Origin of the sequence: Aetokthonos hydrillicola CCALA 1050 (genome assembly GCF_017591665.1) — a bacterium.
GTDB classification, from domain to species: Bacteria; Cyanobacteriota; Cyanobacteriia; order Cyanobacteriales; family Nostocaceae; genus Aetokthonos; species Aetokthonos hydrillicola.
The window spans coordinates 1-57671 of the sequence record NZ_JAAKGC010000040.1 but is presented as its reverse complement, the minus strand read 5'-3'; the positions used below and the strand labels follow the sequence as shown (position 1 = coordinate 57671).

Below are 57671 nucleotides of genomic sequence, written 5' to 3'. Positions count from 1 at the left end.
ACTTGATTTCCCGACATTTGGACGCCCAACAATTGCAACTTTTAAACCTGTGCGGAGTAATTCACCTTTATCTGCTGTTGCTAATAACTTTTTTATCTCTGTTGAAATTTTCTCGATCTCTGATATTATGGCACTATGATCCAACGGGGGTAAATCTTCTTCAAAATCTATCCGAGCTTCAATTTCAGCTAAGATATCTAAACAGTTAGCGCGTAACTGTTTTATGGGATGAGCTAATTTACCCTGCAAACCAGCTAGTGCTGTTACTGCTGCTTGGGGCGATCGCGCACCTACCAAATCAGCAATACTTTCTGCCTGAGTCAGATCCAACCGTCCATTCAAAAATGCACGAAGCGTAAATTCTCCTGGTTGTGCTAATCTTGCACCATTTTCCAGACACAATTGTAATACTTGCTGGACTGCCATGATTCCGCCGTGGCAATGAAACTCCACCACATCTTCACGAGTATAGGAACGAGGCGCTTTCATTATCAGCAAAAGTGCTTCATCAACTAGTTCCTGGGTTTGATGATGGCGGATATAGCCATAGAGAATTCGGTGACTTTCCCAAACTTGTTTGCCTGGTGCGTGGAAAAGAGTTTGGGCGATGTGCATTGCTTCTGAACCCGATACGCGCACGATCCCAACACTACCTTGTTGAGGAACAACAGCAGTGGCGATCGCGGTAATCGTTCCAGTTGTGGCGAATATTTCCGACATCAGCGCCCTTTTACATGAACAGAATATACAACCTTGTTAAATTCAGAAGTCAGAATCATTTAAGTTCGCAATTCAAACCCCTTCATTCTGACTCCTGACTCCTGAATTCTTTAAACCAATAATTGATATTTCTCCTGCGCTAAGCGATAAAGGGGACGCCAAACGAGGCGATTTGTCAGTACTACTAACAAAGACATGACTGTTGTTGCTGCTAAAAGTAATGCAAAATTACCACTGGCTGTTGCTTGAGAAATCGTAGCACCAAGTCCAGTCGTTGTTTTTACGTGTCCTTGGAATGTGACGTACTCGCTTACAATGCTAGCATTCCAAGCACCGCCAACAGCAGTAATGATCCCTGTAATTAGGTAAGGAAAAATTCCTGGCAAAATTAAAGTGCGCCACCGTTGCACACGGGAAAGTTTATACACTCGTGCAGCTTCGAGCAGATCTGATGGAATAGATTGTGCTCCAGCAATAACGTTGAACAAAATATACCACATTGTTCCCAGCATCATCAAAGCTACTGAAGCAATATTCAAACCACCAGCAACACGGGTTAACCAGAGCAACAAAACTGGGAATAATGCTGTTGCTGGGACAGAAGCAGCAATCTGTACCACTGGCTGCAAAATTTGAGCTAGGCGAGGATTGCGACCAATAGCGACTCCTACAGGTACAGTCCACAGCAGAGATAACACCAAAGCAACAATAACCCGCAAAGCAGTAAACCCAGCTGCTATCATCACTTGTTGCCATTCAGCCCAATCCAATTTCTTGAGCAATAAAACAGCTTCCCATGTACCCCATAAAACGATCAAGGAAAAACCACTGAGAAACAACCAATTGACCAACTCAGGTACGTTAAATTTTCCTTTTGGGTTGATTTGTAGGGTTCGAACGGGAAATGCTCGAATCAATCCATAATCAAGGGCTGTTCGAAATGGTTGCAAGAAGCGATCGCTCAAAATCCTAAAAGTAGGGGATCTACGCAGAATATCCAATATCCAAGATTGTGGCGTACTTTCTGCCTCAACCATCTCTAACTTAAATTTTTCTGCCCAAGCGATCAATGGTCGCCATACAAAAAAATCAATCGCCACTATTACCCCAATTAAAACAACCAAGCCCCATAGCAGAGCTGTGTAATCTTCTTTATTAGCAGCTGTACCTAAAAAAGAACCTAGTCCTGGTAAGCGGAAATCTCTTTTCCCCAAGGTAAATGACTCAATCGCTATTAAGAAAAACCATCCCCCAGCAAACGACATCACACTGTTCCAGACTAACCCAATTGCACCTGCCGGTAATTCCAAAGTCCAAAACCTTTGCCATAAATTTAGCCGGTAAACACGGGCTGCTTCTAGTAATTCCTGCGGGATACTACGGAGTGACTGGTAAAAACTAAACGTCATATTCCAGGTCATTCCCGTAAAAATCAACAAGATAGATGCCAGTTCTACTCCGATTCTTTGGCCAGGAAACAAGGCAATGAGAGCAAGCACAACTCCTGGTAAAAAAGACAACACTGGAATTGATTGTAGAATATCCAACAGAGGAATCAGAATCAGTGCTGCTATGCGCGATCTATAAGCCGTGTATGCATATACAAGGGTAAACACTAATGAGAGAAAATAAGCAACCCCCATGCGAACTAGAGTTTGGGCAGTGTATGCTGGTAGAGCACTTATGTTTGTTGATATTGTTAAATTAGGGTTAAAAGTACCACTAAAATTAGAGGCAGTTCTAACAATTGCCAAAATCAAGCTAATGATAGCCAGAATCAGCAACCCATCTTGCCAAGTCCAATTTGAATCCGGGGTTTTATTAGCGGGGGTAAGAGGACGGGTCATAATATCTTATTGAATTTTTAATTTAACTAGCTGCTAACTGCTCAACGTTTTCAGGTTGTTGTTCCAGAAAAATCTGTCCTGCTGGCTCATCATAACCATAAATCTCAGCATAACGACCCCAATCTATGGCTGTTTTTAACTGACGTTGAGCTTCTTCTGGGCTAACGTGAGTTTCTAATATATCTAAAACTAATTCTTCGGGAATGCGTTGATTGCGTTTTGCCTGTATGAGACGATAAATTTGCTGAACTAAGCGTATGTTTTCCAGAAGTTGAGTACGCACAATTTCTTTACGTTGGTCGATTCCACCTGCAATAAATTCTTGCCCAACTGGGGTGAGGCTGATATCACCTTCTTCTAGGTCAACAAAATTAAGTAATTTGGCAGCTTCAACAATTGGTAGAATATCATCAACTTCTAATTGCAGTTCTTGTCCTAAACGGTAAAGGTCTGTTTTAGGCCGATCTTCTAAAAGTTCTACCAAACCTGCTATTGATCCAATTCGTACTGGTGGTAAAGATTGATGCTTTTGCTCCGGCGCTGGTTCTTCAGTAGATACCGCCGTTGGTGTCTCGTCGATTTCTTCAAGATCTGGATTGGTGATGATTTTGTAAACCTGATCAACTAAAGCTTGAAAACTGGGGTGTTTGCGATCGCGATAATGAGGTAAAGTGACTGGAAAATCAGCGCGTATTCTTCCAGGATTGCGCCCTAGGACTATGATCCGATCTGCGAGAATCACAGCTTCTTCAATACCGTGGGTAACGATGAGAATTGATTTAGTGGGGATGCGTCGCTCCAACCACAAATCTAATAATTCGAAGCGTAAGTTTTCCGCTGTTAACACATCTAACGCAGAAAACGGCTCATCCATACATAACAGTTCCGGTTCTACAGCTAGGGCTCTAGCAAATCCTACTCGCTGACGCATTCCTCCAGAAAGCTCTTTAGGATAAGCATTTTCAAACCCGTCTAAACCTATAATATCAATCATCCGTAGCGCTTTTTGCTGTCGCGAGTCTGGCGGTTCCCCTTTTGCCTTCAGACCAAGTTCTACATTTTCTAATACTGTTAACCAGGGGTAGAGAGCAAAGCTTTGGAAGACAATTGCCACTCCCGGATTTAGTCCTACCATTGGTCTATTGTGGTATAAAACTTCACCTAGACTCGGTGGAATTAACCCAGCAATCATTCGCATTAAGGTAGATTTCCCTGATCCTGAAGGACCTAACAAAGCAACAATTTCCCCTGGACGCAACTCCAGGTTTATATTCTCTAGAATGACAATTTGCTGACCATTCGGCTGCTGATAGGATTTGGTGACGCCTTGTAAGGCAATCAAGTGTTCAGTTGCTGTTTTGACCGCCACGGCTGTTTCTCTGTATTAGTTGCCCATGATAACGTTATCTTACAGTGAAACGAGCCATTTTCAATAGATCTAAAGGTACAAACTGTCACAATAATTTATCATTTTCCCAATCGAGTTAGCGTTGCTTCTAACTTGATGTATATACTTCGTAGTGTAACACTACATTGGCCATTAGAAAATTACTTGATATTGGCCTTTTGTGGGATATCACGAAGCTAGCCCAGATATCAAAAAGATATTCAAAATTAGACATCTAGAACACTGTCCAGGTAATCGACAAGATACTTGAAGTATCGCCGTAATTCATCAGCAGCTTGATTTGATATTTGGTTTGAAGATTCCCAATTGCTAATGTATTTGCTTAATATCAACTTAAATGCTTTCAAATATATCTCTGCTGGTGGTTGGTCGTGAGTAATGACTCCTTGATACAATAGGCTGGGTTCAATGCCATTTTCCAAACAGTGTCCTAGTAGTTTCAAGTATTGACGGATGTTAAAGCAAAATACCTCCATATTAGGATCTTGTGGAGATAACAACTCCAAAGCTACTGATTGAGCGAGATCTACGCGAGACGCTAATAGCCACTTCCCTGCTTCTAAATCAGTTATTTTTTGTACTTTTATCTTTGGGAATGATGCTGTCAGCTTTTCAATGTGTTCTAAGTCAGTTTGTAGTTCTTCTTGTTTTTCCTTAATTTCTCCTGATTTAGTATTCTTTTGTGCTAGTTCGTGCATTAACTCCTCGACAGTAGATTTTATGATTTGACGAATATACAACTTCTGGGTTAGTGTTTCCTCCACTTGGTTAGGTAAGTCGTGTTTTTTAAGGTTTTCTAGTTGAGTGATTGTATGCTCCTGCTGATTATCTATTTGCTCCTGTAAGTACTGAATCATGGAAGTGAGATGTTCTTCTGTTTCTAAAGAACTCTGACTTCGTATTTGTCTTTCTAGGCTATAGACTTTGTCCTGGAGACGTTTGACTTCTCCTCTATTCAACCAAGGACTGATTAAAAACTCTAACAACTCAGGCAAAATTCTCCCTATCCTCTGTAAAACTCCAGTTTTGTTTGTGTTCTGGGTCATTTAATTTCTCCTCGAATATAAGGTTCCAAGTTTTGACAATTGTCTGATTTGCGAGAAGATAGGAATGAGTTGCCAGCGGTAATACCATTTCTAGCTATGAGCTTTCCTCCAAATTAATAATTCAATTAGATCCAGCTAAGAGTTCTACACACAAGGAAGTGTAGGTACTTGACTAAAAGCAAGCGCACTAAGCATTTTCTGGTATAAAAAGAAACAATAATATTTCTTTAAAGACTATATCATTAGTACAGTATTTTTTACATTTGTTTAACGAAAACAGTACTCATTTTTTGCTTTAGTAAGCATATTACATTTCTTGAGATTTTACAAAATCCAGAATGCAGAGAAAGATCTACAGAACTTAAAACAGTTCATCAGGAAAACCGTACATAATTGGTGCAAAATTTCTACCTGATTAACCTGTGTTTAGGTCGTTACAATCAAAGTGCGACTTGAGTCGTGCTTTTAGTGGCAGAAAATTTGGTTCTTTGTAAAGTATTACAAGGAGAGCAAAAATGAGAAATCAATTCAAAACTGCTGCTTTACTAGCTCTATTGAGCAGTCTTTTGATTGCAATCAGCTACGGGTTAATTGGCGGAAGTAGTGGTCTGATTATAGGGATTGGTTTAGCAGCAGTAACTAACTTATTTGCATGGTATCAATCAGATAAAATCGCACTTGCTGCTTATCGCGCTCAGGAAGTGTCACCACAAGAAGCACCAGGACTTTATCAAATGGTACAGAGATTGTGTACTTGCGCAAATCTCCCTATGCCAAAAATTTATATAGTTCCTAGTCCATCCCCAAACGCCTTTGCGACAGGACGAGATCCAGAACATGCTGCTGTTGCTGTTACTGAAGGCATTTTAAATTTGTTACCAGAGGACGAACTTGAAGCAGTTATCGCTCACGAATTGACGCACATTATCAATCGTGATACTCTGACGCAAGCTGTTGCAGCCACTATTGCTGGTGCAATTTCCTTTGTTGCACAACTTGTTAGTTATGGTTTTTGGTATACTCCTTCACGGGATGACCGCGATGGACCAAATCCCATAGGAATCTTATTGACGGTGCTGCTTGCACCAATATCGGCAACCATTATTCAATTAGCAATATCACGAACAAGAGAATTTGCTGCTGATGCTGGTTCTGCTAGATTGACTGGTAATCCACGCGCTCTAGCTAGTGCGCTGCAAAGATTAGAAGCTACGGCGAAGCAAGTACCCATAGATGCTAACCCAGCCTTTGAGCCACTGTTAATCACAAATTCTTTCTCTGGGCAGATGTTAACTAACTTGTTTTCTAGTCATCCTTCTACAGAAGTCAGAGTAAGGGAATTATTAAAGCTGGAACAACAATTATCATCTAGTTCATCAAGGTTTTCATTTGGACGATAAATAAACTAGGAAATTGTCAGTTATTGGTCTTTGCTTTACAACCAAGAGTTTTTAGCTTGTATTTGGGAGAAATAATTATGACTTATAATAATCCAGACAATGAAGAAAACCTCGTTGTTGTTGAAGTTAGTCCTCAAACCCATGAAATGGTAGAAACTGAAATGGCTGGGGAAACAGATGAAGTAAAGTATGAAACAAAAGCACTGATCGAAGCACTGAAAAGGCGCGCTCAAGCTGAGGCTGAATCAGCAGGTACTCTTACACGAGAAACTTATTTGAATGCAGTGCGTCAAGCGCGCGAAGCAATTGAAGGTGAAAAACTGATCGAGCGCGATCGCTTGGAACGCTCTTGGACAACGATTCAAGAAGAAGCCGAGAAAAACTGGCACTTGCTTTGGAAGGAATTTGGAGAACTAGGCGATCGTTTTCAAGATGCTGCGAAAGCAGCTTGGGAGACATTTAACTCTCCACGTCCTCGTTCTTGAGATTTTGAGGCAATCCTCTTACTCAATCGGGTGTACGGTGTTCCTTTAAATTATAAGGATCTATACTTTCCCCACTACACCCTACACCCTAGTTTTAGTGACTATTTTTCGTTAGTACGCATGATATTGATCATCTTTTTAGCAGCTTGTTTCCATGTAAATGTTTCCAAACAATACTTCTGACCAGCTTCCCCCATTTCTTTCAATTTTTGTGGATTTGAGAAAGCTTGTAAAATTGCCTGTGCTATCATCTCTGGGGTGGGCTCATCCACCAAGAAACCATATTTTCCTTGCTGCGTCATCTGGGGTAGGGCATTTCGATTTAGACCTAGAATAGGAGTTTTGCATGCTAAAGCCTCTAAGTAAACTAAGCCCCATGGTTCATTTAATGATGGCATAGCAAATAGCGCTGAGGTATCGAACAGGTTTTGTAGTTCTTCACCCCAGGACACGTATCCCTTTACAGTTACGTTAGGAATAGATCCGTTTAAATGTAGGTACTCATCTTGACCAACAATCACTAATTTGAGGGAAGGATTTTTCTGTTGTGCTAGTTTAAACCCTTCCAGAAGTATTAAACCGCCTTTATCTTCAAATCGACCTCTAGCTACAAATAGAATATGACCATTTTTGTAGTCCTTGTCACCGGTGAAGGGTTTGAGCCTACCTCTGCCAGAACCGATGACTGTAATGCGATTTGGGTTAATCTTGTAGTAATTTATCAGGTCATCACGCACATAATTAGAAAAGGGAAAAAAGTGCTTGATCTGAGCAAAAGATTGCCATTCCAGTTTCTCAGCAATGTGCATCATTTTTGGCGTGCAGCGGCTAAGAAGACTGGTTTCAACTTTATTCCAGAGATTTCTAGTTGTGTCACAAACTAAGTAGTGGTCTACTGTTGGGTCAATGTTTGGTATGGGAAGACCTAACTGACCCATGTGAAGTACTTTTGTACAGCCATACTTTCGGATCTGACGTTGAGCTATACTACCACTCTTATGCCGAAAAATAGCTCCTCCCATGTAATCTGTACCTAAGCCAGACAGTCGGTGAATAAGTTTGTACAATGGTGCTTGGTACCTATTAATTTGTGAATTTATCCCAATGACTCTGACTCCTAGAGTTTCCATTGCATAGAAAATATTACTAGTAGTCCCTGACCAGGATCTTGGATTACGAGGCTCACCATCACAGTTATTGATAGCTATAGTAAATGGTTCTGCTGTATTCATGGCTAGAACTTTAGATTAATAAATCTGATTTTTAGTTTCAGTATTGAGACTATATCTGGTGGTAGACTGGTGCGAAAATAAACTACCATCCCCAATCTAATGTGGTTAGGACGGTTGTTTGTATCTAACAAAACCTTGAGTAACTTTGAAAGCTTCTGAGTAGAGCATTGTCACAACGAAGGTAGGTAAGAAGTTCCTAAACTACCTTGATGGTCGTAAATGGCCCTATACTGGGTAAATGTTTGTGCTTGATAGAGATGGTCTCTAAAGTAATTAAGCTTCAGGCTATACTTTGTTAAGATAATAACAGACTTTGTCTGTACGAGAAAACCCTCTATTTCCTTTATTTTAGGGACTGGTACCCTAAAATCCAGCAACAAATCTCCAAATTGAATTTCAAAAAACGGTAAGGCAAGGGAGAGGAGGGATCTGAGGAAGATCATTCCGGTTGGAAATTACTAAAATTATTTATGATGCTAAATGACGACGAGAAAGCTTTAATATTTACTTGTTGCTTTCTCTGCCAAGTATACGTAACTTAGAACTAACACTATGCGAACTCTTTATTGCGGCGAACTCCGAAAAGAACAAATTGGAGAAACTGTCACCTTGTACGGATGGGTAGATCGTCGCCGCGATCATGGGGGTGTAATATTTTTAGATTTACGCGATCGCTCTGGAATCGTTCAGATTGTCAGTGATCCCCAACGCACGCCGAATTCATACGAAAAAGCAAATGCTGTGCGAAATGAATATGTTGTTCAGATTACCGGTAGAGTAACGCAGCGTCCCGCCGAATCGTTAAACCCCCGTATCCCTACAGGCGAAATAGAAATCTACGCTGATAATATTGAGCTGCTTAACACTGTTAACAAACAACTTCCTTTTCAAGTTTCCCTCGCTGATAGCGAAACAGTACGGGAAGACTTGCGCTTGAAGTACCGTTATTTAGATTTGCGGCGCGATCGCATGTCGCGTAATTTGCAATTGCGTCATCAAGTTGTTAAAGCGATACGCCGTTACTTAGAAGATGTCGAAGGTTTTATCGAAATTGAAACTCCGATACTTACCCGTTCGACACCTGAAGGTGCTCGCGATTTTATTCTACCAAGCCGCGTTAACCCTGGTGAATGGTTTGCTTTGCCCCAATCACCTCAGCTGTTTAAACAATTGCTAATGGTATCTGGCTTTGACAGATATTATCAGATTGCTCGTTGTTTCCGTGACGAAGATTTACGTGCGGATAGACAACCAGAATTTACTCAGTTGGACATGGAAATGAGTTTTATGTCTCAGGAGGAAATTATTCAACTTAACGAGAAGTTAGTTTCTCATCTTTTTAAGACAGTAAAGGGTATTGAGTTACACTATCCTTTCCCTCGTCTTACGTACTCCGAGGCAATGGAACGATATGGTAGTGATAAACCAGATACACGCTACGGTTTGGAATTGGTCAATGTCTCGGATATAATGAAGGATTGTGGCTTTAAAGTTTTCCGCGAAGCTGTCGTCAACGGTGGCATTGTCAAAATTCTTCCGATTCCTCATGGAAATGATGTAATTTCTAATGTACGGATCAAGCCAGGTGGTGACTTATTTAAAGAAGCCAGCGAAGTTGGCGCTAAGGGTTTAGCTTATATCCGGGTTAGAGATGATGGTGAAATCGATACTATTGGTGCGATTAAGGACAACCTGAGTACTGAACAAAAGCAGGAAATTTTACGCCGTACAAATGCACAACCTGGTCATTTGTTGCTGTTTGGAGCCGGTGACACTGCTACAGTTAATAAGACATTGGATCGTTTAAGACAAGTTATTGCTAAGGAGTTCGGGTTAATTGATCCCGACAAAATCAACTTGCTTTGGATCACAGATTTTCCAATGTTTGAGTGGAATGCAGAGGAAAATCGTTTGGAAGCTTTACACCACCCGTTTACTGCCCCCTATCCTGAAGATATAACTGAGTTAAAAACTGCAAGAGCACAAGCATATGACCTAGTGTTTAACGGTTTTGAAATAGGCGGTGGTAGTTTGCGGATTTATCAGAGGGATATTCAGGAGCAAGTGTTTGAGGCGATTGGACTTTCTTTAGAAGAAGCACAGAATAAATTCGGTTTTCTTTTAGAGGCATTTGAGTATGGTACTCCGCCTCATGGTGGAATTGCTTTCGGTTTAGATCGTTTAGTCATGCTGCTAGCAGGTGAGGAGTCAATTCGTGATGTCATTGCTTTTCCGAAAACACAACAAGCACGTTGTTTGTTGACAGATGCACCTTCGCAAGTAAATCCAAAGCAGTTAAAAGAATTGCATGTTGCATCGACTTACAAGAGAAATACACAAACCTCTCGAGTAACTCCGTAAGATACCTGACATTGTTGGTAAAAACATAACGAGATAGTGTGTAGGGGGGAACATTGGGTTACCCCTACACCAATTTCGCCATTCCTCAAATCTCAAGTAACAATGTGGTGTGTATTGCCAATAAACACTATTGCTCATGAAGTAAATTTTAAAACATTCTTTTTGATGTTAATTGCTGCTAATTAAGCTGATATTTGGAAATTGATCTATATTTATTATCTCTATTTTTGTTTATATTTAGCTTACTAATATCAGTATAATTGCTTGTTATTATTTTAATAGTGTTTTTACATAGAAAAAAAACAGAATTCCCAGTAAATTGAGAAAAATGTATCCGGAATTACTGACACAAATATTACACGTTAATTCATAGCAGAAAGAGGCTATTTGATGTGTTTTGAATACTCACTTTATAGAATCTTTATAATAACTTCACAAAAATCAAAATAATTTAGTAGGGATGCACAATTATGTTATGTATTCTATATAAAGGTAAATTGTTTTCTAGTTAAAGAGGTATATTAGTGTACCAATGTCCCATATAATGAAAACTTAGTATTTGTGATTGTAAGGAGTTGGGCTTTGATGGTCTTTTTGATCTCAGTCCCTCCAACGTAGCCATCTACAGTTATGTATTCATTACTAACTTTAAGATGGTCGAATTGTGGGGAGCGTGTAACTTAAAATCAAAAACTTTTCAGTTCAAAACATGGAACTTAACGTAAAATTTTTGGTAACATTATTACTTTGACAATTCGCCTGGGGGTACTAGTTTTAATACAATGATTTAAGTAACAATTTTTACTGCTAATTTTTAAGTAAAGAGTTAATGATCTTTGCTTATTGCCCTTAATTCTGTGACCCCCAATGCACCCGAATTGTTTTCCTTAAAACACTTTTAAACGCTACTCAAGTAGATTTGTCTTATCTACTGAGACCTAATTTTTTCGCTCTATATACTTACTACTATCGATGAATAGCATTATTCATAAAATGAACTTTAGAAGTATGAGGGGCTTGAGGGATTTGTATTTGTCTTGGTTGTGCTAGTTACAACTATTAAGGTTTTGTAGTCATGCATCAAATAGAGGGTAAATTGCAGAGAAGGTGTGACCGAAATCGGAAACGTTCAAAGCGACGGGCTATTTACTGTCCACTCCACGGATGCTACTTAGAAAGTGTTAGCCAAAAATATTCCTTGTTTGCAGACCGTGCTGGTCAACTTCAGCAACGAGGAATGAGCAGACAGAAAGCTTTAATTTTAGTAGCAAATCAAACATCTGTTCCTTTGTCAGGAGAATGGTTAGAAGCCTTTTGGTGCCCCATATGTCAAGTAACGAAATGGTATCATGTCCAAAGGCGGGATGCTCAAACCTATGCTGTCACCGTAGCACCAAAGGAACTTTGGCAACAAGCAATCGGGGTCATTGACCCAGAGGGAAATCCTTCTGTCGGAGAGTTCACTCGTAAAAGTGCACGGATGATTCATTGTAAAATGAGGGATTTTCAGTTTTATACTTAAGTGTGTAAAAATTGTTTGGGTCCGATACAGATGCAACCTTGAGAGTCTCGGACTGCTTTACATCTACGCAATCACAATTCGTTGAACAAAGCTATATATAAATCCTTTTAATGATTTATAGTTGCATAAAAATGTCCTTCAGTACTTTTAAGGTCTGCTAACATGGAGCCTGTATCAAACTTTGAAGAAATAGATTTTCAAAAATACCTGCAAGTTCTACAAAGACGCTGGGTGCCTGCTGTGGGGACTTTTGGGTTGATTGTTATTCTTGCATTTCTGTATTCGATTTCACTAAAACCCATCTACAAAGCAGAAGCTATTCTCTTAATCAGTAAGAACCAAACTTCTGCCCTAACAGGTATAGGTGAAGCTATAGGACGCCTTGAGTCTTTAAAAAGTGACAGTAGTGGTGCAAATAGTCCCTTAGATACTCAAGTACAGATAATTACATCGATTCCGGTTCTTCAAGAAGCATCTGACGCACTCCAGCTCAAAGACAGCACTGGAAGACCTCTAAAAGGAGGTTTACCAGGTAAACTCAAGGTAGAAGGTGTTAAAGGCACCGATGTTATAAATATTTCCTATACAGATAGAGACCCACAGGTAGCAGCAAAAGTTGTTAATCAACTCACACAAGTTTATATTAGACATAACATAGAGGCAAATCGAGCTGAAGCAGTCTCAGCTCGCAAGTTCATACAACAGCAACTCCCAGGAAATGAGGCTGCTGTAAAACAAGCAGAGTCAGCTTTGCGTAAATTTAAAGAGCAAAATAAAATCATTTCTCTAGAGGCTGAAGCATCAGCAGCAGTTGAAGAAACTACCAAGTTAGAAGACCAAATCTCTCAAGCTCAAGTTCAGCTGGAAAATGTCAGGGCTCAGTCACAAAAGTTACAAGCACAAGCTGCTCTAGCTTCTCAAGAGGCTGTAAGCGTTACCTCTGCTACTGAAATACCTGGAATTCAACAACTAGTTATCCAACTCCAAGATGCACAAAGCCAACTTGCTTTGATGCAAAGCCGGTTTCACACGACACATCCTTCAGTAGTGGACTTACAAGAAAAAGTTGCGGCTCTCAATAAGTTACTACAGCAGAGAATAAAGCAGCAAGGTATTACAACTGTCCCTACAGGAAACTTACAGAACAGTCAATTAAGACAACAACTAATTAGCAATTTTGCTCGTACAGAGGTAGAGCGAGCTGGTTTAGAAAAACAAATCATTACGCTGGATAATAAGTTAGCTGCCTACAAGAAACGAGCAAGTATTTTACCGAGGTTAGAACAAACCCAACGTCAGCTAGAACGTAGGTTAAAAGCTGCTCAAACAACTTACGAAGCACTGTTAACAAGACTACAACAGGTGCAAGTCACAGAAAACCAAAATATTGGAAATGCTCGCGTTATCTCCCCTGCTTTAGTACCAGATAAACCCGCTGCTTCTAAACAAATAGCGATTATTGCGGGGGGGAGTAATTGTTGGTAGTCTGCTGGGTATTATTGCTGCCTTCAGTTTGGATATTATTGACAGTTCTATAAAAACTGTTAAAGAAGCTAAGGAAATGTTCAAATACACGTTGCTTGGGATCATTCCTTCTGTAGGTAGAACTAGCAAAAAGAGTTTATCCAAGAAAAATGCCGAACAACCAATTCCTAAAGTCATTGGTAGAGACATCGCTCAGTTTCCTATTGGTGACGCCTACCAAATGTTGCAAGCAAATTTGAAGTTTTTGAGTTCGGATAAACAGCTTAAAGCGATCGCAGTCACAAGTTCTGTTCCCAAAGAAGGAAAATCTGAAGTTTCTGCAAATTTAGCGATGGCTATGGCTCAAGTGGGACGACGTGTGTTGCTAGTAGATGCAGATATGCGTCATCCTATCCAGCATCATATTTGGAAAATGACAAATGCTGTTGGTTTATCAAATGTTATTGTTGACCAAGTCCCCCTAGAATTAGCTATAAGAGAGCCAATACCAAACCTCCACGTTCTCCCTTCGGGAGTTGTACCACCAAACCCAGTAGCATTGCTGGATTCTCAGCGTATGGCTAGCTTGGTTAACTCGTTTATTAAAGAGTACGATTTTGTAATTTTTGATACTCCTCCTTTGGCAGGCATGGCAGATGCTGCTGTTTTGTCTAATCTCGCTGATGGAATTTTACTCGTAGTTCGCCCTGGAGTTGTTAGTTCTACTAATGCTCGCGCAGTTAAGGAGTTCTTGAATCAATCTAGTCAAAATGTTCTGGGAATGGTGGTTAATGCCGTCAACTTGAAAAATGAGCCAGACAGCTACTTCTACTACGCAAGAGAACACGCCGAAGCTTCTTCTGTATTTCGTGACGCTACTTTAGTCAGATAAAAAATCTTTTGTGGGGTATTGGCGGGAGCTATCTCGCCTTATATTTCATCACTAATTCTAATTGTAGAGGGAGGGTCAAGGCAAATTAGCTAAATTCAAACTATATCGAGTTAGTAAATTAACAAATCAATAACTTAACCTAAGTAAATGACTAGTAAAGAACTAATTATTGAGGCAGGACGTACTGAAAAGCAGTATTGGCTTGACTTGTGGAAATATCGAGAGCTATTTTACTTTCTAGCTTGGCGGGATATTTTGGTACGCTACAAGCAAACAGTTATTGGTATGGCATGGGCATTGATTCGTCCCTTCTTAACGATGATAGTGTTCACTGTTATTTTTGGTAACGTAGCAAAGCTACCAAGCGAGGGTCAAGTTCCTTATCCAATACTTGTATTTGCTGCTTTGTTACCCTGGCAATTTTTCTCAGGTGCGCTAACTGAGTCTAGTAATAGTTTAATTAACAATGCTAACTTGCTTTCTAAAGTTTACTTTCCACGTTTGATAGTGCCTACAAGCGCTGTGATAGTCAGCTTTGTAGACTTTATGATCTCCGGCATGATTATGTTGGCCTTAATGGCATGGTATAATTTTATACCTGATTGGCGTATCTTGACTCTACCAGCATTCATTTTAATTGCTTTTGGCGCGTCAATGGGTGTAGGTTTGTGGCTAGCGGCTTTAACTGTTGAGTATAGAGACTTCCGCCATATTGTACCCTTCCTCGTACAGTTTGGTTTATACATTTCTCCTGTAGGTTTTAGTAGCAAAATTGTTCCAGAACAATGGCGCTTGCTCTATTCGCTTAACCCAATGGTGGGAGTCATTGATGGTTTCCGGTGGGCAATTTTGCACGGCGAGTCACAAATATATTTACAAGGGTTTGCATTATCTCTGGTTGTAGTTGTGCTACTTCTATGGAGTGGTATATGGTATTTCCGCAAGATGGAACGGACTTTTGCTGATGTGATTTAGTGTTTAGTGGATTTAGGGGTGTGATACATTACAGAAGTTTTCGCATGAATAACTCACACCATTGAGACAGGAATTGGGCAGATGTCAGATACTGCGATTAAAGTTGAGAACCTAGCTAAGAAGTACGTTATTGCACATCATCAGGAGAATAGAAATCACTATAAGACATTTGCTGGGACTATTACCAATAAGGCAAAGTCCTTGGGTAAAGCTCTAAATCTCAGTGCAACAAAAGAATCAACTCCATCTCGAGAAGAGTTCTGGGCGTTGAATGATGTTTCCTTTGAGATTAAGCAAGGGGATAGAGTTGGTATTATTGGTCGTAATGGGGCAGGTAAGTCAACACTACTAAAAGTTCTTAGCAGAATCACTCAACCAACGAGAGGAACTATTCGCACTAGAGGGCGAGTTGCAAGTTTATTAGAAGTGGGAACGGGTTTTCACCCAGAACTAAGCGGTAGAGAAAATATTTTTCTCAATGGTGCTATTTTGGGCATGAGCAAAGCAGAAATTCAACGCAAATTTGATGAGATTGTAGCGTTTGCGGAGATTGAAAAGTTTTTAGATACACCTGTGAAGCGTTATTCTTCAGGGATGTATGTGAGATTAGCGTTTGCAGTGGCAGCGCATTTGGAGCCAGAAATTTTGATTGTGGACGAAGTACTCGCGGTAGGGGATGCCCAATTTCAAGACAAATGTCTAGGAAAAATGAAAGAGGTAGGCAAAGAAGGGCGGACGATACTTTTTGTAAGTCACAATATGAGTGCTATTCAATTATTGTGCGATCGCTGTCTTTTAATGCAAAAAGGATATTTACAAGCTGATGGAGAACCAACTAGTGTGGTTCAAATGTACTTAGCCGATGAGTCTATATCCAATTCCTTCGTTCGTTCAAAACAAAAAAATGGAAAACCAACGTTAATTTCGGGAAATATCAAAAATGATGATCAGTCAGTAGCTAGCTATATTCAAATCGATGTCGAAATATTTAGTAGTGAGGAAAAGATCGTAGCTTTAGAGCTGCTCTTGGCAGATGCAATAGGAAACCCTGTAGGATTCGGAACGCTAGGAGCGCTTAACCCTGATCAATCTATTCACCTGGAACCAGGTTCTAACCCTGTATCAGTTATTTTACCAATCAATCAACTTGCTTTAGGTAAATATTATATTAGTTTAGATCTCACAAAACCTGAGATTGAATATTATGATCGTGCTGAAAATTGTTTAGCTTTTGAGGTGATTCGTCCTCCACAAGAAGGTCGAGTTCGAGTATTATCTCAATCCTTAGGGCGTGGTTGTTTAGAAATAGATTTAAAGTCTTTAAAGGATGTAATTAGTCCTGTTTGATTGAAATTAGCACAATCTAAGGCTTTGGCAAAGCATTCTCATAAATTTTCAACAGAGGAACCGTACTCAACAAAGAGCCATAAGTATTTCTCAACTGCTACTGGGAGCGAAGTATTATGGTCAACTAGGTTAAATTCTATGACCTTTGGGTTCGCGTAGTATCTCGTAGAGAAGGCTTGTAACTAGTCAGATGTTAGGTTCCTGCCCACATAAAGTCATAATAAAGTTTGGGTAAGATGCTACCAAAGAATTTCACAATTCCGAAATTATCTCTATTTAAATCTCGTCCTAAACTCCGTGCAGTTATTGCGAATACAGGTTGGTTGGTTGGCGATCGCATTTTTCGCATGGGTGTAGGTCTAATTATAGGAGTCTGGGTTGCCCGATACTTAGGAGTGCAGCAATATGGTCTTTTTAACTACGCGACTGCTTTTGTTTCCCTTTTTAGTCCGTTTGCCGCATTAGGCTTAGATAGTTTAGTAGTCCGGGATCTTGTCCGTGATTCCTCAAACAAAGAGGAGATTCTAGGAACCACTTTCTGCCTTAAATTTGTTAGTGGGGTCTGTTCCCTATTGTTAGCAGTTGGCTGCGTCTTTGTACTACGCAAAAACGAGCCATTAGCGGTTTGGCTAGTAGCAATTTTGTCAGGCGTAGCAATTTTCCAAACTTTCGATACTATCGACTTTTGGTTTCAGTCTCAAGTTCAATCAAAGTACAGTGTAATCTCCAAAAATACAGCTTTTATCATTGTTGCTTTAATCAAAGTCGTTCTGATTACAATGCATGCACCATTGATTGCTTTTGCCTGGGTATCGGTGGCAGAAATTGCTTTAGGTGCAATAGGTTTGGCGATCGCTTATAGATTGAAGGGCTACTCTGTATTGTTATGGCGTTGGAGTTTTCCCATAGCTAAAGCTCTCATAAAAGAAAGTTGGCCTTTAATTTTTTCTGTTTTTGCCATTGCGATCTACATGAAAATAGATCAGATTATGCTGGGGCAAATGGTTAACGATGAAGCTGTTGGAGTGTACTCAGCTGCAACTCGTATTTCCGAGATATGGTACTTTATACCAGTAACGATTGCCTCTTCAGTTGCTCCTACCATTTATCAAGCAAAACAGGCCAGTGAAGTACTTTACTATCAGCGCATGAATCAATTTGTGCGGTTTATGGTCTTGATTTCTCTTACTATTTCTGTGCCAATGACTTTCCTCTCAGGAACAATAATTACAGCACTGTTTGGTAATGGTTATGTAGGAGCAGGTCCAATTTTGGCAATTCATATCTGGTCTTCTTTGTTTGTTTTCATGGGGGTTGCAATATCACCTTGGTATATTGCTGAAGGTTTGACGCACTTGGCTATGTACAGAACTTTGATGGGAGCAGTTACAAACGTATTGTTAAATATATTTCTTCTTCCTACCTACGGTGGAATGGGTGCGGCTCTCGCCACTGTAATTTCTTACTCATTTTCTGATTTTTTTAGTAATGCCACTCATCCAAAAACTCGAAAAATCTTTAAAATTCAAATTAAATCATTGCTATTATTTAAGCAATAGCTATTAATTAATTTAGATAATTCAGTTTGTGTATTTTCTCATAAAGAAGAGTATATTACCATTTCAATATGGATAAAGTTTATATTATTTTACCGGTTCATAACCGCCGCTCAATTACCGAATCCTTTATTAATCTTTTGAAGATTCAAACATATCAAAACTATCATCTAATTCTGGTTGATGATGGTTCTACAGATGGCACAGCGCAAATGGTACAAGAACAAATTCAATCCCTTACAGTTATTAGAGGTGATGGAAATCTTTGGTGGGCTGGTAGTTTACAACAGGGGATCAACTGGTTAAAGCAGAACAATACTGATTCTTCTGATATCGTACTAATGATTAACGATGATGTAACATTCGATAAATGCTTTTTAGAAAAAGCTGTTCAAATTTTAAAAGGCCAAGAAAGAACTTTAATGTTAGCGGCTTCTAGTGGTAACAGTACTGGAAACGCTACAAGTGTAGGAATGAATATTGATTTCAGCAGACCTCTACAAATCAGGCTAGCTGAAGTGCCAGACGAAATTAATTGTTTATCAACTAGGGGGTTATTTTTAAGATTTGTCGATCTAGTCAATATTGGCAATTTTTACCCTAAAATTCTACCTCATTACCTATCGGACTATGAATTCACTATTCGTGCCTTCAAAAAGGGGTATAAGCTTACTGTCTCATATGATTTTAATGCCGTTGTAAACGAAGAAACTACTGGATTTTACAATTTTCAAATTGAGCATCTTGATTTCTTAAGTTTTATAAAAAAAATTTTTTCAAAAAAATCACTAGATAACCCAATTGATTGGACAGTATTTATTATACTTGTATCTCGAAAAATTGTGATTCCATTGTACGTTCTGAAAATTTGGAAAAGATCCATATTTCTGATATGTAAAATTGCCATTCGGGAATTTTATCTGAATTTTCTTTCACCTCAAAAAAGAGTACTTTAATTTGGTATATAACAAACGTAAATATCATGCCTAATGTATACCTAAAAACCCCCGTCGCTTTTATTATATTCAACCGACCACATACAACTGAGAGAGTATTTGAAACAATTCGCCAAGCAAAACCAGCAAAGCTTCTTGTAATTGCAGATGGGTCGCGTCCTGATCGCCCAGATGAGGCAGAAAAGTGTGCTCTTACTCGTGCAATTATTGATCGTGTTGATTGGGATTGTGAAGTAATAAAAAATTATGCTGATACTAACTTGGGTTGTAAGCAACGAGTATCTAGTGGAATAGATTGGGTTTTCAACAATGTTGAAGAAGCAATTATTCTTGAAGATGATTGTTTGCCAGATCCTACCTTCTTCAGATTCTGTGAAGAATTATTAGAAAAATATCGATACGATGAACGTATTATGATGGTCACAGGCTTTAATATCCAGGGTCAATGGAAGCCAAATATTCAAAGCTACCACTTCACTTATTATGGCTCTATTTGGGGATGGGCTTCTTGGAGGAGAGCATGGAAATATTATGATATAAACATGGAACTTTGGTCGAAGCCAGAGACTAGAGAGAGACTCAGGGACGTAATTTGTGACAGTAAGCAATCTTTAACAAGAGAGAAACATTTTGATGAAGTTTACTATGGAAAAATTGATACCTGGGATTATCAATGGGATCTCGCCCGTTTCTTGCAATCAGGTTTATCGGTTGTCCCATCAAAAAATCTGATTCAGAATATTGGCTTTGATCAAGCTGCTTCAAGAACAGCAGAAGATAGAAAAGGTCTTTCTAAGATCCCTATAATTTCTATGTCATTTCCTCTAATAGAACCATGTACTATAACTCAAAACCGAGAGTATAGTTTCTTATTCTATCAAAAAGCATATACTCATACTTTAAGGGATAAGATATCCTGGAAATTAAAAAAAATCTTCTCTAATTAAGAAGGATGATTTAATAGCTAAATTTATTTTGTAGTACTAATTAGCTCTTCCTTTATCTTGATTATGAAATCTATTAAGAAGATAGATAAAATAGCTACCATTATCCTGCTAATGCTAGCGGTTGGAATTTTCCAGCCTCATCCTCGACAAGATCTATCACTTGATCCATATGGAGGTTCTTTAGTTAGTACATTAAATAATATAGGTAGTTATGTATTTATAATGATTTTGATGACCAGGCATTGGAAATCAATCATCTATACGTCTACGAGAAATATACCTTTATTATTACTAGTGGGATTGATTTCTGTGTCTATTTTATGGTCTGCTGATCCACAGCAAACTTTAGAGTATTCCAAAGGGATATGGAGAATATATCTAACAGGAGCTTACTTATCTTGGCAATACAGCGTACAAGAGCAAATGTGGATGTTGTCCTTACCCCTTGGCCTGGCAGCTTTATCTTCTTTGATTGTATACTTCCTTTTTCCGTTTTATGGAGTTAGTGAAATAGGTTTATCTGGTATTTATGGTCATAAAACTGTATTAGGAGCTAATATGGCTTTAAGTGCAGGAATTTTTCTACATCTAGCTCTAAGTAATCGTCGATATTGGTGGATACTATGGCCGGGCTTTGGATTATCAGTAGTTGTTCTACTTTTGTCAAAGTCAGCAACCGCCGTTAGCATCCTAGCTGCCTTTATAGTCCTACTTATTGTATACAAACTTATACAGAGCAATCAATACAAGTTACAGGTAATTTTTATTAGCTTTGCGATATTACTAATTTTTACCGGATCTATATGGTCTATCAATCATGCAGAAACTTTAGTTGCTACGCAAGGGAAAGATCTTTCCTTGACGGGACGTACTCCACTATGGTCAGATTTAATGGTGAAAATTCAGGAGAGACCTTTTCTTGGGTATGGGTTTGGTGGTTTTTGGGGGAGTGCTGAGTCTATAAATATAAAAGCAGATTACCCATGGGCAAGTGGTTCTCATAACGGCTTTATAGAGATAGGGTTATATTTAGGTTTATTAGGATTTACTATTTTTGTCATTAGCTTTTTCCAATCCGTCCTTAAAGGATTAAGTGAAATAGTTTTATGTGCTAAGACATGGGAAGATTTTTGGCCAATGCAATCGTTAGTATATCTGTTTATGCTAAGTTGCTCAGAAGGCTTATTGTTTGTACCATATAATGTTTATTGGTTACTTTATGTGACGATTTCACTCTCTTTATATCTTGAGCCTCGTCGAAGAAATAAAAAAACAGTATAGCTAAAAATTGTGAAAAATAGTTTGCACCAGGGTAGTGGAGATATATGAATGTTTTACATCTTAGCTCTTTTGACATCAATGGAGGTGCTGCCCGAGCTGCATACCGGCTGCATCAGGGATTACTGAATAAAAATGTAACATCACGGATGTTAGTGTTAGAAAAATACAGCCGTGACAACAGCATACTTGAACCTAGAACTAAGCTATCTCAGGGCATAGCTCGAGCAAAAATTACATTCGATGCTTTACCTTTAAAACTTTATCGTCAGCAAAAAAATACACTATTATCCCTTCAATGGCTACCAGATACAGTTGCACATAAAGTTCGTAAACTAAATCCAGATATCATTAATCTCCACTGGATTAGTGGCGGTTTTATGCAGATAGAGACGCTTGCGAAGCTCAATCGCCCCCTGGTTTTCACACTACATGATATGTGGGCTTTCACTGGAGGTTGTCACTATAGTGGGAACTGCGATCGCTACACTGCATCATGTGGTTTTTGTCCTGAATTAGATAGTAACCATCAGTGCGATCTATCTCATTGGGTATGGCGACGAAAAGCTAAAGCTTGGAGAAAGCTTAACTTAACTATTGTTGCTATAAGTTCATGGATAGCGAAATGTGCCAGTTCTAGTTCTCTATTTAAGGATCTGCGGATCGAAATTATTCCTAATGGACTTAATACCAATACCTACAGACCTCTTAATAAAGAAGCAGCACGACAACTTCTTGGCTTACCCAAAGACAAACGATTGGTTTTGTTCGGAGCACTTAACGCCACCAGCGATCACCGAAAAGGATTTCACCTTCTACAATCAGCATTACAAAATCTCAGCCGATCTCGGTGGCGAGACATGATAGAATTAGCAGTTTTTGGGTCATCTCAACCAAACAATCCTATCGACCAGGGATTGAAAGCTCGTTACCTAGGACAGTTAAATGATGACATATCACTAGCATGTGTTTACTCAGCTGCTGATGTTATGGTTGTGCCATCAATACAGGAAGCTTTTGGGCAAACTGCTTCTGAAGCATTAGCTTGTGCTACTCCTGTAGTAGCGTTTAACAGTACCGGCTTAATCGACATTGTGGAACATCAAAGAAATGGCTATTTGGCTAAACCTTTTGAGGTAGACGATTTAGCACAAGGAATTGCCTGGGTACTAGAAAATGAAGAAAGGTACCAAAAGCTGTCACATTATGCTCGTCATAAGGCTGAACAACAATTTACGCTTGAAACTCAAGCAAGTCGTTATCTGGCTCTTTTTAATGAAATTAAATTATAGTACCACTTGATCTTCTAAAAAGAAATATCACTTCTCCGTCACTCTGGTAAAAGAGAAATCGAAGGTAACTTGGCTCTTGCGTACTTAACGTGCTAAAATGTTAGGATATATATTCATTTTTTAAGTAAAATTAATTATGAAAAGAATCCTTACTCAACTATTAAATTTATCTGACGTAGTGGTAGAATCAAGTCTACAGGAGGGGTCAGTCTTAATTTTATCAGTAAGTAAAAAAACTAAAAGTGCAGTATGTCCGCAGTGCGGTAAAAAGTCCGAACATTTACACCAAAATCAAAAATCTTTAGTAAAAGATTTACCAATGGGAGATAAAGAAGTAATATTAAATGTAAATAGACGAAGATTTAAATGTAAAACGTGCCGAAAAACGTTTAATGAAAAGCTTGATTTTGTGGGGGCGAGAAAGGGTTGGGATGAACCCGGACAAAACCGGACAACCTTTGCCCCAGGTTGGGTTTTTAACTCCTTGATCAGGGTGCGAAAAAACGAGCCTGTCTGGCAATGTCCGGGTATTTTTGGGAATTGGCAGGCTCGTTTTTTCTAAGGTTGTCCGGTTTTGTCTAGGAAAAATGTAGCGGATATACGCATCGATACGCGGAAAATATTGTTAAACAAATTATTAGTAGTAATGTAAGTAATGTCGCGGCAAATAATGGATTAACCGATGAAGAAGTTAGTTCGATGCTTGAAGATGTAGCTAAAAATGTGTTGCCAGTAAACCTGAATAATTTGAGAAGGTTAGGAATCGATGAAATAAGTTTAGTAAAAGGGCAAGGAAAATTTATTGTTGTACTTGTAGATATAGATTCAGGGAAATTAATAGGGTTAGTAAAAGAAAGAAAACAAATTGAAATAGCAAATGTTATGAAAAAATGGGGAGAAGAAATTTTAGAACGAATAGAAGAAGTTAGTATCGACCTGACCGGAAATTACAAAAGTTTAGTCGAGAAGATTTGCCCAAATGCTGTCGTAACGGTCGATAGGTTCCATGTTACCAAAATAATACATGAAGAATTAAATCAAGCTAGAATAGCAGAAAAGAAAACAGCATTAGAGTTAGACGTTGAGGACAGGAAAAAAGTTTTTGATAGTTTAAAAGGTAATAAATATACAATTTTAAAAGCAGAAGATAAGCTGACAGATAAACAAAAAATAAAATTAGATACCATCAGAGAAGCATCTCCTTTAATAGCAATAATGCATTCATTGAAAGAAGAATTTCGCAATTTATTTGATACGAGTGAAGATTCGGGAACAGGAATATTAAGGCTACTCAATTGGTTAGAAAAAGCAGAACCTTATTATCAAAAAAGTGTTAAGACGATTAAGCGGTGGTTTGGAGAAATAGCCGGATATTTTGAAAGAAAAACTACTAATGGTGTAGTAGAAGGAATTAATAATAAATTGAAGCTAATAAAACGAAATGGATTTGGCTTCAGAAATTTTCGCAATTTTGAAATTAAAGCTTTACTTTCTTGGCATTATGATATTAATTTAGCACGTTAAGTACGCAAGAGCCGACTTTACCTGTTGTTTAACTCATACTGGTTACTTATTTTTATCATACTTGCTTTTGCTGCTGCACAAAAATCTACTTTTTGCCCGTTCAGAGTATATAAGGAACTGTTTCCATGGATAAATCACAATCATTTATACAAATACCTGTAATTGTGCCATTTTTTGGAGGAAGCCCAAATTATTTAAAATTATCCTTGAAATCTGCTGCAAAATTCAATACTAATGTTCTACTTATAGGGGATGAATCTAATAAAAAAGTATGGGGGAGTTATTGGAATAGTGAGTCTCTAAAACTAGACAAATATCAAGATTTTATAAAAAATTATCAGCACATGTCTAGTAATTCAGAATATTTTGAGACCATGTGTTTTAAAAGAAATTTTGTCTTAGAAGAATGGATGAAAACAGAAGATAAGAAGCAAGTCTTCTTGTTAGATTGTGATGTTGTAACCTTTGCGGACTACTCAAAGGAAATTTTGCCACTTCTACCAAATGATTGCGCAGCAGCTTTACTGGCAACTAAAAATCAAGACAATTTTAGATGGTCATCTTCTCCTCATTGTTCATACTGGACACTTGAAGCATTGGAAGATTTTACTAGTTTCTGCATTAAAGCATATAAAAGTGAACAAATAAGAAATAAATTGAAAGATAAATATCAGTGGCATATTGATAATAACCAGCCCGGAGGGATATGTGAAATGACTTTGCTATATTTATGGTCTGAAGAGAACAAAACTAAAGTCTTTAATTTAGCAAGTGTGAAAAATGATATAGTAGTAGATAATTGCATTAATGAATCTAAAAACTATTTTGATGATGAATATGAAATGCGATTTGGATTTAAGAAATTTATTTTTAAAAATGGAACTCCCTACGGATATAACAATTTGTTAAGCAAACAGATAAAGTTTCTGTCTATCCACTGTCAAGGTCACGCAAAACAAGCAATGAGATTTTTATGTAATGACGGTTTTAAAAACTTTTATTCTGAGTTATATAATCTCGGTCAATTTATTAAATCAAGACTTGTGGCATCAAACATGATACAAAAAGAGCGAGGAAAAGTTATTAGAACTAGAGGAAGTTAAACTATGACAAAGATACGTTTAGCTGTACTAATGACCTGCCATAATCGACAAGCAAATACCTTAGCTTGTTTACAAGCTTTATATAAGCAGGTATTCCTACCAAATGTTGAAATTCAAGTTTACTTAGTGGATGATAAGAGTACTGATGGTACAGGAAAAGCTGTGGCTAGTAATTACCCTAAAGTCAGAGTCTTTGAAGGAAGTGGGAACCTATTTTGGTGTGGAGGTATGAGGTTAGCCTTTGCAGAGGCTATGAAGTCTGATTATGACTACTATCTTTGGCTTAATGATGACACCATACTTTACCCGCAAGCCATAAATACTCTGCTGGCAACTTCCCAAGATTTAACTAAGCAAGGTTACTCAAAAACAGTTGTAGTAGGATCAACTCAAGATGCAAAAACTGGGTTACTTAGCTACGGAGGTCTGGTTCGGAGTAGTTGGTGGCATCCTCTTAAGTTTTGTCTAATTAAACCAGGTAATGAGGCACAATCTTGCTTAACGATGAATGGTAACTGTGTCTTATTCCGTCGAGAAGTAGTGCAAGCCGTTGGTAATCTTGACTCAGCATTTGTCCATAGCACCGGAGATTTTGATTATGGGCTAAGAATCCAAAAACATGGTGGCTCGGTTTGGTTAGCTCCAGGATATGTAGGAACCTGTGAGTACAATGCTTTAAGGCATCAAGCTTGGGATGAAGCAAATCTATCCTTACGTCAACGATGGGAGAAGATTAACCAGCCTAAGGGATTGCCGCTCAGAGAGTGGAGAATATTTGCCCATCGACATGCAGGTACATTCTGGATATTTTACTGGTTACTTCCTTATATAAGACTGCTTGTAAAGTCAGTATTTCACAAATTAGAGGGATACTCATTTCATCTATCAAATCTAAATTCTTAAAGAGTCTCTCTAAGAGAGAGTAGCACATCAATGACGATACCGAACTTTTCAACTTATAACATTCTGGTTTTGTCCCTCGGATTAGCTTGTTAAACTCATCTTGAGGAGCAACAAAATCAATGAAGCTCAAACTTTTAAAGGTAAAAAATTTGCAAGCAAGATTTACGTTTTAGTTCAACGACAAGAGCCACAAAAAATGAACAGTATAAAGGAATGTCGTATTGCTCTGCTCCTTCCCACTGTAGAGTTAGGAACTTACTGGCAACCAGTTTTAAAGCAACTCACGAATTTATCTGAAAAAGCGATTCTCTACACTGGCCGTCCTTGGCCAGGGTTTGATTCACAAGATCCGAACAATTTTACTACTAAAGTAGTTGGAAATACCATACGAGTAACAACTAACACGGAGAAAACCGATTATAGCGGTGGTTTTATGTACCTCTCTCCAGAGATTCTCCATTATTTATTTCAGTTTAGACCCCATGTAATTTTCACGAGTGGTTTCTCTGCTTGGACTATATTAGCATTGCTTTTCAAGCCTTTTGGTAAATGGCGACTTGTCATAGCTTGGGAGGGTAGTTCACCAAATGTAGATTTTAGACATTCAAAAGTCCGTTCGTTGCTTAGAAGCATGATGAGTTGGTTAGCGGATGCATTGATTACCAATAGCCGTGATGGAGAAGAATATCTTATCAAATTTTTAGGGGTAAATAAGGATAAAGTTCGAAGAAGACCATATATGGTGCCAGATGTAAAAACTTTATTGCAAATACCTAGAACTATTGATGCGGAATATATTGGTACTGAGTATCAACGCCCAATCTTTCTGTACGTGGGTCGTTTAGAGCACAGAAAAGGACTTCATCAGCTACTTAAGGCATGTGCCATGCTTAAGAAGCAAGAATATTGCAACTATTCCTTAATGGTTGTTGGCAGAGGAGCAATGGAACAGGAGCTTAAGAGTTTTTGCCATGATGAAAATATACAAGACTATGTTAAGTGGGTAGGATGGGTTGACTATAGCAGTTTGGGAGTATATTTTCGCAATGCTGACATTTTTGTTTTTCCTTCCTTAGAAGATACTTGGGGGATGGTTGTCTTAGAAGCAATGGCTTTTGGTAAGCCAATCCTTTGCTCAAAATGTGCTGGAGCTTCTGAAATGGTGGTTCAAGAACAAAATGGTTATCTTTTCGACCCTCATCATCCAGAAACCCTGACTGAAGTTATGAAGCTCTTTATAAAGGATCCAAATCTCATTTCTTCAATGGGAAAAAATTCGCAGCAAATAATATCTGAGCATACACCTGAAGCAGCAGCCCAATTTTTCTCTGAGATTAGTTTTTCAGTTCTTCAGAAATGACTAACACCAACAATACTATAAAGGAGGAGCTTCGCTAACGCAGACTCTGAAGATTTGCTTAATTGTCAAGTTCATTACTTGGATGCCACAGTCGTACGCGCCCACCAGCACACAGCGGGTGGAAAATAGGGGGAGGAGAAGACTATAGCGATTCTCGATTGAGTGCAATACATTTGTAGGGGCGAACGCCGTACTCTGCGAGAAGCCGGAGGCTACGCCCCCACATTTGGGTGTAGTTAACACAAATGAGAACCGCTATAGAAACGAGGTCGTTTCACTACGAAAATAGACATTCGGTGTGAGGGGAAAGGTAAACCAATAACTTTTATTCTTAGCCCTAGTAGTTCTCCTGTAAGCTGTGATCTCGTATTTGTGTGTCTCACGAATATAACCTCGAATGGTGTAAAACAATGATTAACAAGGGTAAATATCCTATTTTGGGCGTCAATGTACATGCAGTAGACTACGATTTTGCTGTCGAGACAATTGTTTCAGCAGCTGAACAAAAGCGTCCTTGTTCTGTAAGCGCTTTAGCAGTGCATGGGGTAATGACCGGTTTTTTAGATTCAGTACATGCCCGACGTTTGAATGGAATGGATTTGATAGTTCCAGATGGTCAACCCGTACGCTGGGCGATATGGTGGCTGTATCAACAGAAGTTACCGGATCGGGTCTACGGTCCAAATCTGACACTCCTTGTTGCTCAAGCTTTTGCTGAACGTGGATTATCAGTTTTCCTATACGGAAGTCAGCAAGAAACTTTGAGCAAGTTTGCACAGAACCTAAAGCGTTCTTTTCCTGGTCTTATAATCGCAGGTACGGAACCTTCCAAGTTCCGCAGATTAACCGAATTCGAGCGTATAGAACTTGTAAATCGAATTAAAGCTTCAGGAGCAAATGCCGTTTTTCTGGGTTTAGGTTGCCCAAGGCAAGAAATATGGGCTTATGAATATCGCAATCTTTTAAAGATCCCTATCTTAGCGGTTGGTGCGGCCTTTGATTTTCATGCAGGTACGGTGTCGCAAGCGCCAAAAGTTCTCCAAAATGTAGGTTTGGAGTGGTTATATCGCCTTCTTCAGGAACCCAAACGTTTATGGCGACGCTATGTATTACTCAATCCTTTATACTTGTGGAATATATTTTTACAGTATTTAGGCTTGAGAAAATTTATTCCAGTCTTACCAGATGGTAATGAAAAGATAGAGTCGTACGGTTAGTGAATTGTATTATCGATTCTCACCCTCTAAGTTGATTTTTCTATGCTCAAAAACCAGAAACTATTTAGGCGACGGAATTTCCTTTTGACCTTAGGTGCTTTAACGAGCACAGTTACTTTTGCTAAGGTTAAGGGATTCAAGGACTACAATACTCAAGATAACTCTAATAAAACTAAGAAAAATTTTTCTGTAGTTGGTAACTCTTCTTTATCCCGTAGGGCTGCCGTTAAAGGTATAATCTATGGTGCATATCCAGAGGGGGGTTACAAAACGTTATCTGAAAATAAGCCGCTCCAGTCTATTTTCAGTCGGGAGTGTGGTCTTGTCGTCGCGGGCTTTTTTGCCGGTGTTCGCCCTAGTATCAGTACTTTCGATTTTACGGAGGCTGACTATTTGAGCCAATTTACATCTTCTCGAGGGATACTTTTTCAAGGGACTCCTTTAGTGTGGTGGAAAGAACATCCCAAATGGCTGGAAGATAAATTCAATGACCCAAGAACTCAATGGAAAGAAATTCAGAATATTTTAATCAATCATGTGTCCACGATTGTTAGACGGTATGCTGGCCGAACCCATTCGTGGGTTGTGGTGAACGAAGCAGTTGAGCTTAAAGGTGAACGCTCTGACGGTTTGAGTCTTTCACCATGGTTACAGAAATTAGGTCCAGGATATATTGATCTCGCTTTTCGAGTTGCTGCTCAAAGCGATCCTAAAGCTATGTTGATTTACAACGATGGGGGTTTAGAGTACCCTGAACATGAACTCAGAAGAAAAGCTGTTCTTAAATTGCTACAAAGATTGAAATCTAGAGGAGTACCAATTCATGCCTTTGGCATTCAATCCCATCTCTCACCTTATCACAAAAACATTTTTGAGCCTAAAAAATTCAGAAAATTTTTAGCAGACGTTGCAGATCTTGGTCTAAAAATTATGATTAGTGAACTGGATGTAATAGATAACATTTTACCTGTAGATACCGTTGACCGGGATCGTATAGTTGCCGATATTTATGAAGACTATCTCTCAGTAGCTCTAACAGAAAAAGCAGTCGTTGGAGTAATAACTTGGGGATTAAGCGATCGCTACACTTGGCTTTCAAGCTTTGCTCCTCGCTCGGATAAAGCACCTGTACGTCCTTTACCATTCGACTTAAACTTCAAACCTAAACTAGCATGGAATGCTATAGCGAGATCTTTTGATCAAGCTCCTAAACGTTAAATATAGCTACGTATTAAATATTAGTTCGTGTTTTAGATTGCAAAAAGCTATCACATTCAATCTTTTTTGACTACAAAAAATGACAAAACTTTTAGGTAAAGTATATGACAATCGCCGTCCTGATTCGTGGGCAACGAATTTGAGAAATAAGCGATTATCTTTGTTGAAATCTCTTGTTGCTTCACTACCAACTCCTATCAAACTACTGGATATAGGGGGAACAGTAGATTTTTGGGAGACAGCAGGATTTTTAAACAGCAACAGCACAAATATAGAACTCACTTTAATAAACTTAAGTCTTGCACATATGGGTTCAGTCAATCCTACAATCAAGCAAGTTGTTGGCGATGCAAAAAATATGAAAATGTTTCAAGATAAAGAATTTGATGTAGTTTTTTCCAATTCTGTAATTGAACATGTTGGTGATTATCATAACCAGCAAAAGATGGCGAACGAAGTCATGCGTGTAGGGAAAAAATATTTTATTCAGACTCCTAATATATTCTTCCCCATTGAACCACACTTTGTTTTTCCTTTTTTTCAATTTCTTCCCTTATGGCTTCGAGTTTCGCTAGTATCTCACTTTGATCTTGGATGGAAGCAAAAAGCTACTAATAAACAGCAAGCTAGAGATATCGTTACTGAAATTCGTTTACTAAGCAAAAGAGAATTTATGAATTTATTTCCTGGTTCAAACCTCTATGAAGAGAAGTTTTTAGGACTAACTAAGTCGTTTGTAGTATATGGGGGGTGGGAGAAATTGATTTCTGAGTAAGGATTTTTATGTCAAACGCAAACTATAATTCCTCCAAGGTAATGATGCTTCATTCCTTAATTCTAGGATTGCTTAGATCCTGATGCTTTCTCCTTTAGCCTAACTTGAAATTTCAGCGAGGAGTCTATTGGTTAAAAGATAAATCAGCAACACGTATTTTTTTCCCAATTGATATCGTAACTATATCGCAACGAGAAATAATCATGGCTTCGAAATCTTTATCAATCGTAAGTTTAAAACCAGATTTACGTTCAGCTAAAACCACAAGAATAAAACGGGGCTTAGGCATAAAATTTCTGCGAATACTTACACTCATCTTGCTAGATATCATCGCTCTGACTTCAGCTTGGAAGTTGGCAGTATTTTTCGGAACGCCAATAGCATCTCCTTGGACTGAAAAAACATCTTTTCTTTTGCTAATTTTGGTAGTAGAAATCGGTATGATAGCAGCTAACGGATTATACAATGCTGGTATCCACCGTCGGGACTATCGCAGTCTACTCAAAACAGTCTCCCTGTCAGAGGTTTTCCTTCTACTAATTGCTTTTCTCTACGAACCAAATCACTATCTTTCGCGATCAACTTTTCTGATTTTTTGGGTTCTGTCCGTAACTTTGATCTTTATTGATCGTTTTCTCTTTGATGCTTCTACTACACTTCTTCGTAGGAAAGGAGCGATTCGTTATCCAATTTTTCTCATCAGTGACTTAGAAGAGCAAGAGGGCCATATTAGTTTAATAGAACAAGAAAAGTGCTATGTAGTACAGGGAATTTCTGACCCAAGATGTCTTGATAGATTTAGGCGAGATGAAACTCTGGAGTCTCTTCGTAATCATGGTATAGTAGAAGTTTTTGTTTCTTGGAGTGCAATCAAGAATCGTCTATATGTTTGCTGGAATTTTTATACAGCTGGCATTACCCTGAGAATACTCCCAGAACAAAGTGATATTCGCCATCCTAAATCTGTATTATGGATGATGGGTAACGTCCCATGTTTGACAATTCCCGCACCGATTATTGCTGGTAGTGATTTTTGGATCAAGAAGAGTTTCGACCTTTGTTGTTCAATAATTTTGTTACTGATTCTATCGCCTGTTTATGTCGCGATTGCTGTACTAATTAAATTAGATTCTCCAGGAACTATCTTTTTTAAGCAAGATAGAATTGGCTTGCATTGTAAAAAGTTTAGAATGTGGAAATTTCGGACAATGGTTGTCAATGCAGAGAAGTTGCAAGCAACTTTAGAAGCAAAGAATGAGATTAAAGACGGTGTCTTGTTTAAAGTTAAGGACGATCCTCGCATCACACGTATTGGGAAGTTTTTACGCCGTTATAGTCTTGACGAATTGCCACAACTATTTAATGTTTTACTTGGTGAGATGAGCCTAGTCGGTCCACGTCCTCTCCCTATAAGGGATGTAGAGAAGTTCCAAAAAGCTCACTTTATCCGACAAGAAGTTTTACCTGGTATCACTGGATTATGGCAGGTTTCTGGTCGCTCAAATATTGATAACTTTGAAGATGCAGTGAAATTGGATCTCTATTACATAGAGAATTGGTCACTTCGGCTAGACATGGAGATTTTACTAAAAACGTTCCAAGCTGTTTTACAAAAAACTGGTGCTTACTAAATTACGAAAGTATAACAACTCACTTGATAAACTTTTGGTATTTTGGATAAATAAGCTTCATTGGATACTAACTTCGGGTATTGGAGTTCGATGAATTTTTTGTAAAACGCAAGTATTCTGATAAGTCCAAATACGTGTTTTTTTAATAAAAATAATTTTTTAAGAGTAATATGAGTATAATCTTGGTAACAGGATCAGCAGGATTAATCGGCTCTGAATCAGTCAAATTTTTTTGTGAACGTGGCTTTACTGTTGTTGGCATAGACAACAACATGCGTCAGATTTTCTTTGGAGAAAATGCGTCAACCGAATGGAATCGAGATCTCCTCTTGAAGGATTACAGCGAACAGTACATCCACCACACAATTGACATTCGCGATCACGAGGCGATCTCTAAAGTCTTTAAAACTTATGGCAAAGATATTAGTTTAATTATTCATACAGCAGCTCAACCCTCCCATGACTGGGCTGCTCGTGAGCCATACACAGATTTTACAGTAAACGCTAATGGTACCCTAGTTTTACTAGAAAATACACGACAAAATTGCCCAGATGCTGTATTTATTTTTTGCTCAACGAATAAAGTGTATGGAGATACCCCGAATTTATTACCACTTGTTGAGCAAGATCTGCGCTGGGAAATAGAGCCAACACACCCTTACAAAGAGGGCATTGATGAAACAATGAGTATTGATCAGTGTAAACACTCATTATTTGGCGCTTCTAAGGTAGCAGCCGATGTCTTAGTGCAAGAGTATGGTCGTTATTTTGGAATTAGAACTGCTAGCTTCAGAGGTGGATGTTTAACAGGCCCCAGTCACTCTGGCACAGAATTGCATGGGTTTCTTTCCTATTTAATGAAATGCACAATGACTGGTAAACCTTACAACATTTATGGCTATAAAGGCAAGCAGGTTCGTGATAATATTCACAGTTATGATTTGGTGAATGCTTTTTATCATTTTTACCAAGCTCCTCGTGTAGCAGAGGTCTATAATATAGGTGGTAGTCGTTTCAGTAATTGCTCAATGTTAGAAGCCATTCAACACTGTGAAGCCATTGCAGAAAAGCGTCTGACCTGGAACTATGTAGAAACTAATCGAATAGGAGACCATATTTGGTGGATTAGCGATATTCAGAAGTTTAAGCAGCACTATCCTGAATGGAATTTGACATACTCAATCATAGATATCTTAAAAGAAATTTACATTCAAAACACTAATCGATGGGTTTAAGTATTTGCTAATTGAATACATTTCTAAGAAAGTTTTTGATTGATTTTGTTACTTGTCCCTGTTTAAGTCATCACTTAAACAGAATTTACTTCAATCATTAAATTGATCGTTGTTTGTTTCGACACATACTCAGGGAAGACAAACGTCAAACTTACAGCAAAATATAACGGCTCCTTTATTTAAAAATTTTATTTCCTTTATTTATCGAGCCGTGTTTTAATACTATCGAGTTCTGCAACTTATCCTAGCCTATTAAATATGAATATTACCTTGTACGGATTGCTTCACCTAGTAGAGAACCAATACAATGCTGTAAATGTAACTGTTACAACATTTGAAGAGCAAAGGAATATATACATAAAAAATGCAATAAATCTATCACTTTCACTAAAGAAGCGTGGGATTCCTTTTATTTTGTTGACGAATAGAAAAGAAGAAATATGTGACCAATTAAAAAACCTTGGACATAGTAACTCTTTAAGCGTCCAGTCTCTTAATTTTAGTACTAAAGTTTCTGATGGGACTAGATTCTACTCAGCACACTTCAAATTGGATGTGTTTAGTTACTTTGCTTCACTCGACAATGAACAGTATGTTGGGCTAGTCGATTTAGATATGATCTCTATAGCCAATGTACCTGTATGTTTAAAAAATATTATTCAAGAAAAGATTCCACTTTGTTATGATATATCAGACCAAGTTATACCGGCGTATAGTCATGATGTAATTATACAAGATATGCTAAAAGTCTCTCCACATACCTTTGAAGGTCGATGGAGTGGAGGTGAATTTATTACAGGGAGCCCCCCTTTTTTTGCATCCCTAGACGCTGAAATTAGAAAAATTTACCCACGATATATAGAAATTGCAGATACTTTGCATCATCAAAGCGACGAAATGCCTACATCAATCGCCCTAGAGACTTTAAGAAGGAATGGAAAATATATTGCTGATGCTGGTACGTTGGGAATTGTAGGAAGATTTTGGAGTGTACCCACATTTCATGAGCAAAAATCATTTCGATCCTTCCAAAATTCGTTTTTATTACATCTTCCTGCTGATAAAAAGTTCCTTGCAAAGGTTAGTGCTGAACAAGCTCAATGTCCTAGTATTTTCATAAAAACATATAATGATTATCTTTTCAAAAAGAGTGTTGCAACTCGTCTAAGAAATACCTTAAAATTCAATCGTTAACACATAATTTCGTTTATACCTTAGTTTCTGAATCCAAATTTTCGTTATTTGTATTTCTACCAATCCAACTTACTTCAAAAATAATATAGAAAGAATTTCGGCGTTTTTCTGACCAAAACCTGTTTTTTTTACAACTCCAGAAACAACTCTTTTTTGTATATAAGTTAGTGCGATCGCGCCACCCGTCACGACTAAAAAAGCTAACGTATACTGGCGACTAAACTTGGGTATATATTTCACAACTAAATTGTCCCAATAATATACAAGAAATATATGCCACAAGTATATCCATAAAGTTGATGAACTTACAAAAATAATGCTTCTAGTTAAAATATTATCTTTATTGGATAGATGATACTTCAAATACAATTTGTTAGTTATGAAATAACCTAAAAATGACATAAAAATTCCATAAGAAACATAGTATATTCTCGGCGGATATTTAAAATCTATAAGAGAAATATAATTACCAGAATAGTGGTAATAATAGAAACTGCATATCAAACAAACAATAGAAAAAAATCCTGAAATTAGTAAAATGCTTCTTTCTTGAAGTTTAGGTAAAATAATACCTAAACCAAATAAACATCCATAAGAAACAAGATAAAATAAGTAATCATTAACTAAACTAGAAACTACGGGATACCGTAAATCATAATGTTTAACAAAGTTAAATACAAACTCGTAACCAATATAAATGATAGCTAGTAAAGCTAAGTATCTGGCTTCAGATTTACAAAACCTATACAAATTAATCAGTAAGCTGGCAACAAGAGCAACTAGAGTAAATACTCGAATAATCCACACATAGCCAATTCCCTTTAATAATAGGAATGAGTCAAGTATTTTCTGCTCTGAAAAGGGATAAGGTTGAGAAATTATAGAGAAAATGATGTAAGCTGAAATAAAGAAAAAGATCAAAAATAGCCATACTGGAGCAATAAGACGTGGCAACCTACTTTTTAAGTAGTTCCAAAAAGATATTTTTTTATTACTAGCCGAATACGAATATAACGAACCCGATACAATAACCATTAAGGGCACATCGAAACGTCTGATTTTAAAGAAGATATTTGTTTCAGGTCCAATATGGGCAAAAATAATACATAATAGCCCAACGGTTTTCAAAATATCGAATCTAATATCTCGCTTGCTGTTTGCTGTCTTTTCTAATTGATGTGTCATAAATTGCTCAAGCAAATTGCCCTTTGAGCTATAGCGGTTCTCACACCTAGCTGTAGAGGTATACAGCAGTCTGGAAAATAGAGCCTTCACAAATAGAATCGCTATAGAAGAGAAGGACAGTGTTAATGCGAATCTAATGTAGCATTGCACACTATAATAAGCAACTGTTCTATTGACACTTTCTTTACTGAAGGGGATTGCCCTGAAGGTTCTCTGGCTTTTCCCTTATAAATTACCAAATCTGCCGCTACCGCGATCGTCTCCTGATATCACAAAATGCTCCCTGAGAATATAAATTTTATTTTCTTAGTTCCATCTACAGCTATTAAAGAGAGAAAACAGGAAATGATTTAAAAAAATTGACATAGCTACTAGTTAATTTCCGAAGGGTAAAAATATTCATAATAAAAATCCTAGGCATATATTGAGGGGCATGAAACAACGACGACACAACGGTTTAAATACAATTTAGTGTCACCTAAGTAAGCCACCATAGTTAACCTAGAAGAAGTGTTTCTATTGTGATGTCGTGTGTTTTTTAATGCAAATTAGCATCAACATCTACGATAATCTTTATTTCATCGGCTTAGTTGCCAAATTGCCATTTGAGTTTGTGGCATGAAAAATAATTGTTTTAGGCTGAGGGCTGTGAATTATCCAAATTAGAGTACTTGCTAAAGCGATAAGCGCAGTAACTGAAATGCCTGTTAAATATCTAACTTCAGAACGTAGACGTTTAATCTCTTCTATACTGTTGTTGCGTGTTACTGTTAGAGGCTCTAAGTGAGCTTTTGAAGCTATATCAACAGAAACCTGCGGTTTTTTATCTTCTAGATTTGGGAAACTAACTTGTGAACGCAACCAGTTAGTAGCTAGTCGAGGAACATTCTTGTTAACCCAAGTTATAGCAACAATTCTAAATACTGGTTTAGACATTTTAGCAATTCCCAAAGCTATAGCATTGATAGGGTAACTGCGAATCTTTTTGTTAATTAGATTAACTGACCCAACATCATATAGACAATTTATAATCAATTTGACAGTAACTTCTTCATTTTCAAGTAACTGAGATAACAAAAGAAGAACATCATGCATACGCTCTTCTTCGATGCGCTCTTGTGCTAATTGTTTTTGAGTTTTTACCAGCTTTTGGATAGCCACTGTCAAATTTAGCCTGATATAATGAAATTGCTCGAATCTCACGAGTAACAATGAGAATAACACTTTCTAGACGAGCTTGTCCTCTATCTAAAAGTAATAAATTATTACTTTTATAGATATCTGACCATACGCCTAATGGCAAAACCGCAATATTCAAGCTAATCCTACTTTAGGGCAAATGTATGGTGGCGGATGTGATCCTCAATAAAACTAGAAATAAAATAATAACTGTGGTCGTAGCCTTCTTGATAACGTAGGTTCAAAGGCTGATTGGCTTTAGTGCAAGCCTGTTCAAACACATCTGGGTAGAGCTGATCTTTAAGAAATTTATCAGCAGTACCTTGGTCTATCAGAATAGGGCTATTATACTTTCTCTGACTGACCAATTCGCTTGCATCATAAACACGCCAAGTTTCTTGATTTTCACCCAAGTAGCGGCTAAAAGCTTTTTGACCCCAAGCACAGGACATTGGTGCTGCAATTGGTGCAAAGGCAGATACCGATTTGTATTGATTGGGGTTTCGTAAAGCACAGACGATCGCGCCATGTCCCCCCATTGAATGACCAAAAATACCTTGTTTATCTGATTGAACAGGAAAATGCTTGGTAATTAACGTCGGTAATTCATCAACAACATAGCTGTACATTTTGTAATGGGACGCCCAAGGTTCCACCGTCGCATCCACGTAAAAGCCTGCTCCTGAGCCAAAATCCCACTCATCATCCTCTCCAGAAATACCAGTATTGCGGGGGCTCGTATCCGGTGCAACCAGCATCAAACCGTATTTAGCTGCATATTGCTGAGCACCTGCTTTGACCATAAAGTTTTCTTCAGTACAAGTCAAGCCAGAGAGAAAATAGAGAACCGGTACTGGTTCCTGAGTAGCTTGTGGTGGTTGGTATACAGCAAAGCGCATCTCTCCGTTACAGGTGGAAGAGGAATGACGATAAAAACTGACTTTACCACCAAAGCATTTATATTCAGAGTTTAGGATAAGGTCAACCATCAAACTTCACCACACTCCGTATAGACTCACCCTTATGCATTAAATCAAAAGCATCATTGATACGTTCTATCGGCATCACGTGGGTAATTAAATCATCGATATTGATTTTACCCTCCATATACCAGTCAACAATTTTTGGTACATCTGTACGTCCTCTGGCTCCCCCAAATGCTGAACCTTTCCAAACACGCCCCGTCACAAGTTGAAAAGGACGAGTACGAATCTCCTCACCAGCTCCAGCAACGCCAATAATCACACTCACACCCCATCCTTTGTGAGCGCATTCCAATGCTTGGCGCATAACGTTTACATTACCAATACATTCAAAGCTGTAATCAGCACCGCCTTTCGTTAAGTTAACAAGATAAGGAACTAAATCGCCTTCTACTTCATTAGGGTTGACGAAGTGAGTCATCCCAAACTTTTCAGCTAAAGCTCTCTTTTGCGGGTTAATATCCACACCGACAATCATATTAGCTCCTACCATCCGCGCTCCTTGGATGACATTCAAGCCAATACCACCTAAACCAAAAACCACTACATTAGCTCCTGGTTCCACTTTGGCTGTATTAATAACTGCACCTATACCTGTTGTTACACCGCAGCCAATGTAACAAACTTTCTCAAAAGGCGCGTCTTCCCGAATTTTTGCCACTGCAATTTCTGGCAACACTGTATAGTTAGCAAAGGTGGATGTGCCCATGTAATGATGAATTGGTTCCCCACCAATGTAAAAGCGACTAGTACCATCTGGCATGACACCTCGTCCTTGAGTAGCACGAATTGCTTGACAAAGATTAGTTTTCATGCTAAGACAATATTCACACTGTCGGCATTCTGGAGTATAAAGAGGAATTACATGATCACCAGGCTTGACGCTGGTCACGCCATCGCCTATTTCTACAACAACACCAGCACCTTCATGTCCTAAAATCGCAGGAAATAAACCTTCGGGATCTTTACCAGAAAGAGTGTAGCTATCAGTATGACAAACTCCACTGGCTTTGATTTCTATCATCACTTCGCCAGCACGAGGTCCTTCAAGCTCGACTGTTTCGATACTCAAAGGTTTACCTGGCTCGTAAGCCACTGCTGCTTTTATCTCCAAGATCAGCCCTCCACTTTTGTAATCCAGGTGTTGTAAAACTTCATTAATTTTATAGGCAAGTCTTAACTTAGGTCAGTCGGGAACAATAATATCAACTACGTCAAGTTTTGTAAAATAATTGCTCTGCGCCGATCTACTCATAATGCTATGTAAACTTTTGTGTGAAATTAAGTGCATCCACGAACTCTAGTCTGGTCAGAAAAATAGTATACTTTGCTTGCTTCGTAACCCATACAAAACAAGACTTTACAGGGGATTTTAGAAAATAAATGAGCAAGCGTCCTTCAGGGCTAGTCGCGATCGTTATATACAAGATTTTTACAGCTACATTACTAACTATTGTTTCCATAGCACTCTTAGTGTCAGTTAAGCATCAGCCAGATCTTGAGGAGCTTTGGGAGTCGTTGGTATTAGCCGGAAAACAAGGCTTAATCGCATTACTTCTAGAAAAACTTCTTAACTTAAGTACTAAAAAAGTACTTTTTGGCGGTGTTGCAGCAGGAGTCTATGCTGTTGTAACGGCTATTGAAGCTGTTGGTTTATGGTACGAAAAAGCTTGGGCTAGATGGTTGGTATTAGGAGTCGTTGGTATCAGCATACCAGCAGAAATTTTTGAGTTAATTCATAAGTTTTCTTTTTTAAAGGTGGTCATTTTTTTAATAAACATTGCTGTTTTTGTTTACCTACTGCGGGAGTTCCCAAAAAAATAGCTTGCGGCGAATTTGTTTTTCTACGAATGTATGGTTATTTGGAAGCCCAGAATACGCCGAACAGAACCAACTTTATTTGGTTCTGGGAAAGTATTGGGTGCATAGGAGTTAATCCCATAAGTATTAACAGATAAGGTTTTCCCATCAGCACTGATATCGAGAGTGACGTAGTTAAAGGTATCAGGTGTGTAAAAATCTACGGGCTGTCGTAGTGTATTCGCTTGAGGATCACCTTCACGAAAAACGTTCTGTAGTCCTGGCAATTTTGGATCTAAACCAAAGGGATTAATACCCTTTGCGTTTTGCTGGCTCACAAGAACATCTGTGAACAATTTAATAAAGTTAAAGTTATGGTTAGTTACTTTATCAGGACCACTAGCACCAATAGGACCTGCTACGATAGTGAAAGCACCAGGAACGAGAGCACGTGTTTTAGGATTATTGGGTTCGGTAAAGTATGTGAGTTCATTAATTCTATTTTGATGGTCATCAGTGGAGAGAAAGACGACGTGATCAATTTTATTTTCAGCAATAAATTTTAATATTTCGTTGCGTTCTATTCTATATCCACCAATCCAGGATTTACCTCCATCATCTCCTGTTTCATCAATTGGTGAAGAAATAGCAATAATTTTCCAAGGTACATGATTTTGTTGTGCATTTAACAGCGTTTGTTTGAACCAACTCAGTTGAGTTTTACCTAGCATGGTACGCTTAGGATTATTTGCACGCACGCCTGTGTCGTCAGCACCCATTGTGGTTTTTAGACGTATATCACGATACGAACGATCATCTAAGTTGATGAAAATACTATTTGCCCCCCACTGCTGAGCAAAATACAATTGTTGTGTTTTATCTGTCCGAGGATCACCTGAAGCAGAAATAGTTTTTTCTCGAATTGGCTGGTAGTCGTTGTATGCTTTCAGCAATAGCTTGAAGCCATCGGTTTTATTAATAAAGGTGCCAGTTGTGTTAACATCATTTGCTGGATTGCTCGCATCAGCATCTTTACTAGCAGGTGCACCTCCATTAATAAATCGTTTATTACCTAGTTCATGATTATCGATAAGAGTGTAATTTCCACCAGAAGCAAACAGCCTTTGTAAACTAGAGAAACCCTCTGCTGTTAGGGGTTCTAACTGCTCTCTGTATTTACGGTAGTAATCTGCTAAAGCTTGTTTAGGATTGCTGTCGGGATCAGCACACGCTTCAGATATAGCGCTCTTGGTTTCGTAGATTGTGTCACCGAGAAAAACAAAGTAGTCTAAATTCAGCTTGTTAAAATCTTGAGTTGAAGGGTATGGACGCCACTGACTGTCAGCATCACCGCTAAAACCAAAACGAACAGCTGCTTTCTGAGTTTTTGCAGGCGCAGTTTTGAATGTACCTACTGGACTTAGCTTTCCATCTCCTGTTAAAAAACGGTAATAATATTGTGTGCCACTCTTTAAATTTTTGATATCAAGTTTTAGGGTATAGTCGTGGTCTGGTCTGGTTACTCCTTTTAAGGAGGATACAATTTTGTGAAACGTTGGATCAAGAGAAACTTGAACGGTTAAGTTACTTATTGTACCTTTTTGACTAACAGAATCTGCCGTACGTGTCCAAATAATAGCACTTGTGTTTGTAGCGTCACCAGCAGCTACTCCACTGAATACAACAGCAGCCTGGGTTTTTGAAGAAAAAATTAATAGAAAAGCTGTTAACAGCGCTGGTAAATAGGGAAATTTAAGTAAGTTAAAGAAAAACACGGCTTGATTCTATTTTTTACCTAGCCGTGATTATACTGGAATTTCTGTCAATTACTCTACCCAAAGGGCGATTAGCACGTCACTAAATGACCTCTTAAATAGAGAAAACCCGCCGCTGCGGGTTTAAACACAACAAACTATGAACAACAAATTTCTTTCTTAGCCTATATACTTCATCTCCGCTTCTAACTGGCGAATGAGTTGTTCGTCGCCTTTGGCTCTTGCTACCTGTAAGCGCTGTTCTACGCTTCTTTGAAGATTCTGCCGGTGCAGTTGTTGGGCTTTTTTTGCAGCTTCCATCCTATTTGTAATCATAATCACGGTCCTCTGGTAATCTTTTTTATATTTTCCTAACATAACATAGATTTCGTTACTTATGCTACAGAAAAAAGAAACTTTATAATATTCAAAGTAAACTTCATGTTAGATAAACTTCTTAACAAACGCTCTGATCAAAGAGCTGAGTACGCTGGTATCCTGACCCTGTTAACGGATTTCGGCGATCGCGACGTGTATGTAGGCGTGATGAAAGGAGTCATCACCCAAATCAACGCCAAGCTAACTGTGGTAGACTTAACCCACCAAATTCCGCCGCAAAATATTGCCGCAGCTAGGTTTTGCTTAATGAATGCTTACCCATATTTCCCAGTTGGGACAGTTCATGTGGCGGTAGTGGATCCAGGTGTGGGGGGTGTACGAAGAGCGATCGCAGTTGAATTTGCTCAAGGGTTTCTCATTGGCCCAGACAATGGCATATTTAGTGGGGTACTAAGTCAAAGTCCGGCGATCGCAGCAGTAGAACTAACAAACCCTCAATACTGGCGAACATCTCAACTTAGTACAACTTTTCATGGAAGGGATATTTTTGCTCCAGTAGGAGCTCATCTTGCTAGCGGTGTCCCTTTTGAACAGCTAGGACAAACAATAGATCCAGCAACCTTAGTACAGCTAAATATACCAGAATGCATTCAAACAGAAACTGGTATGACAGGTTGCATTCAATATATTGATCACTACGGAAACTTGATTACCAACATTCCAGGAATTTATGTACAAGGAAAAACCTGGTGCATCCAAGCACCAGGTTTGACTATTCCAGGACGTGAAACTTATAGTGATGTGAAAGCTGGAGACGCGATCGCTTTAATTGGTAGTCATGGCTGGATAGAAATTGCCATTAATAGCGGTAATGCCGAGACTCAATTGCAAATCAAGTTGGAGACGCCCGTACAAGTTTTCCTTAATAATTCTTAACACAAACAAACCCAGCAACTAACTAACCTGCTTAAGCCGATAGCCTAGTCCATGAACTGTCTCTATCAAGTCTTCAGGTGCACCAACTGCTCTCAGCTTCATTCGTAAACTTTTAATGTGAGACTTAACAGTTTCCTCAGAGGGTGGATCTGACAGTGACCAAATCCGCTCAATAATACCAGATCGGCTCAAAACCCGACGACCATTAGAAACCAGTAAATCTAATAGAGCATATTCCTTGGGAGTCAAGTGTAGCGGCTGTTGTTCGTAAGTAACTTCGTAGGTACTTGGATTCAGGCTCAAACTCCCCCAAGATATTGTTGAGATCGCTGTCGCAGCCATACCCCCTCGACGTAACAATGCTCGAAGTCGTGCCATTAACTCTTGCAGATCAAAAGGCTTGACGACGTAATCGTCTGCTCCTGCATCCAAACCTATAATCTTGTCAGCAATGGTATCTCTAGCTGTTAGCATCAGAACAGGAAGTGTAGCATTACGATAACGAAGCTGTTTGCAAAAAGTTATGCCATCTAGCTTGGGTAGCGTCACGTCCAGCACAATCAAGTCATACTCCAAACACTCAACCCAATCAGATGCTTCTTTGCCATCCCTGACAACATCCACTACATACTGATGAGTTGTCAGTGCTTCTGTCAACATTTCCGCTAATTGAACATCATCTTCAACAATTAATATACGCATGGCTAATATGTACTGTATGAATAACTTATCTCCTGTTTTTGTTCAGATATTAACAAAAGCAACAAGAGTCAAACTTGCCAACAAAGTGACTGATTAAGATAGAGCAAGAATTAGAAGATGTTAACCATAACAAAAATATCAGATTGTCTATCCTCTAAAGGTTATATAAAAGAAGTTAGAAAATCGGGGAAAGATCGGGGAGAAATCGGGTAGCAACATAAGTTCTGTACAATCTTGTGAGAGAACATGCATCTTTTTGAAGATTAAAAATATGAATGATTCATACATAAGTCGGCTCATTGCAAGTGTTCACCAAGATCTACTTCCTCAGATAGAAATAGAGAGCGTCAATCCCCATAATCCCGTAAAAGTTCACTATATCCCCGAGCCTTGGAAGCTTGTTGGAGCAGGTAACTACGCAGCGGTTGTGTATCACCCTGACTACCCAGACCAAGTCGTGAAAATTTACGCACCTGGACGCCCAGGTTTTAGGGAGGAGGTAGAAGTTTATCGCCGTTTAGGTTCCCATCCCGCTTTCTCGGAGTGTTTTTATGCTAAAGAGAGCTTCTTAATCTTAAAGCGATTATATGGAGTGACTCTCTATGACTGCATGCACCTTGGTCTACGAATCCCAAAACAGGTAATTCTGGATATTGATCAAGCTTTGAACTACGCACGTGAGCGTGGTCTTTATCCGCATGATGTTCATGGTCGTAACGTAATGATGCAGGAAAATCGGGGTCTAGTCGTAGATGTCTCGGATTTTCTCCATAAAGAAACTTGCTCAAAGTGGGATGACTTAAAGAAGGCATACTATTGGCTATACACTCCCTTGCTATCTCGATTGCGGTTACGGGTGCCTTACTTTGTCTTGGATTTTGTCCGTACCACTTACCGCTTAAGCAAGTTGTTCAAAACCATCTACTCCCGAATTATGAGATTTGGCTCCAGAAGATGAAAAGATTTCCTCTTGAGTTCATCAGTTTATTTGGGTAGAAACCCCGTCCTTCTAGGACGGCTTTACAATTGTCAAACGGCACAACCATACCCATCTTTTCGATGAATGGTTTTGCAGTATTTGTAAGAAATTCCTTCAATTAACCCGTTTTTGGTTGAAATATTAAAGCTACCAGTAGCACGAGTGGCGATCCTCCCGGTGTAAATTCCTACTTTCTTCCCTTTTGTGACAACAGCTTTAACGATGTCACCAGTTGTAAAACCAAAGTGGATTTTCTCTCTTGCACAATGACGAATAGGAAACCCATGCTTATCCGTTCTACATGATTGGCGAGTACCGTGACCAGCAGCTTTAATTAACAGTGGTTTAACACCATTAACCCAAAGTTTGTTAGGAGTTGATTTGCCAACACAAGCCGCATCTATCCAATGGGTCTTATCAAGGCTTTGGGTGGTTCTGTTGAACTTGGTTAATCCACCACTACCTGTTTCTACTGGGAGTCCAAGAGCTTTTAATGTTTCTAGTAATCTAAATCTAGTTGCATTAACAGCAGCAGTATCCACTAATGGTTTCTTAGCTTGCGCTTCAATTTCAGTAAACCGTTTCGGATCCTTTTTCAAGAATTCCTTAATATCTTGTGTTCCTTTTTTGAGGTTGCATTTTTCACAACTTAGAGTGAGATTTGATATTCTATTCGTTCCTCCTTTTGCTTTTGGATGAATGTGTTCTACCTGCAAAGGAACATCTTTGACCCCACAATAAGCGCATTGTCTACCCCACTTTTCAAGTAAGTACTCGCGTGTTTCATAGCCTGCGAGTGTTCCTTGTTGATATTCCTTGCCTTGAATATCTGGGTTTTGCATTAATTGAGTGTCAAACCTAACTAATTCTTGAGATATAGCGGTGATGTTAGCAAATTTGCGTAGTCGCTTGACCCAGGTTTCGATATTATGAACACGACTCATAAGACTAGGTGGCAACCATCCTTCTCTACGTTGTTTAGGACAAGGTTGTTTGTTACCTTTCCTAAACCATTCGTGTTTTGGTGGTTGACGATAACGGGTTTTGCGGTTTCTGCGACCACGCCGAATAGCACGACGAGAGTTCAAGGATTCCTTTATTGCAAAACCTCGGTGCTGAAGTTCAGCCGCCCATACAACCTCTCCTGTTGAATCGTTAACCAGTGCAAAACCAGTTGTTTTACTTCCTGGGTCTATCTTGATTCTTAACGGTTCAACAACCACATCTAACTGACATGATTTCTTGAGCATGATTGTGAAAGGAAAGCGCCTATAAATAGCTGCTTTACCGTTATTTAAAAGTTGTCGTGCTGTAGCAGGATGAATTGGATTTAATGGTTTTTTGTCGGTATCAATTACTAGTACTTTGGACACAATGTCCCTCCATTACTGGGTGATGTTAGCCTTGTCAAAGTTACTGGTCGGTACTTTCCAAACAACACTGGCTTAACCCTATAAACCTGTTTAGCTGTTTGGTTCTAGAGCTACAGACTGGCTGCGTATCTGTAGGTAGGAGCATAAACGCTTACCGGTAACGTAGTGTACGAAACACTTAGACGGGTCAGCTATCCTTAAAGGGGAGGCATGAAGCCCCGTCCTTCAGGTCGGGGTACTGACCAAAACGGTTCTTCTCTAAACAAACGCATAAGACTTGCCTTACTACCCGATTTTTACCCGATTAATTCCCGATTTTTCAACTTGTTTTAGTTAGCTTCAAGATATCGTTAATTTTCACAAATCTTCTCAATGAAATATCAAGCAATAGTAATCTCAAGAAACATTTCCCGAAAGTTGCGTTCACCAATCTCATAGGAGTTGTAACCCTTGTTACTCAGCAATTTACGAAACAATCGACGCACTAAAGTTCCCCAGAATCCGGCTATGTCTTCTAATTCTAATACTTCGTCAACAACAGCTTGGTATTCTTTGGACGTGGAACACACACTGTTATTGCTTGAGAGTGATGCAGTTGATGGTTTAACCTCCGAAGAAGTAGAACATCGCCTAGAGCAGTATGGTACTAATGAACTAGAGACAACAGGCGATCGCAGTGCTTGGACTATTTTACTAGATCAGTTCACGAATATCATGTTGTTGATGCTGATCTCGGTTGCCGTAATTTCTGCCATTCTCGATCTACGAACAAACCAGTTTCCTAAAGATGCGATCGCTATTTTTTCTATAGTCATCCTCAATGGGGTACTGGGCTATCTTCAAGAAAGCCGAGCCGAAAAAGCTCTCGCTGCTCTTAAGCGTCTAGCAGCTCCGATAGTGAAAGTTGTGCGCAACGGCAAACTAGTTGAGGTACCAGCCTCCAACCTAGTACCAGGAGATGTAATGTTTCTGGAAGCTGGAGTGCAAATTGCAGCAGATGGTCGCTTAATCGAAGAATCTAACCTGCAAATTAGGGAATCGACACTAACTGGCGAAGCTGCTGCGGTCAATAAGCAAGCAGACTTAGTCCTAAGTTCCGAGACACCGTTAGGCGATCGCCAAAACATGGTATTTCAAGGAACTGAAGTTCTCATTGGACGAGGCAAATTTATTGTAACTAGTACTGGGATGCAGACAGAACTAGGGCGAATTGCCGCCATGCTTCAGTCTGTGGAAACTGAGCCTACCCCCTTGCAAAAAAGGCTATCCCAACTGGGTAACGTTTTAGTCATGGGTTCGCTAGTCTTGGTTGCTATCGTCGTCATAGGTGGTACTTTCACTCTCGGCTTAAGTCAGCTCGAAGACTTATTAGAAGTGTCCCTGAGTATTGCCGTTGCGATCGTACCAGAGAGCTTACCTGCTGTTATTACCTTTACCCTAGCGCTTTCAACGCAAAGGATGGTGCGTCGTCAAGCGCTTATTCGTAAACTGCCAGCTGTCGAAACACTCGGGAGTATTAACACCATCTGCTCGGATAAAACTGGCACCCTCACCCAAAACAAAATGGTTGTCCAAGAAGTTGACACGCCAAGTTATACATTCCATGTAACTGGCGACGGTTATGTTCCTATCGGGGAATTCTTGACTGAGCCAAAAGTTTCAGGTTCCTCTGACTCGATTACTAGCGAAACTTTAAAGTCAGCACCAATCTCCGCGCTGCTTGCAGATCAAGAGCCAGAACTAGTCCAATTGCTGATCGCTTGCGTACTTTGTAATGATTCTGTGTTGCAGTATGAGAATAATGAGTGGAGTGTTCTGGGAGATCCAACAGAGGGAGCACTGATCGTACTTGGAGCTAAGAAAGGTGTGGACAAAGATCCGCTCAGTCGTTGGCTCCCTCGTGTTGCAGAATTTCCATTTTCTTCTGAGCGTAAGCGGATGAGTACAATTTGTGAAACAGAGGCTAGGGACTGGGAAAGCCCTTACGTTATGTTTACAAAAGGCTCGGCAGAAATCATTTTAGAACGTTCCACTCGTTACAAACTAGGTCATGGTACTGAACCTATGACGAAAGAGCAACGAGCGAGTATCCTGAAGCAAAATAACCAAATGGCAGCTAATGGTTTGCGTGTATTGGGTGTTGCTTGCAAACCTTTGGAAACTTTACCTTTACCAGAAGAAGATGAAGCCACAGAGCAAAATTTGGTATGGTTGGGGTTAGTGGGAATGCTAGACGCGCCACGACTTGAGGCGAAATCAGCCGTGAGCCTCTGTCAGCAAGCGGGGATTCGGACAGTGATGATCACCGGAGATCACCATTTGACAGCTATGGCGATCGCCAGTCAATTAGGTATTGCCAACTTAGGAGATAATGTTCTCACTGGTCAAGATTTGCAGCAATTGAGTCAACGAGAACTAGAGCAACAAGTAGACCAAGTAACTGTTTTTGCTCGTGTTGCACCAGAACACAAACTGCGAATAGTGCAAGCTCTTCAGAAGCGCGGTAAGCTTGTTGCCATGACTGGAGACGGCGTTAATGATGCTCCAGCCTTGAAACAAGCTGACATTGGTATTGCCATGGGTATTACGGGTACTGATGTAAGTAAAGAAGCCAGCGACATGGTATTGCTAAATGACAACTTTGCCACTATTGTTGCTGCAGTTGAGGAAGGAAGAGTTGTTTACGCGAATATCCGTCGCTTTATCAAATATATTTTGGGCAGCAATGTTGGAGAAGTTTTAACGATAGCTGCTGCACCACTTATGGGTTTGGGTGGTGTTCCTCTCGCGCCTTTACAAATTTTGTGGATGAATCTAGTTACAGATGGTTTACCAGCCTTGGCTTTGGCTGTAGAACCTGCTGAACCAGATGTGATGCGACAACCTCCCTTTAGTCCTCGTGAGAGTATTTTTTCCAGGGGGTTGGGATCTTACATATTCCGCACTGGAGTGATCTTTGCCATTATTACCATTGCTTTAATGTGGTGGGCATATAATCATACTCATGCAGCCGGATATCAAGGCGATAAAGACGCTTGGAAGACGATGGTTTTCACTAGCTTATGTTTAGCACAAATGGGTCACGCTTTAGCTGTGCGATCGCATAGGCAGCTATCCTTGGAGTTAAACCCCTTTTCTAACCCTTATTTGATTGCTGCAGTAACGTTGACAATAATTTTACAGTTGATGCTAGTTTACATTGAACCTATGCGAAATTTTTTCGGTACCCACTGGCTTAGTCCAGTTGAATTGGCTATTTGCGTTGGTTTTAGTGCTTTGATGTTTGTTTGGATTGAATGTGAGAAGCTATTCATTCGTTGGTACAAGAATCGAGGTTAACCTCAAGAGCAAAATAAGATGATTTTTGCAGGGAATCGAAATTTTAAAGTACTCTACCAAATTTGTGCACTGAAAACTTTTGTCTACAAAAAGAAAACTTTAATCGCTTATGTACTGAGCATAGGACTACTAAGTGTAGGTTGCGGTTCTCTTTCCAAAGGAGCAGCTGAAGCTCAATCTCAGAGTTCTAGTAAAGTGCAACAAGCAGATAACGTAAAACCTGTTGATGCGGTGATCGCACGCACTGGTTTATTGCGACAACAGCCACAATATATAGGAACTACTGTTCCATTCCGCACTGTTTCACTGCGATCGCAAGCTGAAGGACAGTTGTTGAGTTTAAATGTAGATGTTGGCGACGCGGTTAAATATGGACAACTCATTGGTCAGTTAGATGATGCTTTGCTTAAAACAGCATTAAATCAAGCAGAAGCACAACTAGCAACGCTCAACTCAGAAGTAGCGCAGGCGATCGCGCAAGTGAGTAATGCTCGTGTGGAGGTGGAACGACTGCGGCTTATACAGGTGCAAGCAGAAGCCGACTCACAACGACAGCAACTACTCTCGAAGCAAGGAGCAATTTCACTACAAACAGCTGAAAAAGCACGTACTGAGAGTCTTACAGCAGATCAGGCTGTACGCGCTGCTCAAGAAAGAGTCCGTACACAACAGCAAGCTGTTCGTGCTGCTCAAAATAGATTAACTGTTCAAAAATCAGTCATTGCACAAGCCAAGGAACGTAGATCCTATGCTCAGTTAACTTCTCCAATTACTGGCGTGGTTCTAGCAAAGTCAACAGAGCCAGGGAACCTTCTTCAACCAGGTAATGAAGTCTTGAGAATTGGTGACTTCCGCAGTGTAAAAGTTCTGCTTCAAGTTTCGGAAAAGGAACTATCAAACGTTCGCTTAGGGCAGTCTGTTCAAGTACGGTTAGATGCATTGCCCAACCAAACATATGTAGGAAAAGTTATACGTATTTCCCCAGATGCTGATGCAACGGCTCGCTTAGTACCAGTGGAGGTGATGATTTCTAACAGTCAAGGAAAAATTGGAAGTGGCTTGTTGGCACGAGTTAACTTTAACTCTCAAGCCCAACAGCGGGTTATAGTACCTGAGATTGCTATTCAACAACTGGGTGGGCAAGGGCAAGGCAGTAATACCTCCTCCTTGCAAAATAGTCAGGGGAGAGTGTTTGTTGTCACACAAACAGAGGGTAAGACAGCAGTTAAAGCTAGATCCGTGAGGCTTGGAGAAAGAGCTGATGGCAAAGTGGAAATTTTATCTGGCTTGCAAACAGGAGAGAGATTTGTTACCCGTAGTGGTAAGCCGTTACAAGATGGCGATCGCGTACGTCTGTCGATTCTTTCAGAATCAAATTCCTGATGGGCAGATCTCTTTCTAAAGTCTCGGATTTTCAATCAATATTAAAGGGGCAATCTCGATGCAGGAGGTAAAGCAAGGTGGCGGTTTTAGTATTAGTGCCATTTCGATCCGCCAGCATATTGCCACACTTATGCTGACTGTGGCGGTAATTGTGGTTGGTATATATCTTGGCTCAACAATACAAGTAGATTTACTGCCATCGATTACCTATCCGCGAATCGGTGTTCGGTTAGAAGCGCCTGGTGTATCACCAGAAGTTGCAGTAGATGAAATTACTAGACCCTTAGAAGAAGCTTTATCAGCCACAGAGAATGTTGTACAAGTTTCTTCTCGTACTCGTGAGGGACAAGTTAGTATTGATTTATTTTTCCAACCAGGCGGAAATATTGACCAAGCTTTAAACGATGCTACAGCGGCTTTTAACAGAGGTAGAGGGCAACTACCAGATACTATAGAAGAACCGCGTATATTTAAATTTGATCCTTCTCAACAGCCAATTTACGAGTTAGCAATAACATCCTCCTCTTTACAAGGTAAAGATTTACGGGTATTTGCCGACGAAGAATTATCCCGCGAACTGAGCGTTGTACCTGGGATTGCTGCAGTGGATGTCTCTGGTGCTGCTGAAGAAGAAGTGCGAGTGCTTGTTGACTTAAAGCGTTTGCAGGCACTTGGTGTTGGTATAACTAATGTACTTAATGAACTTACAGCGCGTAACAAGGATATATCTGGGGGTCGGATTTTAGGTCAAAATTCTGAACCGTTAACCCGCACTGTGGGAAGATTTCGAGATGCTAAGGAAATAGAAAACCTATCTTTTACAGTTGCTTCTTCAACCAACGGTGATACATCGAATAACAATTCGTTGTCACCCCGTCGTGTTTATCTACGAGACTTTGCTGAAGTCATAGACGGTACAGAAGAACAGAGAGTATTTGTTTACTTGAACCGTCAACCATCTGTAAAAGTTTCGATTCAAAAGCAACCTGATGCTAATACAATTACAGTTGTCGACGGAGTCAAGCGGCGAATTGAACAATTGCGCCAATCCGGCTTGATTCCATCTGACATGATTTTGACACCAACTACAGATGAATCTCGCTTCATCCGTAATTCTTTAAATGATGTGATTTTTTCAGCTTTTTCTGGAGCATTATTGGCTGCGGCGGCGGTATTGTTATTTTTGGGGTCATTCAGGCAAACATTAATTATCAGTTTGGCAATTCCACTGTGTACTCTGTCGGCGATCGCGTTGATGAAGTTGTTCGGTTTAACCTTAAATGTGTTTAGCTTAGCTGGGCTAACTTTAGGAATTGGTCAAGCAATTGATACGTCAGTAGTGATTTTGGAGAATATTGCTGAAAAAACAGGTATGACTCCCAACCAGAAAAAGGTAAGGAAGCAGAGAGTTCATCGAGAATTTTTTATGGCGACGGCGATCGCGTCTTCTCAAGAAGTAGAATCTGCTTTAGTTGCAGCTACTGCAGCCAACTTGGTTTCAGTAGTACCATTTTTGTTGATTGGCGGTTTTATCTCACTGCTATTTAATGAACTGATTCTCAGTATTAGCTTTGCAATTGCAGCTTCTCTTGTTGTTGCTATCACAGTGGTACCGATGCTGACATCTCGACTTTTAGCCATTCCTTGGTCTAGTCGAGTGAGTGAGTTATGGCTATTACAACAGTTTAATCGACGTTTTGAAGATGCGACAAACGTATATAGCAGGTTTTTAACTAAGGTTTTACGCTATAGATTGCTTGTCGTCATCATAACTTTTTTCATTCTGGGCGGTAGTACCTTGTTCATGGCAAGTCAAATTCCGCAAGAAATCTTACCACGGATCAATACTGGGCAAGCGAATTTAAGAGTCCAGTTTCCTCCAGGTACACCTTTGGAAACGTCTCAGAAAGTTATGCAGGTTGTGGATGACATCTTACAGAAACAACCAGAAACTGATTATGTTTTTACAACTGTAGGCGGCTTTTTATTTGGCAGTAATACGACAGAAAATCCTTTACGCGCTAATAGCACAATCACTCTTAAACCAGATACAGATGTTGAGAGGTTTGTCAAGCGGGCAACCCAGGAATTTAATAAACTGAATTTAGCAGGAATTTTACTTCGCCTTAGTCCGGGGCAAGTACGGGGTTTAATCTTGACGAATACCCCAGCCCAAGGTTCAGAAATTGACGTGATTTTACAAGGTAACGATAATCAAAAGTTACAGCAGGCAGGAAGGCAAGTACAACAAGCCTTAGAGGAAAAAGTCACACTAGCTAGATTTCGACCTGATGCTGATCCTCGTCAACCAGAAGTACAAATCCATCCTGACTGGGAAAGAGTAGCTGCTTTGGGGCTGACAGCGCAGCAAATTGGTGAGACAATTCAAACAGCGATTGAAGGCTCAGTTCCTACGCAAATTCAACGTGGTAACCGTTTAGTAGATGTACGGGTGGAGTTGAATCAAGAGGCAATAGAGCGTCCTTCTCAGCTTGAATTATTACCTTTATTTACAAATAACAATCAACAAATACGCCTTTCGGATGTTGCGCGTATTGAAGAAGGTCAAGCTCCAGGAGAAATCCAACGAATTCAACAGCGTCAAGCTTTTATTATTGCAGGTAATCTTACCGAGGGAGCGACTCTGGGTGAAGCTATAGCCCAGGTGAATGAGGTACTTAAAGGTATAAAGTTACCTGATGGGGTTTCTATTTTGCCAAGTTCTGCCGAACAAACAACTAAGCAGTTACAAAACTCTGTCATAACTTTAGGAGGGTTAGCAACGTTCCTCATCTTTGTGGTTATGGCTGTGCAATATAACTCGCTGATTGACCCGTTGGTTATTATGTTTACAGTACCACTAGCATTGGCTGGAGGAATTTTTGGACTTTATATTACGAAAACAGCGCTTGGCGCAACTGTCATAGTCGGTGCTGTGTTATTAGTAGGTATTGTGGTGAATGCTGGGATTTTAATGGTGGAACTGGCAAACCAAATCCGGGAAGAGGAAGGTTGTGCACGTGAAATCGCCATTGTTAGGGCTGCTAAAGAGCGTCTGCGTCCTATTATGATGACGACGGTGACTACTATATTGGGACTATTTCCGCTAGCCTTGGGTATTGGGGAAGGTTCAGAGTTTTTGCAACCGCTTGGAATTGTTGTTTTCTTTGGAATGGCGATCGCCACGCTTCTGACTTTATTTATCATCCCATGTTTGTACACGTTGCTGCATAATATATTACGCTTCAATTGGATAAAGCCTACTTTATCCAAGCTGGCTAGACTCAAGAAAGGTTACCTATAAACTCCATAATTGTTGCCTGTTTGAAACTGAATTTTTCATGAAGTGGTCTCTTGTTGGAAAATGGAATGTGTTCGGCTTTGGTTTGGCATTGCTACTCATAGGCATTGACAGCATGATCTCTTACCAAAATGCAATTAAATTAATTCAAAATGCCGACAAAGTGAAGCACACCCATGAAGTACTCAAGAATCTGACAGATATTCATGCGACTTTAACTGATTCTGAATCGAACCTCCTTAGTTATACTCTATTCAAAGATGAGTCAGAATTAAAACGCTATAATGCAGCCATTGAAAGTATTTCTCCCAAAATAAAAATACTGAAACAACTGAATGCTGGAAATACAAGCCAACAGCAACGGCTTGCAACTTTACAATCCTTAATTTCACAAAAACAAATCCTATTTAAGCAGTCTATTGATGTGTATAAGGCTGGTCAATCAACTGCACAAAACCAATATCCTTTGATAGTTAGGAGTAAAAGAAGCCGAGACCAAATCAGAATGCTCATCATCCAAATGCAAGCAGAAGAAGAAAAGTTATTAGAGTTATGGGTTAAAAAATCAGAACATAATATACGCTCTAGAATTTTTATAGAATTCTTAAGTATCTTTTTGAGCTTTGCAATTCTTTTTGGAGTCTATGCCTTGCTTTATAGACAAATGGTGAAACGGCATAAAGCAGAAACTCTTCAGATTCATTTATCCCAAGAGAAAGAACTAAGTGATCTCAAGCTGCGTTTTTTTTCAATGGTTTCCCATGAATTTCGTACCCCTTTGAGTATTATTTTAGGCTCGGCTCAATTACTAGCAGAAAATAGTGAGCAATGGACACAGTCAAAGCGCCTTAAAAATTTAGAACGTATTCAATCTTCTGCTAAGTTAATGACTAAGTTACTATCAGATATCCTTACAATAGAAAGAGCAGAAGCTGGCAAGTTAGAATGCAACCGAGAACTTGTAGATCTGGAAGCTTTTTGTCTCAATTTAGTAGAAGATATTCATTTGGGTAGCAACAATAGGCATGAAATTAAATTTCTTAGTGATGATGGATGTACTCGCGCAGAATTAGATGAAAAATTATTATACTCGATTCTTAGTAATCTGCTTTCTAACGCAATTAAGTACTCGCCTAATGGGGGAAATATCTATTTCGTTTTAAGCTGTGAAGCCGAAGTTGTGAGCTTTCAAATTAAAGATGAAGGCATTGGCATTCCAGAGGAATTTCAACAACAACTATATGAGCCTTTTCATCGTAGCTACAACGTCAGAGATATTGTTGGTGTCGGATTAGGGCTAGCAGTCGTTAAAAAGTGTCTAGATATCCATCAGGGAGAAATTTCTGTAGAGAGTCAAGAGGGAATTGGTACAACCTTCACAGTCAGAATTCCGCTGCCAACTAAGTAGATGGGAAAAATAGCCAATGATAATTAATGCCACATCCAACTTCAGCAGGTGGAATGAGCTTAAGATCTATATAAGATAGCGATGATAACCAACTATGACTCAACTACAAGAACCTCAACCCATAATTTATCAAGGTCAGTTTGGGGACTTTACCATAAATCAGGACGATCGCACTGGTGTAATTATCTATCGTGCAGCTTTAATGGTAGCGGCGGTTAGCTTTGCGATCGGCAGTTTATTGGTTTTGCTCAAGAATGACTCAAGCTCTGTCCAGTTTCTAACACCTTTATATGCCTGTTTTAGTCTTGCTTTGGGTGTGAGTTTACTTACTATTCACATATATATGGTGTCGCTGCACCGGCTCCTACAAGTTTGCTGGGCTCTCGGTACCCTTGCTTCGATTGTAATAGCCCTCAACAGCAGCGAACCTTTAGCTCTTACCGTTTACACTCAACCAATTACCTTACTGGGTATAGGTTTTACATTTGTTGCTTTAACAGGAATCTATTTTAAAGAAGCATTCTGCTTTAACCGCCTAGAAACCAAGTTGTTGGCATTTATAGTGCCGTTACTACTATTAGGACATTTAGTAGGAGTGCGATCGCTTCAGTGGGAGCAGGTACTGCTAGGATTGTGGGCAATTTTATTTATGGTGTTTGCCCTACGTAAAGCTGTACAAGGAATTCCAGCAGATATAGGAGATAAGTCTGTATTTACTTATTTGAAACAGCAGCGTTCTGTAAAACCTTGACAAAAAACCTTGCGTTGTCAAGGTTTGTTCGTTCCTTGGCGTCTCATACCAAATGTGTAAATTTATTTTATTTTGTAGTGCGGGCATCTTGCCCGCTTCAGGAATAAACTAAGGAGCAAGATGCTCCCACTACCATTTTTTTGCAAAATTTCGGATGCTCCCTTACTCAGCACGGTGAGCTGTTACTTCAACTTCTATTCTCATTCTAGGATCTGCTAATCCTGCAACAATCATAGTCGCTGCGGGTCTGATGTCGCCTAAATATTGATGGAGTACTGGAAAGCAAGATTCAAAATCCTCTCGCAAGGGGAGTATGTAGCGAACTCGCACTACATCTTTCATAGTACATCCTGCTTGTGCTAGTGCAGCTTGGATATTTTTGAAGCACTGAACCGCCTGTTCAACGACATCATCTGAGATAGTCATCGTGTCGTAGTTAAAGCCAGTTGTCCCAGAAACAAAAACCCAATCCCCATCCACGACAGCTCTAGAGTAACCGATATCTCTCTCAAAAGATGAACCAGAGGAAATTAGACGACGGTTCATTTTTTATTTCTCCTTCACTTACATCTGTAGGACTTACGCACTGTACAAACGAATCATCTTGTGCATTAACGAAAATTCGTCGTTTCAGGCTTTAAACAATGATCTGAGGGATAATAGAGATCGCCAAAAAAGTGCCGAAAAATCAAGTTTAAAGGCTTGAAATCTATACCCCATATGTGGGTCTCCTTGTCAATGCGTAAGTCCTAATCTGATTTTTGTACGGGGGAGCGAGCCTGAAACTAAGGCTCAGGCTATTGACCCCCTACAACGTAAAGGACTGTAGCACGTTTACAAGCAGCACGGATAATGCATGAAAGCCTAACTGCCCCTACAGAAAACTCCCCTTGAGATGGCTTGAGGAGTCTTTTTTCAGATTAAGTCAAGCCTAGAGTACCCGTTTTGGTGCAGAAAATTCCTGAAAGCCTTACCAGAAGCCCAGAAAAAATATTTTGAAAATTTTTTTCCAAAACCCTTGACGAACCTATTTAGGTTTGCTATATTGATTGAAGTGCCGAATGAAACGGCAAGCCGAACCGAGACAAATCAATAGTTTGAAAGCTTATAAACGACCAATCCTCGTCAAGTAAATTTAGTCGAACGGGTTAGCCCTAAGACTCAAACAAAATCATAACAGAGGATTCAAGAATTGTACAAGGGCGATTAATCGCATTTGTTCGTTCTGAACCTTAGAATCAGAATCAAAACGGAGAGTTTGATCCTGGCTCAGGATGAACGCTGGCGGTATGCTTAACACATGCAAGTCGAACGGACCCTTCGGGGTTAGTGGCGGACGGGTGAGTAACGCGTGAGAATCTGTCTTTAGAT

Annotated in this window: 42 protein-coding genes, 1 rRNA gene and 3 pseudogenes (1 of these 46 running past the window's edge); 32 read left to right on the top strand and 14 right to left on the bottom strand. The window is 39.4% G+C overall.

Going from position 1 to position 57671, the window contains the following annotated elements; genetic code table 11:
• The 4 genes from mnmE to G4P69_RS20120 all read right to left on the bottom strand — a co-directional run.
• A protein-coding gene (gene mnmE / locus G4P69_RS20135) for a tRNA uridine-5-carboxymethylaminomethyl(34) synthesis GTPase MnmE (RefSeq protein ID WP_208342258.1) crosses the window boundary here: on the bottom strand, window positions 1-720 show its 5' portion. The gene continues 663 nt to the left of window position 1, outside the view; only the first 720 of its 1383 coding nucleotides appear in the window; the start codon lies at window positions 718-720; the stop codon falls past the left edge of the window.
• Between the two features lie 110 nt (window positions 721-830).
• The gene (locus G4P69_RS20130) at window positions 831-2567 is read right to left on the bottom strand and encodes an ABC transporter permease (RefSeq protein ID WP_208342261.1); all 1737 of its coding nucleotides are present in this window, start codon (window positions 2565-2567) and stop codon (window positions 831-833) included.
• Window positions 2568-2589: 22 nt separating this feature from the next.
• Window positions 2590-3936 carry an ABC transporter ATP-binding protein gene (locus G4P69_RS20125; protein WP_208342263.1) on the bottom strand — a complete coding sequence of 449 codons (1347 nt, stop codon included), beginning with the start codon at window positions 3934-3936 and terminating at the stop codon, window positions 2590-2592.
• 245 nt (window positions 3937-4181) lie between these two features.
• A complete protein-coding gene (locus G4P69_RS20120; protein ID WP_208342265.1) occupies window positions 4182-5021 on the bottom strand; it encodes a hypothetical protein in 840 nt (279 codons plus the stop codon).
• A gap of 515 nt (window positions 5022-5536) precedes the next feature.
• On the opposite strand from G4P69_RS20120, the gene G4P69_RS20115 reads away from it, so the two are divergent.
• Window positions 5537-6421: a zinc metalloprotease HtpX gene (locus G4P69_RS20115; RefSeq protein ID WP_208342267.1), complete on the top strand. Its 885-nt coding sequence runs from the start codon at window positions 5537-5539 to the stop codon at window positions 6419-6421.
• A gap of 77 nt (window positions 6422-6498) precedes the next feature.
• The gene (locus tag G4P69_RS20110; protein WP_208342269.1) at window positions 6499-6906 is read left to right on the top strand and encodes a hypothetical protein; all 408 of its coding nucleotides are present in this window, start codon (window positions 6499-6501) and stop codon (window positions 6904-6906) included.
• 101 nt (window positions 6907-7007) lie between these two features.
• Here the strand turns inward: G4P69_RS20110 and G4P69_RS20105 are convergent, their stop codons facing one another.
• Complete coding sequence (locus tag G4P69_RS20105) at window positions 7008-8138, bottom strand: glycosyltransferase family 4 protein (RefSeq protein ID WP_208350961.1); 1131 nt, start codon at window positions 8136-8138, stop codon at window positions 7008-7010.
• Between the two features lie 552 nt (window positions 8139-8690).
• On the opposite strand from G4P69_RS20105, the gene aspS reads away from it, so the two are divergent.
• From aspS to G4P69_RS20000, 21 genes and pseudogenes are all read left to right on the top strand, one after another.
• Entirely contained in the window at window positions 8691-10499 is a 1809-nt protein-coding gene (gene aspS, locus G4P69_RS20100; protein ID WP_208342274.1) for an aspartate--tRNA ligase, read from the top strand.
• 1096 nt (window positions 10500-11595) lie between these two features.
• On the top strand, window positions 11596-12021 hold the full coding sequence (locus G4P69_RS20095; RefSeq protein WP_208342293.1) for a hypothetical protein: 426 nt from the start codon (window positions 11596-11598) through the stop codon (window positions 12019-12021).
• 162 nt (window positions 12022-12183) lie between these two features.
• Window positions 12184-14377, top strand: a pseudogene (locus tag G4P69_RS40475) (GumC family protein).
• Window positions 14378-14524: 147 nt separating this feature from the next.
• Window positions 14525-15352, top strand: coding sequence for an ABC transporter permease (locus tag G4P69_RS20085; RefSeq protein WP_208342284.1), 828 nt, complete (start codon window positions 14525-14527; stop codon window positions 15350-15352).
• A gap of 81 nt (window positions 15353-15433) precedes the next feature.
• Entirely contained in the window at window positions 15434-16699 is a 1266-nt protein-coding gene (locus G4P69_RS20080) for an ABC transporter ATP-binding protein (protein ID WP_208342285.1), read from the top strand.
• Between the two features lie 236 nt (window positions 16700-16935).
• Window positions 16936-18258, top strand: coding sequence for a flippase (locus G4P69_RS20075; RefSeq protein ID WP_208342286.1), 1323 nt, complete (start codon window positions 16936-16938; stop codon window positions 18256-18258).
• Between the two features lie 68 nt (window positions 18259-18326).
• Complete coding sequence (locus G4P69_RS20070; protein WP_208342287.1) at window positions 18327-19211, top strand: glycosyltransferase; 885 nt, start codon at window positions 18327-18329, stop codon at window positions 19209-19211.
• 26 nt (window positions 19212-19237) lie between these two features.
• Entirely contained in the window at window positions 19238-20158 is a 921-nt protein-coding gene (locus G4P69_RS20065; protein ID WP_208342288.1) for a glycosyltransferase family protein, read from the top strand.
• A 63-nt stretch (window positions 20159-20221) separates the two neighbouring features.
• Complete coding sequence (locus G4P69_RS20060) at window positions 20222-21439, top strand: O-antigen ligase family protein (RefSeq protein ID WP_208342289.1); 1218 nt, start codon at window positions 20222-20224, stop codon at window positions 21437-21439.
• 44 nt (window positions 21440-21483) lie between these two features.
• Window positions 21484-22728: a glycosyltransferase family 4 protein gene (locus tag G4P69_RS20055; protein ID WP_208342290.1), complete on the top strand. Its 1245-nt coding sequence runs from the start codon at window positions 21484-21486 to the stop codon at window positions 22726-22728.
• Window positions 22729-22864: 136 nt separating this feature from the next.
• Window positions 22865-23152: pseudogene (locus G4P69_RS20050) on the top strand (transposase family protein); the annotation flags it as partial.
• Between the two features lie 173 nt (window positions 23153-23325).
• Window positions 23326-24252: pseudogene (locus G4P69_RS20045) on the top strand (ISL3 family transposase); the annotation flags it as partial.
• A 125-nt stretch (window positions 24253-24377) separates the two neighbouring features.
• A complete protein-coding gene (locus G4P69_RS20040) occupies window positions 24378-25355 on the top strand; it encodes a hypothetical protein (RefSeq protein ID WP_208342174.1) in 978 nt (325 codons plus the stop codon).
• Window positions 25356-25358: 3 nt separating this feature from the next.
• The gene (locus G4P69_RS20035; protein ID WP_208342180.1) at window positions 25359-26258 is read left to right on the top strand and encodes a glycosyltransferase family 2 protein; all 900 of its coding nucleotides are present in this window, start codon (window positions 25359-25361) and stop codon (window positions 26256-26258) included.
• A gap of 196 nt (window positions 26259-26454) precedes the next feature.
• On the top strand, window positions 26455-27618 hold the full coding sequence (locus tag G4P69_RS20030) for a glycosyltransferase family 4 protein (protein ID WP_208342181.1): 1164 nt from the start codon (window positions 26455-26457) through the stop codon (window positions 27616-27618).
• A 410-nt stretch (window positions 27619-28028) separates the two neighbouring features.
• On the top strand, window positions 28029-28835 hold the full coding sequence (locus G4P69_RS20025) for a WecB/TagA/CpsF family glycosyltransferase (RefSeq protein ID WP_208342182.1): 807 nt from the start codon (window positions 28029-28031) through the stop codon (window positions 28833-28835).
• A 42-nt stretch (window positions 28836-28877) separates the two neighbouring features.
• On the top strand, window positions 28878-30053 hold the full coding sequence (locus tag G4P69_RS20020) for an endo-1,4-beta-xylanase (protein ID WP_208342183.1): 1176 nt from the start codon (window positions 28878-28880) through the stop codon (window positions 30051-30053).
• Between the two features lie 160 nt (window positions 30054-30213).
• Entirely contained in the window at window positions 30214-30828 is a 615-nt protein-coding gene (locus G4P69_RS20015) for a methyltransferase domain-containing protein (RefSeq protein WP_243902997.1), read from the top strand.
• A gap of 203 nt (window positions 30829-31031) precedes the next feature.
• A complete protein-coding gene (locus tag G4P69_RS20010; protein ID WP_208342185.1) occupies window positions 31032-32459 on the top strand; it encodes a sugar transferase in 1428 nt (475 codons plus the stop codon).
• 170 nt (window positions 32460-32629) lie between these two features.
• Entirely contained in the window at window positions 32630-33694 is a 1065-nt protein-coding gene (locus tag G4P69_RS20005; protein WP_208342186.1) for an NAD-dependent epimerase/dehydratase family protein, read from the top strand.
• Window positions 33695-33952: 258 nt separating this feature from the next.
• On the top strand, window positions 33953-34888 hold the full coding sequence (locus G4P69_RS20000; RefSeq protein ID WP_208342187.1) for a hypothetical protein: 936 nt from the start codon (window positions 33953-33955) through the stop codon (window positions 34886-34888).
• 69 nt (window positions 34889-34957) lie between these two features.
• Here G4P69_RS20000 and G4P69_RS19995 read toward each other — a convergent pair whose 3' ends face one another.
• The 4 genes from G4P69_RS19995 to G4P69_RS19980 form a co-directional block, all read right to left on the bottom strand.
• Window positions 34958-36073 (bottom strand): acyltransferase family protein, encoded by a 1116-nt coding sequence (locus tag G4P69_RS19995; RefSeq protein ID WP_208342188.1) that lies wholly within the window; start codon window positions 36071-36073, stop codon window positions 34958-34960.
• 573 nt (window positions 36074-36646) lie between these two features.
• Window positions 36647-37234: a hypothetical protein gene (locus tag G4P69_RS19990; protein WP_310833856.1), complete on the bottom strand. Its 588-nt coding sequence runs from the start codon at window positions 37232-37234 to the stop codon at window positions 36647-36649.
• Window positions 37235-37398: 164 nt separating this feature from the next.
• Window positions 37399-38241, bottom strand: coding sequence for an S-formylglutathione hydrolase (fghA, locus tag G4P69_RS19985; RefSeq protein WP_208342190.1), 843 nt, complete (start codon window positions 38239-38241; stop codon window positions 37399-37401).
• Window positions 38234-39349 carry an S-(hydroxymethyl)glutathione dehydrogenase/class III alcohol dehydrogenase gene (locus tag G4P69_RS19980; protein ID WP_243902424.1) on the bottom strand — a complete coding sequence of 372 codons (1116 nt, stop codon included), beginning with the start codon at window positions 39347-39349 and terminating at the stop codon, window positions 38234-38236. The genes fghA and G4P69_RS19980 overlap by 8 nt, the downstream gene beginning before the upstream one ends.
• A gap of 269 nt (window positions 39350-39618) precedes the next feature.
• Here G4P69_RS19980 and G4P69_RS19975 point away from each other — a divergent pair, with 269 nt between their 5' ends.
• Complete coding sequence (locus G4P69_RS19975) at window positions 39619-40059, top strand: DUF2127 domain-containing protein (RefSeq protein ID WP_208342191.1); 441 nt, start codon at window positions 39619-39621, stop codon at window positions 40057-40059.
• A gap of 20 nt (window positions 40060-40079) precedes the next feature.
• On the opposite strand, the gene G4P69_RS19970 is transcribed toward G4P69_RS19975, so the two are convergent.
• Window positions 40080-41810: an alkaline phosphatase D family protein gene (locus G4P69_RS19970; RefSeq protein WP_208342192.1), complete on the bottom strand. Its 1731-nt coding sequence runs from the start codon at window positions 41808-41810 to the stop codon at window positions 40080-40082.
• Between the two features lie 159 nt (window positions 41811-41969).
• On the bottom strand, window positions 41970-42125 hold the full coding sequence (gene pirA / locus G4P69_RS19965; RefSeq protein WP_208342193.1) for an arginine synthesis PII-interacting regulator PirA: 156 nt from the start codon (window positions 42123-42125) through the stop codon (window positions 41970-41972).
• A 105-nt stretch (window positions 42126-42230) separates the two neighbouring features.
• On the opposite strand from pirA, the gene G4P69_RS19960 reads away from it, so the two are divergent.
• Entirely contained in the window at window positions 42231-43064 is an 834-nt protein-coding gene (locus G4P69_RS19960; RefSeq protein WP_208342194.1) for an SAM hydrolase/SAM-dependent halogenase family protein, read from the top strand.
• A gap of 18 nt (window positions 43065-43082) precedes the next feature.
• On the opposite strand, the gene G4P69_RS19955 is transcribed toward G4P69_RS19960, so the two are convergent.
• Window positions 43083-43766, bottom strand: a complete 684-nt coding sequence (locus G4P69_RS19955; protein WP_208342195.1) for a response regulator transcription factor — start codon at window positions 43764-43766, stop codon at window positions 43083-43085.
• Window positions 43767-44037: 271 nt separating this feature from the next.
• Between G4P69_RS19955 and G4P69_RS19950 the strand changes: the two genes are divergently transcribed.
• Entirely contained in the window at window positions 44038-44724 is a 687-nt protein-coding gene (locus tag G4P69_RS19950; protein WP_208342196.1) for a protein kinase family protein, read from the top strand.
• Between the two features lie 71 nt (window positions 44725-44795).
• Here the strand turns inward: G4P69_RS19950 and iscB are convergent, their stop codons facing one another.
• The gene (gene iscB / locus G4P69_RS19945; protein ID WP_208342198.1) at window positions 44796-46118 is read right to left on the bottom strand and encodes an RNA-guided endonuclease IscB; all 1323 of its coding nucleotides are present in this window, start codon (window positions 46116-46118) and stop codon (window positions 44796-44798) included.
• Window positions 46119-46625: 507 nt separating this feature from the next.
• On the opposite strand from iscB, the gene G4P69_RS19940 reads away from it, so the two are divergent.
• From G4P69_RS19940 to G4P69_RS19920, 5 genes are all read left to right on the top strand, one after another.
• Window positions 46626-49457 carry a cation-translocating P-type ATPase gene (locus G4P69_RS19940; protein WP_208342199.1) on the top strand — a complete coding sequence of 944 codons (2832 nt, stop codon included), beginning with the start codon at window positions 46626-46628 and terminating at the stop codon, window positions 49455-49457.
• 18 nt (window positions 49458-49475) lie between these two features.
• On the top strand, window positions 49476-50840 hold the full coding sequence (locus tag G4P69_RS19935) for an efflux RND transporter periplasmic adaptor subunit (RefSeq protein WP_208342200.1): 1365 nt from the start codon (window positions 49476-49478) through the stop codon (window positions 50838-50840).
• Window positions 50841-50898: 58 nt separating this feature from the next.
• Window positions 50899-54144 (top strand): efflux RND transporter permease subunit, encoded by a 3246-nt coding sequence (locus G4P69_RS19930; protein WP_208342201.1) that lies wholly within the window; start codon window positions 50899-50901, stop codon window positions 54142-54144.
• Between the two features lie 37 nt (window positions 54145-54181).
• Window positions 54182-55549, top strand: coding sequence for a sensor histidine kinase (locus tag G4P69_RS19925; protein WP_208342202.1), 1368 nt, complete (start codon window positions 54182-54184; stop codon window positions 55547-55549).
• A gap of 94 nt (window positions 55550-55643) precedes the next feature.
• Window positions 55644-56300 carry a DUF2301 domain-containing membrane protein gene (locus tag G4P69_RS19920; RefSeq protein ID WP_208342203.1) on the top strand — a complete coding sequence of 219 codons (657 nt, stop codon included), beginning with the start codon at window positions 55644-55646 and terminating at the stop codon, window positions 56298-56300.
• A gap of 162 nt (window positions 56301-56462) precedes the next feature.
• On the opposite strand, the gene G4P69_RS19915 is transcribed toward G4P69_RS19920, so the two are convergent.
• Window positions 56463-56846 (bottom strand): RidA family protein, encoded by a 384-nt coding sequence (locus tag G4P69_RS19915; RefSeq protein WP_208342205.1) that lies wholly within the window; start codon window positions 56844-56846, stop codon window positions 56463-56465.
• 700 nt (window positions 56847-57546) lie between these two features.
• Between G4P69_RS19915 and G4P69_RS19910 the strand changes: the two genes are divergently transcribed.
• Window positions 57547-57671, top strand: a 16S ribosomal RNA gene (locus G4P69_RS19910); the annotation flags it as partial.

Coding starts and splice junctions, on each gene's coding strand:
- G4P69_RS20130 (WP_208342261.1), bottom strand. CDS start 2,567: ATGACCCGTCCTCTTACCCCCGCTAATAAAACCCCGGATTCAAATTGG.
- G4P69_RS20120 (WP_208342265.1), bottom strand. CDS start 5,021: ATGACCCAGAACACAAACAAAACTGGAGTTTTACAGAGGATAGGGAGA.
- G4P69_RS20115 (WP_208342267.1), top strand. CDS start 5,537: ATGAGAAATCAATTCAAAACTGCTGCTTTACTAGCTCTATTGAGCAGT.
- G4P69_RS20110 (WP_208342269.1), top strand. CDS start 6,499: ATGACTTATAATAATCCAGACAATGAAGAAAACCTCGTTGTTGTTGAA.
- G4P69_RS20105 (WP_208350961.1), bottom strand. CDS start 8,138: ATGAATACAGCAGAACCATTTACTATAGCTATCAATAACTGTGATGGT.
- aspS (WP_208342274.1), top strand. CDS start 8,691: ATGCGAACTCTTTATTGCGGCGAACTCCGAAAAGAACAAATTGGAGAA.
- G4P69_RS20085 (WP_208342284.1), top strand. CDS start 14,525: ATGACTAGTAAAGAACTAATTATTGAGGCAGGACGTACTGAAAAGCAG.
- G4P69_RS20080 (WP_208342285.1), top strand. CDS start 15,434: ATGTCAGATACTGCGATTAAAGTTGAGAACCTAGCTAAGAAGTACGTT.
- G4P69_RS20075 (WP_208342286.1), top strand. CDS start 16,936: ATGCTACCAAAGAATTTCACAATTCCGAAATTATCTCTATTTAAATCT.
- G4P69_RS20070 (WP_208342287.1), top strand. CDS start 18,327: ATGGATAAAGTTTATATTATTTTACCGGTTCATAACCGCCGCTCAATT.
- G4P69_RS20065 (WP_208342288.1), top strand. CDS start 19,238: ATGCCTAATGTATACCTAAAAACCCCCGTCGCTTTTATTATATTCAAC.
- G4P69_RS20060 (WP_208342289.1), top strand. CDS start 20,222: ATGAAATCTATTAAGAAGATAGATAAAATAGCTACCATTATCCTGCTA.
- G4P69_RS20055 (WP_208342290.1), top strand. CDS start 21,484: ATGAATGTTTTACATCTTAGCTCTTTTGACATCAATGGAGGTGCTGCC.
- G4P69_RS20040 (WP_208342174.1), top strand. CDS start 24,378: ATGGATAAATCACAATCATTTATACAAATACCTGTAATTGTGCCATTT.
- G4P69_RS20035 (WP_208342180.1), top strand. CDS start 25,359: ATGACAAAGATACGTTTAGCTGTACTAATGACCTGCCATAATCGACAA.
- G4P69_RS20030 (WP_208342181.1), top strand. CDS start 26,455: ATGAACAGTATAAAGGAATGTCGTATTGCTCTGCTCCTTCCCACTGTA.
- G4P69_RS20025 (WP_208342182.1), top strand. CDS start 28,029: ATGATTAACAAGGGTAAATATCCTATTTTGGGCGTCAATGTACATGCA.
- G4P69_RS20020 (WP_208342183.1), top strand. CDS start 28,878: ATGCTCAAAAACCAGAAACTATTTAGGCGACGGAATTTCCTTTTGACC.
- G4P69_RS20010 (WP_208342185.1), top strand. CDS start 31,032: ATGGCTTCGAAATCTTTATCAATCGTAAGTTTAAAACCAGATTTACGT.
- G4P69_RS20005 (WP_208342186.1), top strand. CDS start 32,630: ATGAGTATAATCTTGGTAACAGGATCAGCAGGATTAATCGGCTCTGAA.
- G4P69_RS20000 (WP_208342187.1), top strand. CDS start 33,953: ATGAATATTACCTTGTACGGATTGCTTCACCTAGTAGAGAACCAATAC.
- G4P69_RS19995 (WP_208342188.1), bottom strand. CDS start 36,073: ATGACACATCAATTAGAAAAGACAGCAAACAGCAAGCGAGATATTAGA.
- fghA (WP_208342190.1), bottom strand. CDS start 38,241: ATGGTTGACCTTATCCTAAACTCTGAATATAAATGCTTTGGTGGTAAA.
- G4P69_RS19975 (WP_208342191.1), top strand. CDS start 39,619: ATGAGCAAGCGTCCTTCAGGGCTAGTCGCGATCGTTATATACAAGATT.
- pirA (WP_208342193.1), bottom strand. CDS start 42,125: ATGATTACAAATAGGATGGAAGCTGCAAAAAAAGCCCAACAACTGCAC.
- G4P69_RS19960 (WP_208342194.1), top strand. CDS start 42,231: ATGTTAGATAAACTTCTTAACAAACGCTCTGATCAAAGAGCTGAGTAC.
- G4P69_RS19955 (WP_208342195.1), bottom strand. CDS start 43,766: ATGCGTATATTAATTGTTGAAGATGATGTTCAATTAGCGGAAATGTTG.
- G4P69_RS19950 (WP_208342196.1), top strand. CDS start 44,038: ATGAATGATTCATACATAAGTCGGCTCATTGCAAGTGTTCACCAAGAT.
- G4P69_RS19940 (WP_208342199.1), top strand. CDS start 46,626: ATGTCTTCTAATTCTAATACTTCGTCAACAACAGCTTGGTATTCTTTG.
- G4P69_RS19935 (WP_208342200.1), top strand. CDS start 49,476: ATGATTTTTGCAGGGAATCGAAATTTTAAAGTACTCTACCAAATTTGT.
- G4P69_RS19930 (WP_208342201.1), top strand. CDS start 50,899: ATGCAGGAGGTAAAGCAAGGTGGCGGTTTTAGTATTAGTGCCATTTCG.
- G4P69_RS19925 (WP_208342202.1), top strand. CDS start 54,182: ATGAAGTGGTCTCTTGTTGGAAAATGGAATGTGTTCGGCTTTGGTTTG.
- G4P69_RS19920 (WP_208342203.1), top strand. CDS start 55,644: ATGACTCAACTACAAGAACCTCAACCCATAATTTATCAAGGTCAGTTT.
- G4P69_RS19915 (WP_208342205.1), bottom strand. CDS start 56,846: ATGAACCGTCGTCTAATTTCCTCTGGTTCATCTTTTGAGAGAGATATC.